General features: G+C 43.3%; 48 protein-coding genes (1 of these 48 cut by a window edge). 31 read left to right on the top strand and 17 right to left on the bottom strand.

Annotated elements, in window-relative coordinates:
- Positions 1–101 precede the first annotated feature (101 nt).
- Positions 102–1,505 carry a methyl-accepting chemotaxis protein gene (locus tag R7Q38_RS09185; protein WP_239938577.1) on the bottom strand — a complete coding sequence of 468 codons (1,404 nt, stop codon included), beginning with the start codon at positions 1,503–1,505 and terminating at the stop codon, positions 102–104.
- Positions 1,506–1,595: 90 nt separating this feature from the next.
- Here R7Q38_RS09185 and yccX point away from each other — a divergent pair, with 90 nt between their 5' ends.
- Positions 1,596–1,868 carry an acylphosphatase gene (gene yccX / locus R7Q38_RS09180; RefSeq protein WP_033905335.1) on the top strand — a complete coding sequence of 91 codons (273 nt, stop codon included), beginning with the start codon at positions 1,596–1,598 and terminating at the stop codon, positions 1,866–1,868.
- Positions 1,869–1,870: 2 nt separating this feature from the next.
- Here the strand turns inward: yccX and R7Q38_RS09175 are convergent, their stop codons facing one another.
- Complete coding sequence (locus R7Q38_RS09175; RefSeq protein WP_005377396.1) at positions 1,871–2,200, bottom strand: TusE/DsrC/DsvC family sulfur relay protein; 330 nt, start codon at positions 2,198–2,200, stop codon at positions 1,871–1,873.
- A 408-nt stretch (positions 2,201–2,608) separates the two neighbouring features.
- Between R7Q38_RS09175 and R7Q38_RS09170 the strand changes: the two genes are divergently transcribed.
- Positions 2,609–2,983: a chromosome partitioning protein ParB gene (locus tag R7Q38_RS09170; protein WP_042523006.1), complete on the top strand. Its 375-nt coding sequence runs from the start codon at positions 2,609–2,611 to the stop codon at positions 2,981–2,983.
- Positions 2,984–3,059: 76 nt separating this feature from the next.
- On the opposite strand, the gene R7Q38_RS09165 is transcribed toward R7Q38_RS09170, so the two are convergent.
- The 5 genes from R7Q38_RS09165 to R7Q38_RS09145 all read right to left on the bottom strand — a co-directional run bounded on the left by R7Q38_RS09165 (position 3,060) and on the right by R7Q38_RS09145 (position 8,295).
- Positions 3,060–3,722 carry a Bax inhibitor-1/YccA family protein gene (locus tag R7Q38_RS09165; RefSeq protein WP_025766607.1) on the bottom strand — a complete coding sequence of 221 codons (663 nt, stop codon included), beginning with the start codon at positions 3,720–3,722 and terminating at the stop codon, positions 3,060–3,062.
- 249 nt (positions 3,723–3,971) lie between these two features.
- Positions 3,972–4,721 carry an amino acid ABC transporter ATP-binding protein gene (locus tag R7Q38_RS09160; protein WP_005377400.1) on the bottom strand — a complete coding sequence of 250 codons (750 nt, stop codon included), beginning with the start codon at positions 4,719–4,721 and terminating at the stop codon, positions 3,972–3,974.
- 23 nt (positions 4,722–4,744) lie between these two features.
- On the bottom strand, positions 4,745–5,842 hold the full coding sequence (locus R7Q38_RS09155; RefSeq protein ID WP_005389988.1) for an amino acid ABC transporter permease: 1,098 nt from the start codon (positions 5,840–5,842) through the stop codon (positions 4,745–4,747).
- A 1-nt stretch (position 5,843) separates the two neighbouring features.
- A complete protein-coding gene (locus R7Q38_RS09150) occupies positions 5,844–7,049 on the bottom strand; it encodes an amino acid ABC transporter permease (protein WP_005377402.1) in 1,206 nt (401 codons plus the stop codon).
- 217 nt (positions 7,050–7,266) lie between these two features.
- Positions 7,267–8,295 carry an amino acid ABC transporter substrate-binding protein gene (locus R7Q38_RS09145; RefSeq protein ID WP_005377403.1) on the bottom strand — a complete coding sequence of 343 codons (1,029 nt, stop codon included), beginning with the start codon at positions 8,293–8,295 and terminating at the stop codon, positions 7,267–7,269.
- A 460-nt stretch (positions 8,296–8,755) separates the two neighbouring features.
- Here R7Q38_RS09145 and R7Q38_RS09140 point away from each other — a divergent pair, with 460 nt between their 5' ends.
- Positions 8,756–9,676 carry a bifunctional precorrin-2 dehydrogenase/sirohydrochlorin ferrochelatase gene (locus R7Q38_RS09140; protein WP_033905330.1) on the top strand — a complete coding sequence of 307 codons (921 nt, stop codon included), beginning with the start codon at positions 8,756–8,758 and terminating at the stop codon, positions 9,674–9,676.
- Positions 9,677–9,778: 102 nt separating this feature from the next.
- Here R7Q38_RS09140 and R7Q38_RS09135 read toward each other — a convergent pair whose 3' ends face one another.
- Entirely contained in the window at positions 9,779–10,261 is a 483-nt protein-coding gene (locus tag R7Q38_RS09135) for a YajQ family cyclic di-GMP-binding protein (RefSeq protein ID WP_005377415.1), read from the bottom strand.
- Between the two features lie 21 nt (positions 10,262–10,282).
- Positions 10,283–11,341: a 3-deoxy-7-phosphoheptulonate synthase gene (locus R7Q38_RS09130; protein ID WP_005390197.1), complete on the bottom strand. Its 1,059-nt coding sequence runs from the start codon at positions 11,339–11,341 to the stop codon at positions 10,283–10,285.
- Between the two features lie 372 nt (positions 11,342–11,713).
- Between R7Q38_RS09130 and R7Q38_RS09125 the strand changes: the two genes are divergently transcribed.
- Positions 11,714–12,211 carry a PaaI family thioesterase gene (locus R7Q38_RS09125; RefSeq protein ID WP_239938578.1) on the top strand — a complete coding sequence of 166 codons (498 nt, stop codon included), beginning with the start codon at positions 11,714–11,716 and terminating at the stop codon, positions 12,209–12,211.
- Between the two features lie 33 nt (positions 12,212–12,244).
- On the opposite strand, the gene R7Q38_RS09120 is transcribed toward R7Q38_RS09125, so the two are convergent.
- Positions 12,245–13,597: a hypothetical protein gene (locus R7Q38_RS09120; RefSeq protein WP_005377421.1), complete on the bottom strand. Its 1,353-nt coding sequence runs from the start codon at positions 13,595–13,597 to the stop codon at positions 12,245–12,247.
- A 192-nt stretch (positions 13,598–13,789) separates the two neighbouring features.
- Between R7Q38_RS09120 and R7Q38_RS09115 the strand changes: the two genes are divergently transcribed.
- Positions 13,790–14,623, top strand: coding sequence for a S1 RNA-binding domain-containing protein (locus tag R7Q38_RS09115; RefSeq protein ID WP_239938579.1), 834 nt, complete (start codon positions 13,790–13,792; stop codon positions 14,621–14,623).
- A 285-nt stretch (positions 14,624–14,908) separates the two neighbouring features.
- Here R7Q38_RS09115 and rsmF read toward each other — a convergent pair whose 3' ends face one another.
- From rsmF to R7Q38_RS09095, 4 genes are all read right to left on the bottom strand, one after another.
- Positions 14,909–16,345 carry a 16S rRNA (cytosine(1407)-C(5))-methyltransferase RsmF gene (rsmF, locus tag R7Q38_RS09110; protein WP_170890642.1) on the bottom strand — a complete coding sequence of 479 codons (1,437 nt, stop codon included), beginning with the start codon at positions 16,343–16,345 and terminating at the stop codon, positions 14,909–14,911.
- A 150-nt stretch (positions 16,346–16,495) separates the two neighbouring features.
- The gene (locus R7Q38_RS09105) at positions 16,496–19,144 is read right to left on the bottom strand and encodes an MlaD family protein (protein WP_017634276.1); all 2,649 of its coding nucleotides are present in this window, start codon (positions 19,142–19,144) and stop codon (positions 16,496–16,498) included.
- Positions 19,137–20,387 (bottom strand): paraquat-inducible protein A, encoded by a 1,251-nt coding sequence (locus R7Q38_RS09100; protein WP_005377429.1) that lies wholly within the window; start codon positions 20,385–20,387, stop codon positions 19,137–19,139. Before R7Q38_RS09100 ends, R7Q38_RS09105 begins: the two co-directional genes overlap by 8 nt.
- Positions 20,388–20,411: 24 nt before the next feature.
- Positions 20,412–22,208 carry an ABC transporter ATP-binding protein gene (locus R7Q38_RS09095; protein WP_239938580.1) on the bottom strand — a complete coding sequence of 599 codons (1,797 nt, stop codon included), beginning with the start codon at positions 22,206–22,208 and terminating at the stop codon, positions 20,412–20,414.
- Positions 22,209–22,300: 92 nt separating this feature from the next.
- Here R7Q38_RS09095 and R7Q38_RS09090 point away from each other — a divergent pair, with 92 nt between their 5' ends.
- The 14 genes from R7Q38_RS09090 (at position 22,301) to rmf (ending at position 43,439) form a co-directional block, all read left to right on the top strand.
- Complete coding sequence (locus tag R7Q38_RS09090) at positions 22,301–22,774, top strand: GAF domain-containing protein (protein WP_017634278.1); 474 nt, start codon at positions 22,301–22,303, stop codon at positions 22,772–22,774.
- A 97-nt stretch (positions 22,775–22,871) separates the two neighbouring features.
- Positions 22,872–23,498 (top strand): RNA chaperone ProQ, encoded by a 627-nt coding sequence (gene proQ / locus R7Q38_RS09085; RefSeq protein ID WP_005377435.1) that lies wholly within the window; start codon positions 22,872–22,874, stop codon positions 23,496–23,498.
- Positions 23,499–23,515: 17 nt separating this feature from the next.
- A complete protein-coding gene (gene prc / locus R7Q38_RS09080; protein WP_213906786.1) occupies positions 23,516–25,522 on the top strand; it encodes a carboxy terminal-processing peptidase in 2,007 nt (668 codons plus the stop codon).
- A gap of 194 nt (positions 25,523–25,716) precedes the next feature.
- Positions 25,717–26,382 carry a hypothetical protein gene (locus R7Q38_RS09075; RefSeq protein WP_239938581.1) on the top strand — a complete coding sequence of 222 codons (666 nt, stop codon included), beginning with the start codon at positions 25,717–25,719 and terminating at the stop codon, positions 26,380–26,382.
- Between the two features lie 226 nt (positions 26,383–26,608).
- Positions 26,609–29,215: an aminopeptidase N gene (gene pepN / locus R7Q38_RS09070; protein WP_239938582.1), complete on the top strand. Its 2,607-nt coding sequence runs from the start codon at positions 26,609–26,611 to the stop codon at positions 29,213–29,215.
- 65 nt (positions 29,216–29,280) lie between these two features.
- Positions 29,281–29,499, top strand: coding sequence for a DUF2835 domain-containing protein (locus R7Q38_RS09065; protein WP_005377440.1), 219 nt, complete (start codon positions 29,281–29,283; stop codon positions 29,497–29,499).
- A gap of 201 nt (positions 29,500–29,700) precedes the next feature.
- On the top strand, positions 29,701–34,542 hold the full coding sequence (locus R7Q38_RS09060) for an NAD-glutamate dehydrogenase (protein WP_064368429.1): 4,842 nt from the start codon (positions 29,701–29,703) through the stop codon (positions 34,540–34,542).
- A gap of 311 nt (positions 34,543–34,853) precedes the next feature.
- Positions 34,854–35,864 carry a quinone-dependent dihydroorotate dehydrogenase gene (pyrD, locus tag R7Q38_RS09055; protein ID WP_318114199.1) on the top strand — a complete coding sequence of 337 codons (1,011 nt, stop codon included), beginning with the start codon at positions 34,854–34,856 and terminating at the stop codon, positions 35,862–35,864.
- 168 nt (positions 35,865–36,032) lie between these two features.
- Positions 36,033–36,575 (top strand): cell division protein ZapC, encoded by a 543-nt coding sequence (locus R7Q38_RS09050; RefSeq protein ID WP_005377444.1) that lies wholly within the window; start codon positions 36,033–36,035, stop codon positions 36,573–36,575.
- 486 nt (positions 36,576–37,061) lie between these two features.
- Complete coding sequence (rlmKL, locus tag R7Q38_RS09045) at positions 37,062–39,182, top strand: bifunctional 23S rRNA (guanine(2069)-N(7))-methyltransferase RlmK/23S rRNA (guanine(2445)-N(2))-methyltransferase RlmL (protein WP_053350765.1); 2,121 nt, start codon at positions 37,062–37,064, stop codon at positions 39,180–39,182.
- Between the two features lie 21 nt (positions 39,183–39,203).
- A complete protein-coding gene (locus R7Q38_RS09040; protein ID WP_213893860.1) occupies positions 39,204–39,446 on the top strand; it encodes a glutaredoxin family protein in 243 nt (80 codons plus the stop codon).
- Entirely contained in the window at positions 39,424–41,343 is a 1,920-nt protein-coding gene (locus R7Q38_RS09035) for an ABC transporter ATP-binding protein (RefSeq protein WP_213893859.1), read from the top strand. Before R7Q38_RS09040 ends, R7Q38_RS09035 begins: the two co-directional genes overlap by 23 nt.
- A gap of 7 nt (positions 41,344–41,350) precedes the next feature.
- A complete protein-coding gene (locus R7Q38_RS09030; RefSeq protein WP_213896466.1) occupies positions 41,351–43,084 on the top strand; it encodes a DUF3466 family protein in 1,734 nt (577 codons plus the stop codon).
- A gap of 181 nt (positions 43,085–43,265) precedes the next feature.
- Positions 43,266–43,439, top strand: coding sequence for a ribosome modulation factor (gene rmf / locus R7Q38_RS09025; protein ID WP_005377453.1), 174 nt, complete (start codon positions 43,266–43,268; stop codon positions 43,437–43,439).
- Positions 43,440–43,579: 140 nt separating this feature from the next.
- Here rmf and fabA read toward each other — a convergent pair whose 3' ends face one another.
- Entirely contained in the window at positions 43,580–44,098 is a 519-nt protein-coding gene (gene fabA / locus R7Q38_RS09020; protein ID WP_005390081.1) for a bifunctional 3-hydroxydecanoyl-ACP dehydratase/trans-2-decenoyl-ACP isomerase, read from the bottom strand.
- A gap of 70 nt (positions 44,099–44,168) precedes the next feature.
- On the bottom strand, positions 44,169–45,809 hold the full coding sequence (locus R7Q38_RS09015; protein WP_238844457.1) for a Lon protease family protein: 1,641 nt from the start codon (positions 45,807–45,809) through the stop codon (positions 44,169–44,171).
- A gap of 210 nt (positions 45,810–46,019) precedes the next feature.
- Between R7Q38_RS09015 and matP the strand changes: the two genes are divergently transcribed.
- The 3 genes from matP (at position 46,020) to R7Q38_RS09000 (ending at position 47,234) form a co-directional block, all read left to right on the top strand.
- On the top strand, positions 46,020–46,469 hold the full coding sequence (matP, locus tag R7Q38_RS09010; protein WP_005396497.1) for a macrodomain Ter protein MatP: 450 nt from the start codon (positions 46,020–46,022) through the stop codon (positions 46,467–46,469).
- A gap of 15 nt (positions 46,470–46,484) precedes the next feature.
- Positions 46,485–46,796, top strand: coding sequence for a DUF3634 family protein (locus R7Q38_RS09005; protein ID WP_005377468.1), 312 nt, complete (start codon positions 46,485–46,487; stop codon positions 46,794–46,796).
- A gap of 114 nt (positions 46,797–46,910) precedes the next feature.
- Complete coding sequence (locus R7Q38_RS09000) at positions 46,911–47,234, top strand: hypothetical protein (RefSeq protein WP_025766620.1); 324 nt, start codon at positions 46,911–46,913, stop codon at positions 47,232–47,234.
- Between the two features lie 317 nt (positions 47,235–47,551).
- On the opposite strand, the gene R7Q38_RS08995 is transcribed toward R7Q38_RS09000, so the two are convergent.
- The gene (locus R7Q38_RS08995) at positions 47,552–47,815 is read right to left on the bottom strand and encodes a helix-turn-helix domain-containing protein (protein ID WP_005390085.1); all 264 of its coding nucleotides are present in this window, start codon (positions 47,813–47,815) and stop codon (positions 47,552–47,554) included.
- A gap of 147 nt (positions 47,816–47,962) precedes the next feature.
- On the opposite strand from R7Q38_RS08995, the gene R7Q38_RS08990 reads away from it, so the two are divergent.
- The 9 genes in view from R7Q38_RS08990 to R7Q38_RS08950 are tightly spaced (at most 17 nt apart) and all read left to right on the top strand, a layout consistent with a single transcriptional unit that may run on beyond the window.
- Positions 47,963–48,154 carry a hypothetical protein gene (locus tag R7Q38_RS08990; RefSeq protein WP_005455288.1) on the top strand — a complete coding sequence of 64 codons (192 nt, stop codon included), beginning with the start codon at positions 47,963–47,965 and terminating at the stop codon, positions 48,152–48,154.
- Complete coding sequence (locus R7Q38_RS08985) at positions 48,151–48,411, top strand: hypothetical protein (protein ID WP_025627686.1); 261 nt, start codon at positions 48,151–48,153, stop codon at positions 48,409–48,411. The genes R7Q38_RS08990 and R7Q38_RS08985 overlap by 4 nt, the downstream gene beginning before the upstream one ends.
- A 2-nt stretch (positions 48,412–48,413) precedes the next feature.
- Positions 48,414–48,767, top strand: a complete 354-nt coding sequence (locus R7Q38_RS08980) for a hypothetical protein (protein ID WP_149192353.1) — start codon at positions 48,414–48,416, stop codon at positions 48,765–48,767.
- A gap of 12 nt (positions 48,768–48,779) precedes the next feature.
- Positions 48,780–50,597: a replication endonuclease gene (locus R7Q38_RS08975; RefSeq protein WP_149192354.1), complete on the top strand. Its 1,818-nt coding sequence runs from the start codon at positions 48,780–48,782 to the stop codon at positions 50,595–50,597.
- Positions 50,598–50,614: 17 nt separating this feature from the next.
- The gene (locus tag R7Q38_RS08970; RefSeq protein WP_176281229.1) at positions 50,615–50,809 is read left to right on the top strand and encodes a hypothetical protein; all 195 of its coding nucleotides are present in this window, start codon (positions 50,615–50,617) and stop codon (positions 50,807–50,809) included.
- 3 nt (positions 50,810–50,812) lie between these two features.
- Positions 50,813–51,124, top strand: coding sequence for a hypothetical protein (locus R7Q38_RS08965; RefSeq protein ID WP_005457413.1), 312 nt, complete (start codon positions 50,813–50,815; stop codon positions 51,122–51,124).
- Positions 51,117–51,662 carry a hypothetical protein gene (locus tag R7Q38_RS08960; RefSeq protein ID WP_318114198.1) on the top strand — a complete coding sequence of 182 codons (546 nt, stop codon included), beginning with the start codon at positions 51,117–51,119 and terminating at the stop codon, positions 51,660–51,662. The genes R7Q38_RS08965 and R7Q38_RS08960 overlap by 8 nt, the downstream gene beginning before the upstream one ends.
- A complete protein-coding gene (locus R7Q38_RS08955; protein ID WP_005457424.1) occupies positions 51,652–52,107 on the top strand; it encodes a hypothetical protein in 456 nt (151 codons plus the stop codon). Before R7Q38_RS08960 ends, R7Q38_RS08955 begins: the two co-directional genes overlap by 11 nt.
- Positions 52,079–52,244: the 5' end (the start) of a hypothetical protein gene (locus tag R7Q38_RS08950; protein ID WP_318114197.1), read on the top strand. The gene runs 593 nt beyond the window's last position; only the first 166 of its 759 coding nucleotides appear in the window; its start codon is at positions 52,079–52,081; its stop codon lies beyond the right edge, outside the window. The genes R7Q38_RS08955 and R7Q38_RS08950 overlap by 29 nt, the downstream gene beginning before the upstream one ends.

Here is a 52,244-nt window from a genome sequence, read left to right as displayed (position 1 = left end):
GGCGCTGGACTAAACAAAGGCCCCCTTTTAGGGGGCTCACACAAAGCCACCTTCTTTAGAAGGTGGTAATTTACTTGAATTTGCTGTAACAGATTCCGTTGCTATGCTTTAAGTCCAGTAAGTAGTGCTTCCATTGTGTCGCTTTGCTTACGCAGTTGATCAACGTTTTGTGAAGTCGTGCTTATCATATTGCACACGTTATCTGCTTGAACTCGAATTTCTTCAACGCTTGAGGCGATATTGTCCGCGACTACACCTTGCTCTTCAGCTGCTGTTGCAATTTGAATGCTACTGTCGGAGATAGTTTGATTTTTATCTGCCAAAGAGCCGATTTCGTGATTCACTTCCGTCATGAGGTTTTGTCCCTCATTTGCATTATTAACTGTAACTTCCATCAGCTTAGTAAGTGATTGGCTGTTACGCTGTAACGATTCAATCATCGTTTGGATTTCAACTGTCGCTTGCTGAGTGCGTCCCGCAAGAGCGCGAACCTCATCCGCAACGACCGCAAATCCACGACCTTGTTCTCCAGCACGTGCAGCTTCAATAGCCGCGTTCAGAGCAAGTAGGTTGGTTTGCTCGGAGATCCCATTGATGGTTGTCACGACTTCATCAATTTGTGCTGCATCGGCATCTAACTCGGCAACGGCTTGAGACGCAGATTGAATCTCATTAGAAAGGTTCGAAATCGAGTGAAGCGTATTCTCAACTTTCACTTGTCCAGACTGAGCCACGTTACGTGCATCATCGGTTTGCGTGCTTGAATCGTGAGCTAGTGTCGCGACTTCTCGAATCGTTGATGCCATCTGTTCAGTTGCACTCGCAAGAGAGTTGAGGTGTTCCTGCTGAGTCGCTGAAATATCTGAACTGTGATGAATCGATTGATTCAGGTCTGAGCTAATTTGTTGCATTAACGCCACAGACTCTTGAATCGACAGCACCATTTGTTGCTCTCGTTCTGCAACTTTGTCTATCGTAATAGCAATTTCACTAAACTCGTCGCGAACAGGGAAGAAGTTCATTCTCGCAGTTAAGTCGCCACCCGCAAGGGTGTTTAATGCTTTGTTCATCGTGAACATCGCGCCGCCAATAAACGTCATGATGTAGTAAACGCCAAGAGCGAGAATAAACAAGCTCACACAGATAATGCTTACTTGAGTCGTTGATAGGGCAGCCCATAAAGAAAGTTCATGGTTCGCAACCAAACTGTACGTACCATTTAAAACAGACACGGATTGCGAACCAGAGCCAATAGAAACGGTTTCTGAACCAGCGATTAGGCTTGCTACTTGAGATTGAGAAAGGTTGCCTGCCTCTATCAGACCTTTCATAAGCATGAGCTCTTCTTGGTACATACTTGAGATCAGTGTATTAGCCGCGCTATTAAGGACGAGAGTGAGAATGACTAAAGCAAGAAGAGGGAGAACGAAGAGCAAATAGAACTTTTCTTGAATCTTTAAGTGAATGAGATACTTATCAATCCAGCGGAATGGAATTTCTTTCATAATTATAATAACCGTGCAAAAACCCACTATCCTTAGTGGGGTGAATAGACGAAAAGAATATATCACTCAGTAAAAAGAAGCGGTACAAAGATGAACGTAAAGTGTGAGAGATTTATAGTAAAAGGTCATGTTCAAGGCGTGGGCTTTCGTTACCATACTTCCCATCAAGGATTGAAGCTAGGGTTAACAGGTTATGCGAAGAACCTAAACAATGGTGATGTTGAAGTGATGGCGTGTGGAACAGACGCGCAAATAGTTGCGTTTTCGAAATGGTTACAAGAAGGACCGCGAACGGCAACAGTAGAGCATGTGATGCAGGAGCCTGCGTCGTATAAGCCGTTACGCGGTTTTAAAATTTTATGAATCTACAAGCATTTAGCTGGCTTTGGTAGGCCGGCTAATTTGGTTGCTTGTTTGGCTGGCCCCTTTTTAAACAGCTTGAATAGATACTTACTATTACCTTTTTCTGGGCCGTGCGCTTTTTCCATCGCTTTCACAAGCATACGCACTGCAGGGGAGGTATTAAACTCTTCATAAAAGTCTCGCACAAAATGCACAACTTCCAAATGAGCATCCGTAAGCTCGATGTCTTCTTCTTTTGCTAAAAGCTCAATCATACCTTCTTCCCATTGAGTATGATCCAATAAGTAGCCTTGAGCATCCGTTTCAATTTCTTTGCCGTTGTAAACGAACATAACGTTTTATCCGTTAAGTAAACATGGATGTTTATAGATTAGCGACAGCCGAGAATGTTCTCAACAAAAGAATCTCGAAGTCGTATCGAGCGAATCAAAAGCGTACAAAATGGTGAGTGTTTTTGACTGAGCTAGGCACTTTGATAGAAATGCTCTTTTATTCAAATAAATAGGAAACTATTCAGTTTGTTAGAAATTTTACGGGGTGAGTACCAACGAAATTGCATGGATATCCAGGCTTATTCATTTTTGTTTTGGTTTTTTCTTGGCTACTTGTCTGATTATGGGATTTTATGGGTGAATGAATAGCTGACAACGTTGTGTTTGTTTTCATAGACCGATATTCTCATTGGATTAATGAAAGCCTGTATTCAGGTTAGAAACAACAATGATGACAAGGAGTTAGTCATGTCGAAACAACGTTACATTGAGATTAATGACAATGTAAAATCCACTTGGTCCATCGAGCGAATTTGGCAACTTGCAGAATCCTTACCTGTAGAAGAAATTGCGATTGCTGATATAAAAGGCCCAAATGAAGTGACTTGGTTTAGTCATGAAGGGCCACAGCCAACCTGCCGTGAAATTGCAAAACATTGCCAACGAATCAACAATGCTGATTTGTCGTATCCGGTAATCTTAACCAGTGACTATCGTGTTTTTGACGGTATGCACCGAATCGCCAAGCAAATCATGTTAGGAGAGGAAACGATTAAAGTGAGACGCTTTAGAGAAAACCCAGAAGCTGACGAAGTTATCGAGTTGGCGGTAGACCAAGCGTAACAAACTGAATTACTTGCAAAGAAAAAGCCCGAAGGAATTACCTTCGGGCTTTTTGATTCTACTTAACGAGAAACGATTAATCGTCGTTCATGATGCCTAGAATGCTTAGTAGGCTGATGAAGATGTTGTAGATTGATACATACAAAGTTACTGTCGCAGAGATGTAGTTTGTTTCACCGCCACGAATAATGCTTTGTGTTGTCATCAGGATCGCCATAGTAGAGAAAATGATAAACAAGCTGCTCAACGCCAAGTGTAAAAGGGTTGATTGAATAAAGAAGCTTGCAATCATGCCCACAACCAGCACAACAAATAGTGATAGCATTAAGCCACCCATCATCGATAGGTCACGTTTCGTTGTTAGTGCGTATGCCGATGCTGCCATGAAAGATAGTGCCGTACCACCGAGTGCGGTTAATACGATATCGCCCATGCCTGCACCTATGTACATGTTTAGAATAGGGCCAACGGTGTAACCTAAGAAGCCAGTAAATAGGAACGTAAACACAAGGCCAAGACTGTTGTTACGGTTTTTCTCTGTTAAGAATAATAGGCCGTAGAAACCAACCAGCATTAGGATGATACCTGGATGTGGAAGGTTAAATGCCATTGCAACGCCAGCAACGACTGCCGACCATAAAAGTGTCATTGAAAGTAGAGCGTAAGTATTACGCAATACTTTGTTCGTTTGTAGAGCACTTTCTTGAGTTGAAGTGCGGGTAAACATTGGACTGTTCATAATCTTCCTCGATAAGAGACTTTCTTTTAAGTACATTTATGGGATTGAAAGTTCAAAAAATCAAGCCCTAACCATACGTAACTTAGATAAAATAATAATAGAAATAAGATGTTATGTATTTGGCAACTTGTAACACAATATTACTGACTAGCATAGCTATATTGATTCTTACACAGATTTTTGAATTTAGTAACAAAAAGCACTGGCTTCATAGAAACCAGTGCTTTTTTATGTCGATTCGGCTAAATCTTAGTGGTGTAAGATTTGCGCTAGGAAGTTTTGGGTCCTATCCGATTGAGGATTCTCAAAGAAGTCGACCGGGTTGTTTTCTTCGATGATCTCTCCTGCGTCCATGAATATCACGCGATCGGCAACCTCTTTAGCAAAGCCCATTTCATGTGTCACACATAGCATAGTCATGCCTTCCTCGGCGAGTTCGACCATTACATCCAGTACTTCGCGAACCATTTCCGGGTCGAGTGCAGATGTTGGCTCATCAAAAAGCATGACTTTAGGGTTCATACACAAAGAGCGAGCAATCGCCACACGTTGTTGCTGGCCACCAGACAGCTGACCGGGATACTTCTCCGCTTGGTCTGGAATTTTTACACGTTCCAGATATTTCATCGCAACTGCTTCTGCCTCATCTTTTGGCATCTTCTTCACCCAGATAGGCGCGAGCGTACAGTTTTCCAGTACGGTTAAATGAGGGAAGAGATTAAAGTGTTGAAAGCACATGCCCACTTCTCGGCGTACTGCTTCAATGTTCTTTAAGTCTTCAGTTAATTCCGTACCAGAGACGTAAATGCTGCCTGCTTGGTGTTCTTCAAGGCGGTTAATACAGCGAATCATCGTTGATTTTCCCGACCCAGATGGGCCACAGATAACGATTTTCTCGCCGCGCTTAACGTCGAGGTTAATATTTTTTAGTACGTGAAACTCACCATACCATTTATTCATGTCCTTCAATTGGATCATGTAATCTTGTTGTTGCGTCATAATACGTCCTTGATCTTGATGAGTTATCGTTTGTGACCGGTATGAAGTTTGTTTTCAAGCCATATCGAATAGCGTGACATGCCAAAACAAAATACCCAAAACACTAACGCGACAAATACATAACTTTCAGTAGCAAAACCTAACCATTCAGGGTCGGTATTTGCTGCTTGTCCTATACCGAGTACGTCAAACATGCCAATGATGAGTACTAAACTGGTGTCTTTAAACAAACCGATAAAGGTGTTCACGATAGAAGGAATAGTAATCTTTAGCGCCTGTGGCAAGATAATAAGCCCAGTCTTTTTCCAGTAACTTAACCCAAGCGCATCAGCGGCTTCATATTGACCTTTCGGAATGGCTTGTAGACCACCGCGTACCACTTCTGCCATGTAAGCGGAGGCAAACATAACCACACCGATAAGGGCGCGAATCAGTTTATCTGTCTCTGAACCTTCAGACATAAACAATGGAAGCATAACCGAAGCCATGAACAAAACCGTAATAAGCGGAACGCCACGCCAAACTTCAATGTAGACGGTACAAATGCTGCGAATGATCGGCATCTCTGAACGTCTACCAAGCGCAAGCACCACACCAATTGGCAGTGAAACTACGATACCAACTAACGCAATAATGAGCGTAACGAGTAATCCACCCCATTTGTGTGTATCGACCACTTCTAGTCCAAAGACACCCCCGTATAACAGCCCAGCGATGATGAATGGATAGATGTTTACGAAGAAAAGCCAAATCCACATCCGTTTCGGTGTCTTCTCATACGCGAGTAAAACGGTAAATATGGCTAATGTGATATAGAAAAGGCGAGGGCGCCATAGTTCGGACTCTGGATAAAAACCATACATGAACTGCTCCCAGCGCACGCTGATAAATACCCAGCAAGCACCATCTCGGCTACAGTCGTCACGCGTTGAGCCAATCCAGTCTGCGTTAATAAACGCCCAATCCACGATATACCATATTGCAGTTACGACAATATACGCAAGAATGACAGTAACAATGGAATTGATAGGGCCATTAAATAGATTTTTCCGCATCCAACCAACGAAGCCTACAGTATTGGCGGGTGGTGGGAGATCCGGTTGAAATTGATGAGTACTCATATTATCTCTCCACCAGCGCGACTTTACGGTTATACAAGTTCATTAATGCAGACGTAATCAGACTTAATGTCAAGTACACGCCCATCGTCATCGCAATGATCTCAATCGCTTGTCCCGTTTGGTTCAGGGTAGTACCAGCAAACACAGAGACAAGATCTGGGTAACCAATCGCCATCGCTAACGATGAGTTTTTGGTGAGGTTGAGATATTGACTGGTTAAAGGTGGAATAATAATTCGTAACGCTTGAGGAATGACAACAAGCTTTAAAGTTTTCGAGCGTGGTAAGCCTAGCGACATCGCTGCTTCGGTTTGACCATGACTAACCGCATTAATACCAGAGCGAACAATCTCAGCAATGAAAGAAGCTGTATAAACACTCAATGCCAAAAGTAGCGCAGCCAATTCAGGAATAATGCTAATACCACCTCGGAAGTTAAACCCTTTTAGTTCAGGATAATTCAGTGAAATTGGCATACCAGCAAGGAAGTACACAACCAATGGAAGGCCAACAACTAAACCCAAAACTATTCTTCCCATTGGGGTTTGTTGCCCAGTGAGACGTTGCTTATTATTCGCCCATACATTAATTAATAAGCTTGCGATTACCCCGAAGATTAACGCGGCAATAACGTAGCTACTGCCGGGTTCCATAGTCGGTGCAGGGAAATATAAGCCACGAACGTTCAGGAAAATAGCTTCACCAAGACTTAAGCTTTGGCGTGGTGAGGGTAATGCTTGAAGAACAGCGAAATACCAGAAGAATATTTGCAGAAGAAGGGGGATATTTCGGAAAGTTTCGATATAAACTGCCGCTAAACGACTAACTAACCAGTTAGAAGAAAGGCGGGCAACCCCCATGGTAAAGCCAATCACAGTAGCCAGAATAATACCTAATACGGAGACTAACGCCGTATTAAGAAGGCCGATGATAAATGTTCTACCGTAAGAGTACGTTTCATCGTATTCAATTAGTGTTAACCCAATACCAAACCCGGCTTCTTGATTCAGAAAACCGAAGCCCGTTGCAATACCACGAGCATCTAAGTTATTGAGAGCGTTGTTTACAATCGTGTAAAAGAAAAATACCAGTGCAGCAATGGCAATGATCTGGAAAATAGCAGAACGAAAGGCAGGATTATAAATCAGGCTCTTGCTTCCGCTTGGTTTGGACATCGTACTTGGCGATGCATCTTGTGTCGGTTTCATACAGCGATAACCTCAAACCTTAGTTATAGATATCGGCCTGTATAAAGAAGTTTCGTCCTTGCTGGCTAAAGAATAACGCTCCATGTCTGGTGACGTACGAACCTTTAAAGCCGTTCCACCAAGCGAGCGCTTTTCGCCATCCAATGAGCGATCCTTACTCATACAGTGAGATATAATCAAGAAAAAGGGCGGCATGAACCGCCCTGATTAACTCTTTCTATCGGATTGGTGGCGCGTACATAAAGCCGCCTGCATTCCATAGCGCATTAACGCCACGAGAGATTTCTAACGGCGAACCAGTACCGACTGTACGTTCGAAGCTTTCACCATAGTTACCAACTTGTTTGATAACCTGGTAGCCCCAATCGTCGCGGATACCCAACCCTTTGCCTTTAGGGCCATCAACACCAAGGATACGTTTGATGTTTGGATCTGTTGACTTCAGCATTTCATCCGCATTCTTCGAACTAATACCGTATTCTTCAGCGTTAATCATCGCAGACAATGTCCACTTAGCGATGTTAAACCATTGATCATCGCCTTGACGAACGACTGGACCTAGTGGCTCTTTAGAGATGATTTCTGGAAGAACGGCCGCAGAGGACGGATCTTTCAAATTCAAACGCAGTGCATAAAGGCCAGATTGGTCAGTTGTTAATACGTCACAGCGTCCCGCATCAAAACCTTTCGAAGTTTGCGCCGCTGTGTCGAATACCACAGGTTTGTACGCCATGCCTTGGTTGCGGAAATAATCTGCAAGGTTTAGCTCGGTTGTTGTACCTGATTGAACACATACCGACGCACCATCAAGCTCTTTAGCACTTGATATACCAAGTTCCTTCTTCACCATAAAACCTTGACCGTCGTAGTAGTTCACACCTACGAAGTTTAGGCCCAGTGCAGTGTCACGGTGGAGAGTCCAGGTCGTGTTACGGGAAAGCACATCAATCTCACCAGATTGAAGCGCAGTGAAACGTTCTTTTGCGGTTAGGGGTACATATTTAACTTTCGTTTTATCCCCAAGAACGGCTGCAGCCAGTGCTTGGCAATATTCTACGTCGATACCTTCCCATTCGCCTTTTGAGTTAGGGTTAGAGAAACCAGGTAGACCGGTACTTACACCACAAGTAAGAAAACCTTGTTTTGTGACTTTGTCCAGAGTAGTGTCTGCTGCTTGAGCTGATGTTGCCATCATCGCAGTAGAAGCCGCTACGACGGAAGCAAGAACTGTGAGTTTATTTGCCATTTGTATCCTTCCTGTATGATCCATGTTTAATCAGGAGTGACCTGAAATAACGTGTCCAATTCGTTAGAGTTATCGTCCTACGTGATTGATTTTCGAAGAAACGGCATTCGATAGATCAACCAGTTATAAGCGTAGGAAAGGATCTGTTAATTCTCAAATATATAATTTAAATGAAGTTTTGAGAGAACTTACAAAGTGCCTTGAGATTTAGAATGACGAAATGTTAATTGTTTGTAAATAGTGCAATTCATGGACAATTTGGTGCATCAGAACAATCAATAGAAGAGTGAACAATACAAAAGAATAAAAAGTTGTTATTAAAACTGTCATTAGCTGAGCAAGGTGAAGTTCAGTAAAAATTCAAACAAAAATTATTTGTGATACCGAAACAGGGTGATGAGCTTGCCCCATTTTTGGTAGCATGGTCTACAACAGCTAATTAGAGTAATCATGGATTGAAATGCGATATTTTCCTCTGTTCTTAGATTTAATTAATAAACCCGTTCTCGTCGTGGGTGGCGGTGAGGTGGCAAGCCGAAAGGTGGAAGCGTTGCTAAAGGCTGGGGCGGATGTGACTATCGTTTCTCCGACGTTGGTTGATTTTCTGTCTAAGCTTGCTTCTGAGCATCAACTGCGCTGGGTACAACGTTTCTATTCGAGTGACATTGTCACTAAAAACTTTGTTCAAGTGTGGGCGACGACAGACAATCCTGAGCTAAATCACCAAGTGTACAAAGATGCCAAAGAGCTAGGCATCTTGGTTAACGTTGTGGATGATAAGCCTTATTGTGATTTCATCACGCCGTCAATGATTAATCGTGGCCGCATCCAAATCGCTATCTCTAGTGGTGGAGCTTCGCCAGTTTTAATTCGAAACATCCGTGAAAAGCTTGAATCGATACTGCCACAAAACATGGGGTTGATGGCGGATTTTGCTAACTCAAAGCGAAACTCAATTAAAGAGGCACTGCCTAGCGTCGATTTACGCCGCAAGTTTTGGGAGCAATTTTTCTCGAATCCCGAGGTGGAAAACGCGCGAGATAATCGTGAGTTAGAAGCAATTTACCAAGCGACCATGGCAACACCGTTAGATGAAAAGGGAAGTTGTACTTGGATACATGTTGGGAAAGATGTTGAGATGTTGCCAATAAAAGCCGTACGCTATATGCAACAAGCGGAGCTGGCTCTGTACTCAACTCGATGTGAAGCGAATGTGTTAGAACTAATACGCAGAGATGCAGAAAGAGAAGCTTTCTCGAGCGCTGCTGAGCTTTCGGATATGCTGGCCAAGGCTAAAGCTGAAAAGCTTCGAATTTGCGTGTTCATACCACAAGGAACGAGCGAATTCGTATTGCTGCAAGGGCAGGACTTGGTTATCTAGCAATGCCAAATGCTAAAAGTGGATACGTAGTTCGTTACACAAAAGCCAATAAAAAACGCCAGCGGATTATGCGCTGGCGTTTTTACTTACTTCTCAGATTGATTAATCACGGAAGTTGTTAAACTGGAATGGGATACCCATCTCTGCTTCACGAATCGCTGCCATTGTCGCTTGCAGGTCGTCGCGTTTCTTACCAGTAACACGTACTTTGTCGCCTTGAATAGAAGCTTGTACTTTTAACTTTGCGTCTTTGATAAGTTTCACTACTTTTTTCGCCGTTGGAGTATCAATACCTTGACGGAAAAGCAGAGTTTGGTGCCAGTTTTTACCAGTAACGTCTGGGTCTTGTGCATCCATTGCGTTCGCGTCAATGTTACGCTTCGCTAAGTGGCCGCGTAAAATGTCGCGCATTTGCTTAAGTTGGAAGTCACCTTCCGCAGACATTTTTACGTTTTCTTCTACTAGCTCAAAGCTCGCATTTACGTTGCGGAAATCGAAACGAGTAGACAATTCACGGTTAGCGTTATCAACGGCGTTACGTAGTTCAACCGTATCGATTTCAGAAACAATATCAAACGATGGCATGAAGATTCCTTGATTATTTTGTTATAGGGACTTTCGGGACTTAACAGCGCTTGCCAGCATATCTAGCATTGTAGCAGTGTCTTCCCAACCTAGGCATGGATCTGTAATAGACTGACCATACGTTAGGTTATTGATGTCAGTCATTGGCTGATTGCCTTCAAGAATAAAGCTTTCAGCCATGATACCCGCAATACGAGTGCTGCCTGACTTAATTTGGTTACAAATGTCTTGAGCTACGTCGATTTGTTTTCTGTGTTGCTTCTGACAGTTTGCATGGCTGAAATCCACAACCAAACGTTGTGGCAATCCAAACTCAGCTAAAGCATCACATGCTTGTTTGACTGATGCTTCATCAAAGTTAGGGCCTTTTTCTCCACCGCGCAGAATAATATGACCGTAAGGGTTGCCACTTGTGCGGTAAACCGTCATTCGACCGTTCTTATCTGGCGAGTAGAAGTAATGCGATGCTTTCGATGCGCGAATTGCATCAATTGCAATTTTTACGTTGCCATTTGTGCCATTTTTGAAACCAACTGGGCAAGATAGTGCCGACGCCATTTCACGGTGAATTTGTGATTCCGTTGTGCGAGCACCAATCGCGCCCCAAGTGATCAAATCCGCGATGTATTGGCCAGTGATCATATCAAGAAACTCAGTAGCAGTCGCAAGACCAAGCTTGTTGATATCCAGTAGTAGTTTACGAGCTTTATGAAGACCAGCTTCAAGTGCGTAAGAACCATCTAGGTTAGGGTCCGTAATCAAACCTTTCCAACCAACTACTGTACGAGGCTTTTCAAAGTAAGTACGCATCACGATAAACAGTTCGTCTTTGTACTTGTCTTGGATTTCACTCAGGCGAGTGGCGTAATCAATGGCAGCTTCAGTGTCGTGAACAGAACACGGACCTACAATCGCAAGAAGGCGATCGTCTTCACCCGATAAAATGTTTTCAATCTGACGACGAGATTGAGCGATACGGTCTGCAACGTCATCCGTAATAGGATGTACACTACCTAGCTCTGCTGGGGTAGGCATTGGACCCAAAGGTTGGGTTCTCAATTCATCTGTTTTTATAGGCATGTTATAGCTTTATTCTCTATTGCGAAGGGGTAAAGATAACGGAATTACAGGCAGGAATAAACCGTTTCACGGGAATCTTCGCCAGGAAATACCGAATTGTATACAAAGGTGTAGGTATTCATTTAAATGACTTATGTATAAATGACAAAACTTGATCATTAAATCAATATATATACATTTGAATTTATAACCATTTTATCTATCTCGCTGTAAGGTAATCTAAGTAACTGCGATAAACTTCATACCTCACGGGTGACGCCGTCACTTCCTGAAGGTTAAATAACTCGTGAGATCGAGCTTTTGTTAACATTTCTTTGACATCTATTTCTTTCGTTGATTAACTGGTCTGACTAGATTGGTAAGGAGACCAAAATGTTATCAGCTCTACGTCGTGCGAATTTGTATCTAAATCTGTTTGGCTTTTCAAAAGTGCCGCTGATTTGGCTTTGCCACCCTAAAATCATTGCGATAGATAGCAAGCATGTTGAGGTTCGTATCCCATTGCGCAGAAGGACGAAGAACCACCTGAATAGCATGTATTTCGGTGCTTTAGCCGTTGGCGCTGATGTTGCTGGTGGTTTTCTTGCTATGAGTAAAGCGCAAGAAAAGGGAGAAGCGATCTCGCTGGCATTTAAAGCTGTGAAAGCCGAGTTTTTAAAGCGCCCGGAAGCCGATGTGCACTTTGTTTGTAACGATGGTCATGTCATTGATGAGATGCTCGAGCACACCTTGGCAACGGGTGAACGAGTAAATCGTGACGTAAAAATTGTCGCGCTGTGTCCTAACTTACATGGTGACGAGCCAATGGCTGAATTCTCGCTTACTCTTTCGATAAAAAAAGCAGCCCAACAAAGAAAAGAGGCTGCCTAGTGGTTTGTGGCTCGCTTGTTTAAAGGTGGTGGCTTAATTGAGTTCAATCTTCTCGATAGAGACGATTTTGGAGCGATTTAAGACCACTTTCCAGCGGTAATAAACAGGCTCATCGGTGTGGTTGTCCTCTTTGACAATCACATTGAGCAAATGACGTTTCTCTACTGACTCTTTGGTTACTTGACCTTCATTTAAACGGTAAACTCGGTTTGAGCTTTTATCCATCAAGCGGATGATAGGGCGCAAACTGATGTTCAATGTTTCTCTCGTTTGTTCGTAACCACTCAAGAAAAGAGAGGTCGCCATTTCGGTTTTCTCGTGATAATGAAGAATCTGCTCTTCACGTTGCACGACGCGTTTTTTACGTATTCTTTGAATCTTATCCGGCAAGCTACTTAAGGTACGATAATCGAGCCACTCCAATTTTTTGCCAACCACTTTTTTCGTCGTTGGATCAACATACTTCTTACGCCATTTTGGCTTGCCTTTACGGATCCATCGCCACATGGCATCGCGTAAATCATCTTTAAAGATTTCTCGTAAAGCGTAAATAAAAGACATCGCGATAATGAATGAGGCAGAAATTTCCCCCAGATAATCGCGAGCGAGAATCACTGTCGAGGTCACGACAACCATCACTAAACCGGTTGCAATACCTTTGATAGCGCGCTTAATGTTGTTACCCATCGATATGGTTTCTTCACGAAGCACGATAGGGTGTTCAATCAATCGCCTTAGCAAGCGCATTTTGTTAGATAGGCGAGTAACGTCTTCAACGACTCTTGATGAGTTGTATTTGTTGAGTTTACGATGGGCTTGCTCTTTCTCACATAGCGTGATCAGACGCTTTTTGATCGTGCCATAGTCGCCTTCACGTGGTAGATGGGCCACCAGTGACAGGAACTTTTGCTCGGTATACCAAGACAGATAGTTATCGATGTTAACGTAGTAGCGTTTTAAGTTCTCTTCATAAGGAATAGAACGCCGCAAGCGCTTTAAGATCTCAAGCGTGAGCTCGATAACTTCGTCCACTTCATCTTCCGTTACGGAGTTGTTCTCATGCTTGTTTAAACTTGCTACCGCTTTGTCTAGCGCGATAACGTATTGGTAAGCGAACAAACTCAAACTTACTCGGTATTGCTGATTCGACAGGCGTCCACGTTTGGCAAGTCGACTGTGTACTAGCGGAAGAAGGATTTCAGTACTGTAATAAGATCGTTGCTGTGTGATTGAGGTGTAATAAAATTCGGATTCACTGATGATATCGGCGTTTAAACCAAGCTCACCAGGTATAAAAAAGTAAATATCTAGGTCGACACTTTTGCTCTTTGCGAGTGCATGACTGATTTTTAATGTTATTGAGTCTTGTTTATCGACGGTGACCAAAGAAAGCTCCTGACTTTGCTAAAGCATTCTTAACTTATGCGTTCCGTTGAGCAGGTAAGTATAAGAGTGCTAAAAGAGTGACTGGGGCATATAGCTGAACGACAACAGCATAACAGAGCACTATGCTTTTCTCTCTGATTTTCTTGTTAGTTTAGGTATAATTCCACGTAAATTTAAAAAGAGACAAAATCAATGATTAAAATTGGTCAAATTAACAGCTTAGAAGTCATTAAAACGGCTGATTTTGGCGTATTTCTGGATGGCGATGATTACGGTTCTGTTCTACTACCTAGTAAGTATGTACCAGAGGGTACTGAAATTGGTGAGTATGTAGACGTATTTCTGTACTTCGATTCAGAAAGCCAACTTGCTGCGACCATTGAAAGACCAATTGCCCAAGTGGGTGAGTGGGGTTTAATGAAGATTGAGAGTGTGAATGCGACAGGTGCTTTTGTAAATTGGGGCATCAAAGAAAAGGACTTACTGATTCCTTTTAGTGAGCAACGCACTCGCTTCTCTGCCGGACAAACCATTTTAGTGTATGTTTATACCGACAAAGCGTCAGGTCGCATTGTTGGTACGACTAAGTTCAATAAATGGTTAGATAAAACTCCAGCGAATTATGAAGTTAACGAACAAGTTGATTTGATCATCGCAGAGCGTAGTCAACTTGGTTATAAAGCTATCGTTAACGGTAAGCATTGGGGCATGATTTTCCCATCGGATGTTTTTGGTAAGCTTTACATCGGTAAAAAGCTGAAAGGCTTTATTAAGCACATTCGTGAAGATGGTAAAATCGACCTTGCTCTACAAAAAGTAGGTGTGGCGAAAATGGACGATCTTTCTAGTAAGATCCTTGACCTGCTAGAGAAGAAAGGCGGATTTTTGCCTTTGAATGACAAGTCGTCTCCTGAAGCGATTTTTGATGCTTTCCGCACAAGTAAAGGGACTTATAAAAAGACCATCGGTGGCTTATACAAGCAGGGTAAAATTGTCATTGAGAAAGACGGTATTCGTCTAGCGTAGTCCAAACTCACGTATAGCGGATCTACAGCCAAAAAAACGGCCCAAACTTTTCCTTTTTTTGGGCCTAGGGGAAACGGCTCCGCAGAGCCTGCGCTAAACTTGTCCAACAATAATTTTGTTGGTGAACATAGAGAGAAATGCCACATCAAAGCATTACTTTGATACAACTAGTTTAGTACAGCGTGTCCGGATCGCTAGCGAGCCCACTTGCTTTCATACTTACGAATTAAAAAGCCATCGCAAATACGATGGCTTTTCATTTATTTATGGTTCGTTTTACGTCTTTTAAAATAAGTTCTTATCTCGTACTAATTCGCGAGGGAGACCATTCTTTATTCGGTTGCTTACCCACTTGCCAAGGCCAATAACTGCGCCTTGATAGGTGACAAGCACTTCGCCTTTACCTGTTTTCATTCCCTCAGGAATGGTTTGTGGGCGAACATCACGCCCCATGTACCATTCGCGCGCTTCTTCAATACTGAGTTCAATGGCGTTGCTTTCAGAACCTGTCGCCAGGGCAGTCGCGACTTGGTGTTGCCAACGGTAGCCATTTTTATGGGCTTCCGCGATCTTTATACCCATACGGGAGAAGCGTAATTCGCCGATCATCGCTTCTAAAGCATTAGGGAATAACCAGACATCTTTATCGCGAAGCCATACAGAACTGTCATTTGGAAGTTTAATACCTAACGCGCTTTGGAGTTGTTGAGCAATTTCTGTCGATTCTTTTTTTGAAGTTTTAGCAAAGGGGAATTTCCCCATGCGCTTTTTGACTTCTGGCGCCTCAACAGCAGCCTGTTTGCGAATTCTTGCAACAAAGAACCCTTCACAGTCGTAGACCTGCGGGAAAATATGCAAAAAGCCTTCTTCAGTTAGAGCTGCCTCTGCGTTTTCAAACAAGTTCTCAAGGCTTTCAAACTCTACAGCATCCCCAAAGGTTTCTTTCAAGTGTTGACAAACTTGTTGGTTTTCTTCTGTACTGAGCGTACATGTTGAGTAAACCATCACACCACCGGGCTTTAATGCATGGAAGGCGCTTTCAATAAGATCTTTCTGTGTGTCAGCGATGTCGAGTACGGAAGCTTGCGTCCAGTTTTTCATCGCATCTTCGTCTTTGCGAACGGTGCCTTCTCCAGAGCAAGGCGCGTCGAGCAAAACCGCATCAAATTGTTCTGGTAGCCAACCGCCAAAAACGCGCCCATCGAAGTTACTTAGTGCGGCGTTACGTACTCCACAACGTTCCACATTAGCGTGCAGTACTTTTACACGACTTGCGGCGTATTCATTGGCCACAAGCACACCTTCGTTGTTCATTAAAGCTGCAATTTGAGTGGTTTTTGAGCCTGGAGCGGCTGCGGTATCTAACACGGCATCGTAAGATTCATCATTCATAAACAGAGCAGATACCGGCATCATCGAACTGGCTTCTTGAATGTAGAATAAGCCAGACATGTGTTCTGCTGTGTTGCCTAATGGTACAACTGACTCGTCCGCTTCAATCCAAAAACCTGTGTCACACCAAGGCACGGGAGAAAGCTTCCAGCCTTTTGCTTCTGTTCGTTCTAGAAACGCTTCAACACTGATCTTCAACGTATTAACTCGAATACTTTTGCGCAGTGGCTTTTGGCACGACGCGATAAAGTCTTCCATGTTGAGGTGAGCAGGAAGAATAGTTTGGATTTTTTCCAGAAACGCGTCTGGGATGTAAACATTAGGATGCAATGTGGGATCTCGTTTGCAGAATTTGTGGCAAATAATATACGAAAGCGAAGCAGAAACGAATAGTGACAAGGGCCGAGCAATAAAAAAGAGCAGCGATTGCTGCTCTTTTAAAATGATCAAACTTCAATTGTACGTGAATTGAGCTTTATTCTACGGCTTCGGAATTGCTGTACGCCATTGAGTCCAACCTTCTTCAGCTTGTGGATACAAAAAGAAAGATTGCCCACTCTTTGCCGCTGGTGGAATAGTCGATTGCTCTGGCGTTGAAAACGCAATTCCTCCGCGAACTAAACTATCAAAGGTTCCCGCTTTGATGTTAGCGCCGGTAAGCCCGATGGAAACATCTACTCCTGAAACATTCCAGAACACACTGTTTTGACGAACGAGGTAAGCATATTCAGGCTGTATTTTGATAGTCGTGACGATGCGATCAGCAAATTCTCCTAGGCTTACGTCGGTCACTTGGCCAACTTCCATCTGGCGGTAAAGAATAGGGGTACCGACTTGTACTGAGCCTCTTTGTTCACTTTGTAACGTAAACATGATTCCATGCACGCGTTCTGAACTATTTTCTAATTGAAAATCAAATTTAGCTTTACCTTTACCTGGTTCAACACTGATGGATTTCGACACCAACGCCCCGAGGTTTTTAACGCCACCTAAACCAATTTCTGGTTCAGTTAGCCAAAAATGTGAGCCTTCAACTGCAATGTTTTCTACGTATTCAGGTAGGATCCTTGCAGTGACTTCAACCATGTTACGACGAAAATTCGGTACAACCAGAGTGATTTCACCAACTTTAACACCTTGATATTCAATCGGCATTCCTTTAGCAATCTCTTGCGAACCGTCGGTTTCTAAAGCAATGACGCGCCCAAACTTGCGAGCGGTTTTTTGATCAGAATACAGCTTCCAGTTTTCTCCGATTTTGTTTTCAACGCCTGGTACGGAGTCAAAAGCGATGCCACCTTCGATTAACGACTTCAAAGGGTGCGCTTTCACACTGACGCCAGCTAATGATGCATCTATCTCAATCCCTGAACGATTCCAAAAAACGGTTTGTGGCGTTACAAGATAAGCGAAGCGGTTTTCGATAGTAGCCTTAATTAGTACTCCGCCATCAACTAGTTGGAAATCGGAGACGTTACCAACTGGAAGATTACGATAGAGTAGAGGGCTGCCTTTGGAAATCGGCGGCAATTCAGAAGCAAATAGTGTTAGCGCCCTAGAGCCACTTTGATTGTACTGCGCCAATTCAGCCAATGATTCATTTTGGAACAGTTGATACTCTTTTTGAATATCCTGCTTGCCTTCGCTCACAAAACTAATTGACCCGGTTAACAACTGCTTTGCTGGAGGAACGGTAACGCTGAGCCCCGATTCAGTTAACTCTGCTGATGCACTGCCGGTTACATAAAAACGATTGTTTGATTTGATCAGATGTTTGTATTCATGGTCAATCAATACATCCATAAATACTTCGTGTTGTGATTTTTTATCTTCCTTAACTAGGCCCACTTTGATGATTGAACCAACAACGATGCCTTTATAAAGTACATTGGCACCGCTATCTAGGCCAAACGAATTGTCGGACACCAACCGAATCGCGATAGACTTTTCTTGCTGTTGGTTAAACACGTTTTTACGAATCGCAGTAAAGCGGCGAGAGCGTTCACCCGCGCCCGGTACGATCGTTAAGAAGTTTCCTCGCACTAAATTAGCAATGTTTTCAACACCAGAAAGGGACACCTTTGCTTCTTCTAAGACAAATCGAGTACCTGTCGTCAGCATGTCACTAAAAGCGGGTTGAATTGCCGCTGACGCCAATATCACTTCTCGGCCTTCGGAAAGGCTCAAGTCCGTAACTTGGCCAATTTCGATTCCGCGATACATAATTGGAGCGCCTTCTCCGCTGATCTTGCTGTCATCAGGTAGGACGATTTTAACCGCGATGCCTCGACCAGCAGTTTTCAAATCTTTATACAAACGGAACTCGGTGTTCTCTTCTACAGGCTCACCATCATCCGGAGAGTCGACGGCGATGGCGCCACCTAGTAAGGCACTCATGCTTTCTAGTCTTACATCGACACCTTCAAAACCGATGCTGGCACCAATTCCACTGACGTTCCAGAATCGACTGCGGTTGTTAATGATATGTCGGTATTGATCCTGAATGTTGGCTTGAATAGTGATAGATTTTGCATCTTCATCTAGCTGGTAACTGTACACTTCACCGATTGGGATTTTCTTATAAACAATTTGAGAGCCAACCGATACACCACCTAAATCACGGCTTTTGAGCTTAATATTCAAACCTTGAGAAACGCGTAAATCTGTTGGGGCAGAGTCTAACGCATGGAATGTTGTCTCAAACTCTTGACCATCTCCGGGTTGAATCGAGATGTAGTTACCTGAGACGAGCGCATCCAGTCCGGAAACTCCCGTTAGGCTAGCTGTTGGTTTTACTAACCAAAAGCGTGTTTTATCGTTCAGTAACTTTGCAGCTTCAGGATAGATATCAGCATCGACATAAATACTGCCGAGATCTTCGGTGAGGTTAATGTCTCTTACCATGCCGACTTCTAATCCTTGGTAACGGATAGTGGTTCGGCCGGCGACAAGACCAGCGGCATCAGAAAAATAGATTTGCACTCGTTGTCCTGCATCGTGTATCGACTTCACAACAAGCCAGCCAGCTAAGACCATGGTCAAAATTGGCAACAGCCAAAGAGGAGATATGCCTTTACTCCGCTTTACATCTGGTACGTATGACGTTTGAGAACTGTTCTGATCACTCATTCATTGACTCTTTTTCTGATTGTTTTGGGCTTGTTTGGTCCCAGATTAGCCTTGGATCAATACTTTCTGCTGCAAGCATGGTCAATACAACGACAACACCAAATGCTACCGCGCCATATCCTGGTGTGAAATCCAGTATCTGACCACGATCGACTAACGTCATCATGATAGAAATAACAAACAAATCCATCACAGACCATTTACCGATCCATTTAACAACAAAGTAAACCATCATTCGTTGTCTCTTAAACACCGAACGTTTGAATTGGATGCAAAGCATGATGTAGGCGAGCCCAAGTATTTTAATCACCGGGACAACGATACTGGCAACAAAAATGATCGCAGCGATTCCATACATGCCGCTTTTTACCAAACCAGCCACGCCTGAAAAAATAGTGTCCTCCAAACGCTTACCATTGGTAAGCAAGATGGAAATAGGGATCAGGTTAGCAGGGAAGATGGCGACCGTTGCTGCGATGAGGTAAGCCCATGTTTTCTGAATGGAGTTTGGCTTGCGATGATATAACTCGTGATGACAACGCTGGCAATGGTCACCTTCAGGTTGGGACAAGTGGCATTCATGGCAATGCACATCTTTATGCTCAAAAGCATATAAACTTTCTGGCTTCCAAGCTTCCCAATAACGACGGACGCTGATTCTTGAAACTAACAAAACGGTAAATATCTGCAAAAGAACCAGACCAATTAACCCTGGACCGACGAAAATGTCGGAATAATCTTGGAGTTTAAAACAGGAAATGGCGATGCTAACTAAGAACACATCCAACATAACCCAATGCTTCAAATGTTGAATTAGCCACAGTGAGATACGAAGCCCACGGAACCATCGTTGATGTAAAGAAATATGTGCCGTTACCACTGAAACACAAACCGTCAGTGGCGCAAGAGAGCTACAAAATAGAATGAGCAATGAAAGAAGAACAAATCCTTCTTCCATCAATGTGATCATCCCTGAAGGCAGGGTTGCCGGAATCATCACACCAAAGAGCCGGATGCTAATAAAGTTAAAAAAGTGCGATGGAATAAATAGTAGGATACAGGTTATCGCGACGGCTAGATTACCAGAGAGGCTAGGGCTACCTCCGCGATATAATTGTGTACCACAACGAGGGCAGTGTGCATTTTTGCCATGGGGTAAGTCGACGATGTCGACAGGCAATTCACAACCTTGGCACAAACGTACGTTATTGGGTTGCATGGCGTGCTTAGACAGAGAGGTCATAACGACCTCTCTAGCTTGAACGATTTAAGCGTGGGACTGTATGCCCCCATATAAGGTTTGATATAAGCCTTCTTGCTCAACTAACTCACCATGAGTACCTGTTTGCGTCACTTTCCCATCTTCAAGCACGTAGATCAAATCGGCTTGTTTCACAGCGGATAGTCGGTGCGCAACGATTAATGTTGTTCTACCACGTAAGAACTCGGTCAGTGCTTTGTGTAAAGCCGCTTCAGTAGCGGTATCTAGTGCAGACGTGGCTTCGTCTAAAATAACAAATTGAGGATTACTCAGCACCATTCTAGCAATGGCAAGCCGTTGTCGTTGACCTCCTGACAAACGAATGCCATTACGACCAACTTGAGTATCCAAGCCGTGGTTAAGTTGAGAAATTACATCATGCAGCTGAGCCACTTCAAGCGCACGCCAAAGTGACATTTCGTCAAAATTCCCACCAAGCGTTAGATTATGCCTCAAGGTATCGTTAAATAGTATAGGTTGCTGTAATACCACGGCAATTTTGTCGCGAATTACTTCAAAACCAATATCTTCTGTTAATTCATCATTAAAGCGAATGCTACCGGAGTTTTGACGGTAAACCCCAATAAGTAATTGTATCAAGGTCGACTTACCACCGCCGCTTGCACCAACCAATGCCACTTTCTTTCCTGCCGGCATATGTAAAGAAAGATTATCTAGGACTTTGTTTTCATTATTGTAAGAGAAATTAATGTTTTCTACTTTAACATCAACTTCTCTACCTTCTTTGAAAGGATTTACCTTAGGAACCGGTCTCTGCTCTTCTTCTAACTCTAATAAGTCGTTGATGCGTTTTAATGCGGCTTTAGCGCTGTACCAAGAAAACTGAATCCCAAGCAACTCTTGAACAGGAGACAGCATGAACCATAGGTAACCAAAAACGGCAAATATTTGACCAATAGTAAGGTCACTGAACATGACCATTAACATTGCGACAGCTCTGAATAATTCAAAGCCGATCAAAAAGAGAAGGAAAGAAACGCGACCAGCCGCTTCAGATTGCCAAGCATACTTGTCTGCATCAACGCGAACTTGGTTCGCACTGTCTTTAAGTTGCTGGAGAAATTCTCGCTCTTTATTGGCCGCGCGTAGTTGGTAGATTCCATCTAATGTTTCAACTAAACGGTTTTGGAAAATTTCAAAAGAATGATTTTCCTTCCGTTTCAGATGTTTAACCATACTGCCTAGTTTACGTGAGAAGTAAATGACAATAGGGTTAACTAACAGGATAAACAGACCAAGTCGCCAATCGAGCCAAAGTAGAACGATAGCAGTACCAATAACAGTCAGAAAACTGATAACGAATTTTGCTAACGTACAACCAATAAATTTATCAATGGTCTCAATGTCAGTGATAAGGTGTGCGTTGATTCCTCCGCTACCTTTGGTTTCGTATTGTCGGATGCTGATACGGCCGAGTTTGTCGATCATTTTACTGCGCATCTCAAACGTGATGGTTTTTGAAACAAGCGTAAATTGTCGGCTTTGAAGGATATTTAATCCTTGGCTCGCAGCTCGCATAAGAACAACCAAGAACAGGGTGAAGAAAATATAGCCTGTCGGAGTGTGCCACGCTTCAGGGAGAATGGCATTCATGGCATCTAAGCCTTTTGCAGGTTGGTCCAATAAGACCTCATCAACCATCAAAGGCATGAGGAGGGGAATTGGAACACTAATCAAGGTTGCAAGCACCGCTATCAAGTTCGCTATGATCAGCTTGGACTTGTGCTTTTTTACTTGTGTTATCAACCAAGAACGGCTAATAGTGTCATTTTTCAGAAGCATTGTAATTGAGAATAAGTCCTATTATAAAGTAGGGCTGCATTTTAGCGCCATACATTGAGAATGGAAGCTTTTATAGTAAGTAGGAAGTTAATATGAACTTAGAACAATACCAAAGACTAACCAAACAAGCTGTTGCTCTAATTGAGTCTGAACCAGACTTTATTGCGAACCTAGCAAACTTGAGCTCATTGCTTTTCATGGAACTTGACGATCTTAACTGGGCAGGCTTTTACCTAACAAAAGGTGAAGAGCTTATTCTTGGTCCGTTCCAAGGAAAACCAGCTTGTGTTCGTATCCCAATGGGTCGAGGCGTCTGCGGTACTGCTGCACAAACTAATACTATACAAAGAGTATACGACGTTCACGAATTTGAGGGGCATATTGCGTGCGATGCAGCGAGCAATTCAGAAATTGTGATTCCATTTTCTATTAATGGAAAGGTGGTTGGTGTACTTGATATTGATAGTCCAAGTATTGGCCGATTTAATGAAACAGACGAAGAAGGTCTCACTCATTTCATGGTTGAAGTAGAAAAGCTGCTTAATTCACACGCGAACGACGCATAAATTAGCCTTCGAGTGTGGTTTTTCCTTGGCATGTCACTATAATACGAGAATATTTTTTCTTAATGCTCGCGGAAATCCGCTCAAATCAGGACCCCTCATGACTGAAAAGTTAAAAAACAGCAAAGAAGTTATTGCATATATTGCTGAATGTTTCCCTAAGTGCTTTACTTTAGAAGGTGAAGCAAAACCTCTGAAAATTGGTATTTTTCAAGATCTTGCGGAACGTCTAAATGAAGACGAAAAAGTAAGCAAAACACAGCTTCGTGCAGCGTTAAGACAGTACACTTCATCATGGCGTTACCTACACGGTGTAAAACCAGGTGCAGTACGTGTAGACCTAGATGGCAACCCTTGTGGTGAGCTAGAAGAAGAGCACGTTGAACACGCGAAAGCGACACTTGCAGAAAGCAAGGCGAAAGTTCAGGCTCGTCGTAAAGAACAAGCACAAAAAGCTCGTGAAGAGGGTAAGGCGAAAGCGAAACCTGCGGCTAAAAAGCCTCAACAGCCTCGTCGTACTAATAAACCAAAAGTACAAAAACCAACTAAGCCTGTAGAAACGCGCGCTCTAAATGCTGATGAAATCACAGTAGGTAACGCAGTTAACGTGAACATGGGCAAAGGAAACATGGCAGCGACCATTGTTGAAATCAATAAGGATGATGTACGTGTTCAACTTGCTAACGGCCTACAAATGGTTGTGAAAGCGGAGCACTTGCGCGCATAAAGGAGATACTCCTACGCATGAATTGCCGTTCAAAAGTGACCCTGATTGCTGCTAGCTTATGGCTAGCAGCATCAGCTCAGGCTCTTGAAGCCAAACTACATAAAGATGACCTGCCGGTTCTTTCTCCTGAAGTTCAGCATGAAACAGCTAGCAAACGAGTCACCTCGCGATTTACCCGCTCTCATTATAAGCACTTCAGCCTCAATGATGATTTCTCTAAAGCGATCTTTGAACGCTATGTAGAGTTGCTTGATTACAATAGAAATATTTTCACTCAAGCAGACATCAACTCATTTAAAAATTGGTCAGTCGAGCTTGATGATCAGCTTAAATCGGGCAACAACCAAATTGCTTTTGATGTTTACAACCTCTCAATGCAGAAGCGTTTCGATCGTTTTGCTTATGCGTTAACTCTACTCGATGAAGAGATCAAGTTTGATACCGATGACGAGATAGAGTTAGACCGCTCTGAGGCCGCATGGCCAAAAGACGAAGCAGAGCTCAACGAGTTGTGGCGCAAGCGTGTGAAATATGACGCGTTAAATCTGAAACTGACTGGCAAAGAGTGGCCAGAGATTAAAGAAGTTTTAGAGAAGCGTTATAACAACGCGATGAAGCGCATCACACAGACCAACAATGAAGACGCATTTCAGTTGTATATGAATGCCTTCGCGCGACAGGTTGACCCTCATACAAGCTACCTTTCTCCACGTAATGCCGAGCAATTCCAATCGGAAATGAATCTTTCTCTAGAAGGCATCGGCGCCGTTTTGCAAATGACAGACGATTACACAGTAATTCGTTCACTTGTTGTTGGCGGTCCGGCCTCAAAGAGTAAGCAACTTGGTGAAGGGGACCGAATCACTGGTGTTGGACAAGACGGTGAAGAAATTGTCGACGTGATCGGTTGGCGTCTGGATGATGTTGTTCAGTTAATCAAAGGCCCTAAAGGCACAAAGGTTAATCTACAGATCTTGCCAGAAGGTAACGATGCTAAGAGTTACATTGTCACAATTGTTCGTGACAAAGTTCGCTTAGAAGATCGTGCGGTTAAGTCAGAAATCATCGAAAAAGACGGTAAGAAGATTGGTATTTTAGAAGTACCAAGTTTCTACGTCGGCTTATCGAAAGACACCGATAAATTACTAGCTGAGTTGAAAACCAAAAACGTTGACGGCGTAATCGTTGATCTACGTAACAATGGTGGTGGTGCGCTAACAGAAGCGACGGCATTGACAGGTTTATTCATTAAAGAAGGTCCTGTAGTTCAAGTTCGTGACAGCTATGGCCGCATCAAGGTGAATGCCGATACCGATGGAAAAGTGAGTTATGATGGCCCATTGACGGTATTGATTAACCGCTACAGTGCTTCAGCATCTGAAATTTTTGCAGCGGCAATGCAAGATTATAATCGTGCAATCATCTTAGGTGAAAACTCTTTCGGTAAAGGTACAGTTCAGCAACATCGTTCACTGAATCATATTTACGATCTTTTCGATAAAGAGCTAGGTTATGTTCAGTACACGATTCAGAAGTTTTATCGTATTGACGGTGGAAGTACGCAAAATCGTGGTGTTGCACCAGATATTTCGTACCCAACGCCAATAGAGGCTTCTGAAACAGGTGAAAGTGTTGAAGACAATGCTTTACCTTGGGATCAGATTGATAAAGCACAATATCAAACGTTTCCAAGTAACGACGCCTTAGTTGAAAAACTTACTGCTCTTCATAACAAGCGTATTTCTGATGAAATGGAGTTCCGCTTTATCAATGAAGACATCGAGAAATATCGTAAAGAAAAAGACGATAATACTTTGTCTTTGAACGAAAAAGTTCGTAAAGCTGAATCGGATAAAGCGGAAGCCCTTCGATTACAACGCATAAATGAACGTCAAGTTGCTTTGGGTAAAAAAGCATTCAAAACATTGGATGACATACCAAAAGACTACGAGGCTCCTGATGTTTATTTAGATGAGTCTGTCGCGATTATGGTCGATCTACTTAAGCAGGAAAATCAGTCATAATAACTGGCAATTTAGAATAAAAAGAGTGAGTCTTTCAGATTCACTCTTTTTTTATGCCTTTTTGTCTTCCGCTGTCTCGATATCGAGCAAGATATTCGCTTATTTTCCCCCAATAATTTACGTGATCTACATCTAAAATTTCGCGAAAGTGAGGACTACTGGCTAAGCTAAAAGAAAACGATAAGGATGCCGATATGAAGTGGTTCTTTATTTTACTTAGCTTTTGCTGCTTTAGTGTGTTTGGTGGAGAAAACACCAGAGAAGATGAATTAAGTCACTTTGACACGCCGTTTCTCATCGGAGACTGGTATTTGATGAACCCAAACCCCGAAGAGTCGGCTGAAAACTTTCGTGCGATCAAACTCTCATTAGGTTCTGACTACAGCTTTTCTATTGATATTCAAAAGAAAGACTATTCCGTTGACCATTGGGAAGGGCTGTATAATGCAAATGAAGACACAATCGTTCTTGGTTTAAACACCGACGAGCCTCAAATTTATGCCTATCGCAACAACCACAATACGCTTGATCTTAATGGTGTAACGTTCACTAAAGGATTATCTAATTCACTTGCAGGTATTTGGTCTAGCTCTTACGTATCTGGCGACGGTCTTGTGGCCAACAACATTAATCAGATGGATTTGATACTTCAACCTGATTTCGTGTTCATGTTTAGGGTTTCGAACGAAGAAGGGGATGAGTCCATCAAACAAGGTGTGTTTTACACAGAAGATGAGTTTTTGGTTCTGCTGTATGAAAATGGCGAGCATGGAACCACGTATAAGCTCAACAAGAATGAGCTAACGATCGAAGATTCCAATGGTGATATGTACGCCGTACTCAATAGAGTTACGCCATGATGCCTTTAACATGCGCCAAATTACGCGTGCGTACGGTAAGTCATTAATGTTGTTTAAATGTTAATCAAAAAACGGAGCTAGAGCACTAAAAGCTCCGTTTTTTGATGGAAAGACTTGTATTCTGATACCACAACCCCTACAAATAGCTTATATAGTGATACCAGAACTGCATTTTTGATCATGCAGTCTGGTATTTTTGTTGTTCGACATACAAGGATTTATGCTCATGTCTCAAGCTCCCCTGGCCAAATATCGTAAAGATTATAAAGAGCCATCTCATGCGATTACTGATATCGATCTTACTTTTGATCTATATGACAATGACACAATCGTTACGGCGGTATCAAAAGTTGCTCAAAAAGGCGATACAACAACGCTAGAACTCGATGGCGAAGGGCTTGAGCTACGCGCTGTAAAAGTAAATGGTGAGGATTGGGCTCATCACGAGGTGAAGGAGTCATCGCTGGTACTGACCGATCTTCCATCCGAGTTTGAACTTGAAATCGTCACCAAAATTGATCCTGAAGCGAATACAGCACTCGAAGGTTTGTACAAATCAGGCGGCGCATTTTGTACTCAGTGTGAGGCTGAGGGCTTCCGCCGTATCACGTACTATCTAGACCGTCCGGATGTTCTAGCAAAATACACAACAAAAGTGATCGCAGATAAAGCGGCTTACCCATATTTGCTGAGCAATGGTAACCGAATTGCAGAAGGTGATGCAGAGAACGGTCGTCATTGGGTTCAATGGCAGGATCCGCATCCAAAACCAGCTTACTTGTTCGCCCTTGTTGCAGGCGACTTTGATGTATTGCGTGACAAATATACAACGATGTCAGGTCGCAGTGTTGATTTAGAAATCTTTGTTGATAAAGGTAACTTAGATCGTGCAGGTCATGCGATGACATCTTTGATCAACTCGATGAAGTGGGATGAGGAACGCTTTGGCCTGGAATACGATCTGGATATTTATATGATCGTTGCTGTTGATTTCTTCAACATGGGTGCAATGGAAAACAAAGGCTTGAACATTTTTAACTCAAAATATGTGCTGGCGAACGATCAAACTGCGACAGATCGTGACTATTTAGGTATCGAAGCTGTGATCGGTCATGAGTACTTCCACAACTGGACTGGCAACCGTGTCACTTGTCGTGACTGGTTCCAACTAAGTCTAAAAGAAGGCTTAACCGTATTCCGTGACCAAGAATTCTCTTCTGACTTAGGTTCTCGTGCTGATAACCGTATTGATAACGTACGTATTATTCGTGGTCCTCAATTTGCGGAAGATGCAAGCCCAATGTCTCACCCGATTCGTCCTGACAAAGTCATTGAGATGAATAACTTCTACACGCTAACGGTGTATGAAAAGGGCAGCGAAGTTATTCGCATGTACCATACACTCCTTGGCGAAGAGGGCTTCCAAAAAGGAATGAAACTTTATTTTGAACGTCACGATGGTACCGCCGCGACGTGTGAAGACTTTGTTTCTGCAATGGAAGATGCCACCGGTGTTGATTTAAAACAGTTCCGTTTGTGGTACAGCCAATCGGGTACACCAACGCTACGCGTAAATAGCGAATACAACGCTGATGCAAAAACTTACGCACTAACGGTAGAGCAATTTACGGAGCCGACGCAAGACCAAGCAGAAAAACAAGCGCTGCATATTCCGTTCGATATCGAGTTGTATGATTCGAAAGGTCGAGTTATCCCACTGGTGATTAACGGTGAATCTGTTCATAACGTGCTGGATATTAAACAAGATAAGCAAACGTTCGTATTTGAAAATGTCGAAGAACAGCCAGTGCCATCTTTGTTGCGTGAATTCTCGGCACCAGTCAAATTAGAATACGATTACAGCGATGACGAGTTAGTCTTCTTGATGAAGCATGCAACGAACGATTTTGCTCGATGGGACGCTAGCCAAATGCTATTGGCTAAATACATTCGTCAGAATGTGAAAAACGTTCAAGCGGGACAAGAAGTATCGCTTTCTGAAGGTGTGATAGATGCTTTCCGCGGTGTGCTGTTGGATGAAACGCTTGAGCCAGCTTTCATTGCTCAAGTTTTCTCTATGCCTTCAATCAATGAGATTACTGGTTGGTACCAACAAATTGATATCGATGCCGTAGACAAAGTGCTAAACAGCATTACAGTGTCACTTTCTAAGGAATTAGAAGATGAGCTAAGTGCGACTTATCACACGCTTAAGCAAACAGAGTATACGATCGACCATGCTGCTATTGGCAAGCGTGCTTTACGTAACCGTTGCCTACAATACCTAGCACATACGGCAAAAGGTAATGATTTAGTCAACGCACAATACGCATCTGCAAATAACATGACAGATACGATTGCTGCGATGAGTGCTGCAAATAACGCTCAGCTCGAGTGTCGTGAAGCACTTATGGCTGATTACAGCGATAAATGGAAGCACGATGGTTTGGTTATGGATAAGTGGTTTGCACTGCAAGGTAGCAATCCTGCAGAGGATGCTCTTGAAAAAGTAAAAGCAACCATGAACCACGAAGCATTTAGTTTGAAAAATCCGAACCGTACGCGCAGCTTAGTTGGCTCGTTCTTAAGTGCGAACCCTGTACGTTTCCATGATAAATCCGGTGTAGGTTACCAGTTTGCCGGTGAAATTCTTCGCCAACTAAATGATTCGAACCCACAAGTAGCTTCTCGAATGATTGATCCTTTACTTAAGTTCCGTAAATACGATGAAGCTCGCCAAGCAATGATTCGTGCAGAACTTGAAAAGCTCAAAGCAATGGATAATCTTGCTAAAGATCTATTCGAAAAAGTGACTAAAGCACTAGACGAATAGTAAACAACACAATAGGGTGGTCATTAAGGCCACCTTATTTGTTTATGTCACTTAGTTTTCACTTCATGAACTATTACTACTTCAATCTCAACATTTCATATCAAACGTTTTTATCTCATTATTCTGGTGCGGCAAGTGTTGTTCAAGTTGTCACACACAACGGTTTGCGTTTACAGTTACCCGCCGCGAGATTTAGACCATTTCTTAGTCAATTGGGCGTTAGAGGCCAGTTTAGACTAACAACTGACCAAAATAATAAGTTTCTTAAGTTAGAAACTCTGTGATGTATTGTATTTGCAGAGAGTTAAATAGGAATCTTAGTCACAGAATCGGACATTTCACCTCTTACCACTACGATTAGTTGTTAAACATTTGTAATTATGCTTTTACAATGGGCACATGCATTACCTATGCTTAGTTTCTAAGGTAACAACCTAGCTACTAAGTCCCCCTACAAAACAACAATTCTAATGTGGAGTGTGAATATGACCGCGCGTGAAAATGTAGTGCCGGTTCTGCTTGAAAAGGTTTACCAACTGATTCAAGACAAACTCGAGCTTTCTCACCAAACGCTTGTAACTAAACTTGCTCAACACTTATTCAGTAACATTGCTGATGATGATCTAATTCAGCGAAACGAATCCGACCTTTATGGTGCTGTCGTTAGCCTTTGGCACCATATCAATGAAAAAAAACCAGAAGAGATTTCGGTTCGAGTATTTAACCCGACCGTAAGTCGTCAAGGCTGGCAATCCACACACACAATCGTAGAAATTGTTGTTCCAGATAGTCCATTCTTAGTGGACTCAGTCAAAATGGCTTTAGCACGTTTGGATCTTGTTTGTCACCTAATGTTGAATAACCCAACACAGATTCAGCGTGATAAAAAAGGCCAAGTTACAGACGTAAACGGTGAGGGTGGTGTTCTTCAATCACTTTTCCACATAGAGGTAGACCGCCTTACTAGTAAAGACGAGATGCAAGCGCTTAAAGAAGAGCTGTTAAGAATTCTATCTGATACTCGCTTAGTCGTTGATGACTGGAAGCAGATGGTTGATAAGCTTAAGTTTGTTACTGATGAGCTTGAGAAGAATAAAGATCGTGTTTCTATCCAAACGGATCGTATGGATGAAACGATCGCATTTCTTCGTTGGCTAGAAGATCATAACTTTACCTTTATGGGTTATAAAGATTATGACTTAAAAGAGGTCAATGGTGATACCGAACTTGTTCCTGCTAAAGAAAAAGGACTAGGTCTGTTTGCTGATGACAAGCGCGTGCGTAGCGTCAAGCTCTCTGAATTATCAGATTCAGCGCGATTAGAAGCGAAAAAACCATACGCTCTGATCATCACCAAAGGTAACAAAGCATCTCGTATCCACCGTCCAGCTTATACTGATTACATCGGTATTAAAAAGTTTGATAAAAACGGTAAAGTAATAGGTGAGCATCGCTTTACTGGTTTATATACCTCCGCTGTTTACAACCAAGCGGTACAAAGCATTCCTCTGATCCGTGAAAAAGTTGACCGTATCCTTGAAGCAAGTGGATACCGTCACGGATCATACTCATACAAAGCATTGCACAATATCTTAGAAAACTACCCACGCGACGAGTTGCTTCAAGCTAATGAAGAAGAGCTGCTTGAGGTGGGAATGGGTGTTGTACAAATGCAAGATCGTGACTTGCTGCGTTTGTTTGTTCGTAAAGACCCATTTGGTCGTTTCTTCAGTTGCATGGTTTATGTCACTAAAGATCGTTACAACACAGAATTGCGTCGTCAAACTCAACGCATTCTTAAGCAGTACTTTGGTTGCGAGCAAGAGGTTGAATTTACAACGTACTTCTCAGAAAGCCCACTAGCGAGAACACATTACATTGTTCGTGTAGACAATAACAACATTGACGTAGACGTGAAAAAGATCGAGCAAAATCTAATGGAAGTTTCTACCTCTTGGGATGACAGATTAAAAGAATCCATCATTGCTAACTTTGGTGAAAGCAAAGGCCTTCCTCTTTCAAAAGAATATATGAGTGCGTTCCCTCGCTCATACAAAGAGGACATGATGCCAGGTTCTGCGGTTGCAGATATCGAGCGCTTAGAAGCGTTAAGTGATGATAATAAACTTGGCATGTTGTTCTACCGACCTCAAGAAGAGGGTGCAGATTCCAAAGCTGTCCGCTTAAAGTTATACCATCGCGATGAACCAATTCACCTTTCTGACGTAATGCCGATGTTGGAAAACCTTGGTTTGCGTGTGATTGGCGAATCGCCATATGAGATCGAGAAAAACAACGGGCAGACTTTCTGGATCCTTGACTTCTCTATGCTGCATAAGAGCGAGAAAACCGTTGACCTTCGTGAAGCTCGTGACCGTTTCCAACAAGCATTTGCTGCCATTTGGGCGGGTAATCTTGAAAGTGATGGTTTCAACCGATTGTTATTAGGTGCGTCTTTATCTGGCCGTGAGATTTCCATTCTTCGCGCTTACGCACGATACATGCGCCAAGTCGGCTTCCCATTCAGTCAGCAGTACATCGAAGATACGCTAAGCCACTACCCAGACTTAGCGACAGGTCTAGTCAAGCTGTTCACCAAGCGATTTGATCCGAAACACAAAGGCAGCGAGAAAGGCCAAAACGATCTAATTAAAAAGCTAACAGAGCAGTTGGATCGTGTAGAGAGCTTGGATGATGATCGTATTATTCGTCGTTATATTGAAATGATCATGGCGACGCTTCGTACCAACTACTACCAAGTAGACGAGAATAAGCAGCCTAAGCCTTGGTTATCTTTGAAAATGAAGCCAAGCGATATTCCTGAGATTCCGCAGCCTGTACCTGCATTCGAGATCTTTGTTTACGCACCAGATATTGAAGGTGTTCACCTTCGTGGTGGAAAAGTGGCTCGTGGTGGTTTGCGTTGGTCAGATCGTCAAGAAGACTTCCGTACGGAGATTCTTGGCTTAGTAAAAGCGCAACAGGTTAAGAACACTGTAATTGTACCAGTTGGTGCAAAAGGCGGCTTCGTTTGTAAACGCCAGCCATCTCTCACCACTCGTGATGAAATTTTTGCGGAAGGTCAGCGTTGTTACAAACGCTTTATCCGTGCACTGCTAGATGTGTCAGATAACATCATTGAAGGAGAGGTGGTACCACCACAAAACGTTGTTCGTCACGATGAAGATGACCCATATCTAGTAGTGGCTGCCGATAAAGGCACAGCAACCTTCTCAGATTTGGCAAACTCTGTTTCTGCAGAATACAACTTCTGGCTAGGTGACGCATTCGCTTCAGGTGGTTCAAACGGTTACGATCACAAAGCAATGGGTATCACCGCAAAAGGTGGTTGGGAATCTGTTAAACGTCACTTCCGTGAAATGGGCATCAACTGTCAGACCACTGATTTTACTGCAATCGGTGTAGGTGATATGGCAGGTGACGTGTTCGGTAACGGTATGCTGTTATCGAAGCATATTCGATTGCAAGCTGCGTTTAACCACATGCATATCTTTATTGATCCAAATCCAGATTCAGCCAGCAGCTGGGAAGAGCGTAACCGCTTGTTTAATCTGCCAAGATCTAGCTGGGAAGATTACAACAAAGACTTGATCTCTCAAGGTGGTGGCATCTTCTCTCGTCGATCAAAATCGATCCAGTTGACGCCAGAAATTCAGAAAATGTTAGGTACTAAGAAAGCATCTTTAGCGCCTAACGATCTGATAAAGATGATCTTGAAAATGAAAGTCGATCTGCTTTGGAATGGTGGTATCGGCACTTACGTTAAATCATCGACAGAAACTCATACAGATGTTGGCGACCGTGCTAACGACATGCTGCGCATTGACGGCCGTGACTTAAGAGCCAAAGTGGTTGGCGAAGGTGGTAACTTGGGTATGACTCAGCTTGGTCGTATCGAATACGCACTAACTGGCGGTCGAGTGAACACGGACTTCGTTGATAACGTAGGTGGCGTTGACTGTTCGGATAATGAAGTCAACATCAAGATCTTCCTCAATGGACTGGTTTCAAATGGCGATCTTACGGTTAAGCAACGTAACCAAATTCTAGAGTCTATGGAAGACGAAGTGGGTGAAATTGTCTTGGATGATGCTTACCGTCAGTCGGAGTCGATCTCTGTTACTGAACAGCAAGGTGTTGGCATTGTTAAGGAGCAAATTCGATTCATCCACACTATGGAGAAAGCAGGGTACTTGGACCGTGCTCTCGAATACATTCCTGATGATGAAACGCTAATCGAGCGTGAAAAACAGGGACTAGGTCTGACTCGCCCTGAGCTATCAGTGTTAGTTGCCTACGGTAAAATGGTACTTAAACAGCAACTTGTTACGGATGAAATCGCAAATGATGAATTCCATGCAAAACAACTTGTTGAATATTTCCCAAGTGCGTTACGACGTAACTATAAAGATCAAATGGTTAATCACCCACTGCGAGCTGAAATTATCGCTACAGCATTGGCTAACCAGATGGTTAATGAAATGGGCTGTAACTTCGTTACTCGTTTGCAAGAAGAAACTGGTGCAAGTGTTGTCGATATTGCCAACGCTTACAGTGCGGCTAGAGAAATCTTTGATTTAGAAGAAATCCTCAAGCAAACTCGCAAACTTGATAACGTTGCGACAGCGCAAGCTCAATACGAAATTATGTTTTACGTGCGCCGAGCACTGCGTCGAATTGCACGCTGGTTGCTTCGTAACCGTAGCGGCAAATGCACGGTCGGTGAGTTGATTGCTATCTACAAGCAAGATGTCAATGTTATCACTGAAACCCTAGACACTATGTTAGTTGAGTCTGAAGTTGAAGAACACAATGAGTTGGCTCAAGGTTGGATAGAGAAAGGGGTTGAAGAGAAACTCGCTCACCAAGTTGCCCGCTTATCAAGCTTACAATCTGCACTGGATATTTCATCAGTAGCAAGTGAAACAGGTAAAACGGTTGAGCAAGCATCGAAACTCTACTTTAACTTGGGTGACCGTTTATCGTTGCATTGGTTCTTGAAGCAAATTAATAGCCAAGCCGTTGATAACAACTGGCAAGCACTTGCAAGAGCGGCATTCCGTGAAGATCTGGACTGGCAACAACGTCAACTTACCGCTCAGGTACTGACTTGTGGCTGCTCAACCGAAGAGCTTGACGTGATGGCTGCGTTAGAAGATTGGATTGAAACTAACGAGCAATCGTTGCACCGCTGGGAGAGTATCTTAAACGAGTTCAAAGTTGGCTCAGTACACGAATTTGCTAAGTTCTCTGTAGCACTTCGAGAGCTAGTACTTTTAAACCTCAACTGCTCATCGAAAGAGTAGTGGAATAATCAAGTCATAAGTAAAAGCCTCGTTATTTAACGGGGCTTTTTATTATCTATTATTCACATTTGGAACGAAAATAGTTACATTGTCACATTGAATTGAAATTAAAACAGAGTGAAATCGATTGCTTTTAAGCGGTTAGTTACGATTTTTATCGCAGAAACTTGATTGTAATTGTTTGTTTTATATTTAAAAATCTTATAAAGATATAGGTTTTTACTTATTACGTTCATTTTCATTGAATTACGATGAAAAACGGTAAATAATATTGTCCCGTTTATACGGGGCTTTTTTCTTTCGGAGGCACAATGCTTTACCGTCTAGCCAGAACTGGCTTTTTCCAACTCGATGCCGAGAAGGCACATGATCTTGCAATCAAGAACTTCCAACGCTTTAACGGCACACCACTTGATCTCTTTTACCGCCAACAGTTACCAACTCGTCCAGTTGAGTGTATGGGTCTAACATTCCGTAACCCTGTTGGTCTTGCGGCTGGTTTAGATAAAAACGGCGAATGTATTGAAGCATTTGATGCCATGGGCTTTGGCTTTGTCGAAGTCGGCACTGTAACGCCACGACCACAACCAGGTAATGATAAACCACGCTTATTCCGTTTAGTGGAAGCAGAAGGGATCATCAACCGCATGGGCTTTAATAACCTAGGCGTTGATAATTTGATCGAGAATGTTAAACGAGCAAAATTCAATTGTGTTCTCGGAATTAATATCGGTAAAAATAAAGATACGCTAATTGAGAAAGGGGCAGAGGACTACCTGATTTGTATGGAAAAAGTGTATGAGTATGCTGGCTATATTGCAGTAAACATCTCATCGCCAAACACTCCAGGTCTTCGTTCACTTCAATATGGTGAAGCGCTTGATGAACTGCTTTCCGAATTAAAAGCGAAACAAGCGGAGTTATCAGAGAAGTACAACAAGTATGTCCCGTTAGCATTAAAGATTGCGCCAGATTTAAGTGACGATGAAATCTGCCAAATCTGCGATTCTTTATTGAAAAATAATATAGATGGTGTGATCGCGACTAACACAACTTTGGATCGCACGATCGTAGAAGGGATGAGACACGCCAATGAGGCAGGTGGCTTGAGTGGTCGCCCTGTGCAATCACGCTCTACGGAGGTCGTACGTAAGCTTCATGAAGAGCTTGGAGACAAACTTCCAATTATCGGTGTTGGTGGTGTAGATTCCTATGTTGCAGCCAAAGAAAAGATCATGGCAGGCGCTAAACTTGTTCAAGTCTACACTGGCTTTATTTACCACGGCCCAGGTCTCGTACGTGATATTGTTAAGAATCTTTAACATATACATCAAAAACTACTGAAAAATCAGTACCTGTTACATAAAAAAGAGGACTTTGTTTCCTCTTTTTTTTTATCCGTTCGTTTGTAGAATTTAAAAATCACGAGTAGGTAATTAAGCGTCTTACCTCTTTACCACTGATTTAACTAGTCAAGAGAGAACGGAATAATGCTTAAACCCAGCGACAAATGGAATTGGTATTTTGACGAGCAAAAAGCTTGCTTAATGCTGGATCTGGGGGAGGAAATGATTTTCCAAACCAATCTATCCCGAAAATTGTTGGTTAACTGTGCCTTCTCAAACAGTGAATTTACCGTTGATGACGCCAGCGCATTTCAAACGTTTAATGAGCGCATTCGCTGTCTCGATATCAGTGAATATCGCCAAGCTGAATTAACACTGTATTGTGTTGCTGCAAAGCGTTTTCATAAACCTGTACAGCCTAAGAGCTGGTTCTTCGATGCACAGTCCTCTGATTATGAACCTCAAGAAGGGGACATGGTCTTTCTCACAAATCAATATTCTGATGGTATGTTCATCGTTCTAGAACCAGGCGAAACATCGAGCTTATGTGCTTATGTTAACCAAGAAGCCTTTGTTCTTGATGGCAATAAGGCGCTTCAATTTGGGCAGCCGATTAAAGTAATGCATGATCGCATGGCTTGTGCAAACCACCTCTTTGCAATGACCCCTATGGCAATGGTGGGTTAAAGCTGTTTAATTTTTCTTTATTTCGTTCCTTTGTTTGCCTTAATCGACCTTATTGGGTCGATTTTTTTTGTCCTTTCCTCTGACACTCCAATCCGAAAGACCATGAAACTGTTTGTTTTCTATGCATGCAAACATGAAGCTGGTCACTTTTATTTTACTTATTTCAATTTGATTACTCCTTTAATTAGGCAACCTAGCGCCTAAAACAACCCTATTTATTCCCCTATAAAGGGTATTTGTAAGTAATTTACATCAACCAATCCCGATTGGTATATACCAAAATGCATGTAAATAAGTATTCACTTCTTCTAAAGGAAACAAAATACGTTCATGAATGAAAAACATTCAAACTAAAGATGTTGAAAGTTTTAGATCATTTGAGTGGTGATGATTTGAACTAACGGGTGGGAAAATACCTTTAAAAACGAGGCATTGATCGTAAAGTCAGGTATAATTGAAGCCATTTTTTATCAGCGAAAGAACACTATGAATCAATATCTCGCGGTAACTTCAAATGGCATGGAAAATTTGCTTGTTGAAGAACTGACTAAACTAGGCATTGAAAATGCGAAACCAGTACAGGCAGGCGTAAAATTTAAAGCGACAAACGAACAGGTTTATCGCTGTTGTTTGTGGAGCCGTTTAGCGTCTCGATTTGTACGTGTTTTATCTGAGTTCACGTGTAACAACGACATGGACTTGTATCTATCCACTTCCACTATTAACTGGGTTAACCAATTTCATAGCTCTAAACGCTTTGTTGTGGACTTTAACGGCACAAACCGTGAGATTAGAAATAGCCAATACGGAGCTATGAAGGTCAAAGATGGCATCGTAGATTGCTTTGAGAACAAAGGCTTGCCACGTCCTAATATCAGCAAAGAACGCCCAGATATTCGTATTCACGTTCGTTTGCATAAAGATAAAGCGTTGCTTGGGGTAGACATGGTAGGTAGTGGTCTTCATCAGCGTGGTTATCGACCAGAATCGGGTCGTGCGCCATTACGTGAAACGCTTGCTTCTGCGATTATCATGCGTTGTGGCTGGGATGGGCATCAACCATTACTCGATCCAATGTGTGGTTCTGGTACTTTGCTTATTGAAGCGGCAATGATGGCAGCCAACATGGCACCTGGCGTTAAGCGCAAACAATGGGGCTTCGAAGTTTTGGAAGACTTTGAACCGGAGACCTGGGCTGAGATTAAATCAGAGGCTAATGTTCAAGCTAGACGAGGTGTCAAGAAAGTTGACGCTAAGTTTTTTGGATTCGATAACGACCCCAAAGTATTAAAAGTCGCTCAAGAAAACGCCCGCAGAGCAGGTGTTGAAGAGTTGATTGAGTTTGCGCAAGGTGATGCTGCAACTATTACTCGTCCCGCAGGATTTGAACACGGTGTTATCGTTTCAAACCCACCTTACGGTGAGCGTCTAGGAACTGAGCCGGGGCTGATTGCGCTCTATACCGCATTCGGTGGACAGCTAAAATCTGAGTTTGGCGGATGTAAAGCATCTATCTTCTCTAGCTCAGACGAGCTCTTGAGTTGCCTTCGTATGCGCGCTGATAAACAGTTTAAATTGAACAATGGTGCGTTACCGTGTCACCAAAAGAACTACAGCATTGCCGAGCGCAGCGCTGATGAAGTTAAAGGTGCAGATACTAACGTTCAAATCGCACCAGACTTCTCAAACCGTTTGAAGAAAAACATTGGCAAGATTGGCAAGTGGGCGCGTAAAGAGAAACTAGACTGCTACCGTATCTACGATGCAGACCTTCCAGAATATAACGTAGCGATCGACGTGTACGGCGATCAAATTGTGATTCAAGAGTACGCAGCACCTAAGAACATCCCTGAAGAAAAAGCCAAGCGTCGTCTAACGGACATTATCCGTGCGACGATTCAGGTGACCGGTGTCGAAGCGAACAAAGTTGTACTGAAAGTTCGTGAGAAGCAGAAAGGTCGAAGCCAGTACCAAAAATTAGGTCAGGTATCAGAGACGCTCGAAGTAAACGAGTACGGTGTGAAGCTGATCGTGAACCTTCATGACTACCTAGACACAGGCCTGTTCTTGGATCATAAGATCACTCGTCGTCGTCTTGGCGAAATGGCACAGGGTAAAGATTTCCTTAACTTGTTTGCTTACACTGGTAGTGCAACAGTGCACGCTGCAGTTGGTGGTGCGCGTTCCACTACAACTGTCGATATGTCAAACACCTACTTGAACTGGGCGAAAGACAATATGCAGCTTAATGGCTGTGTAGGGCGCCAACATAAATATGAACAAGCGGACTGTTTGCAATGGCTAGAAAACGCAAAAGGTGAGTACGACTTGATCTTTATTGACCCACCTACGTTCTCTAACTCTAAGCGTATGGAAACATCATTCGATGTACAACGTGACCACATTAAGCTAATGAAGAACCTCAAACGTTTACTGAGAAGTGAAGGCACAATCGTATTTTCAAATAACAAACGTCATTTCAAGATGGATGAAGAATCACTCGCTGAATTGGGTTTGAAGGCTCAGAATATTTCTTCTCAAACGTTACCATTAGATTTTGCGCGTAATAAACAGATTCATAACTGTTGGCTAGTAACGCACGCGTAGTATAAACAAAAGGATTAATACGTGCTGATATTGTATAGCACGGAGGGATGCCATCTTTGTGAGATGGCATTTGCTCTAGTAGACCAAGTCGGTTTGGCCGAGCAAACAGATATCATCGATATTGCGTTCGATGATGTACTATTTTCTCGTTACGGCGTCACAATACCCGTCTTAAAATATCAAGATTCTGAGTTGAGCTGGCCGTTTGACTTAGAACAACTCATACATTGGTTGGATAATAATGGCATTACTTACCATTCATAACGCACAACTTGCATTTGGTGACCACCCATTGCTAGATAAAGCGGAGTTCGCTCTTCAAGAAAACGAACGCGTTTGTTTAGTTGGTCGTAACGGAGCAGGTAAGTCCACGTTAATGAAAGTGCTTGCCGGCGACATTTTGTTGGATGATGGCAAGATTCAAATAACTCAAGACGTAGTAGTTTCTCGGCTTGAACAAGATCCACCGCGCAATCAAGAGGGTACGGTTTACGAATACGTATCTGGCGGTTTGGCTGAAATCGGCGAACAATTGAAGATCTATCACGATCTTCTCGATCTTGTTGCTCAAGACCCAAGTGAGAAGAACATTAACCGTTTGGCGAAAGTTCAAGAGCAACTTGATCATTCTAATGCTTGGCGCTTTGATGACCGTGTTAAGAACGTACTTGGCGCTTTAAAACTAAGCCCAGAAACCAAACTGGCCGATCTATCCGGTGGCTGGCAACGTAAAGCTGCTTTAGCTCGTGCGCTGGTTTGTGATCCTGATGTATTGCTTCTTGATGAACCAACAAACCATCTCGATGTGACAACGATCGAATGGTTAGAGAACTTCTTAAAAGACTTCAAAGGCTCGATCATCTTTATTTCTCACGACCGTGCATTCATCAAGTCGATGGCGACACGCATCGTCGACTTAGATCGCGGTCAATTAGCTTCTTTCCCTGGTAATTACGAACAGTATTTGAATGACAAAGAAGAAATGCTTCGCGTCGAAGAAATGCAAAATGCTGAGTTCGATAAGAAACTAGCTCAGGAAGAAGTGTGGATTCGTCAAGGTATTAAAGCACGTCGTACTCGTAATGAAGGCCGTGTTCGAGCCCTTAAAAAACTTCGTGAAGAGCGTCGTGACCGTCGTGAAGTTCAAGGTAAAGTTAACCTAAACATCGATGATGCTTCTCGTTCAGGTAAGATTGTATTTGAAGCAGAAAATGTATCTTTTGCTTACGAAGGCAAGACAATTGTCGACGACTTTAGCTTTAACATCATGCGTGGTGACCGTATTGCACTTATCGGACCAAATGGCTGCGGTAAGAGTACGGTACTTAAATTGCTACTAGGGCAATTGGAAGCGCAGTCTGGTCGTTTACACTGCGGAACAAAATTAGAAGTCGCGTACTTTGATCAGTACCGAGAGATTTTGGATCCAGAAAAGACAGTGATCGATAACTTAGCGGATGGGAAACAAGAAGTAATGGTTGGGGGACGTCAGCGTCATGCGCTGAGTTATCTCCAAGACTTCTTATTTGCACCTAAGCGCGCCAGAACCCCGGTTAAGGCACTTTCCGGTGGTGAGAAAAACCGATTATTGCTAGCCCGTATCTTGTTGAAACCAAACAACTTACTTATTCTTGATGAACCAACTAACGATTTGGATATCGAAACGTTGGAACTTTTAGAAGAAATGCTTGCCAATTATCAGGGTACATTATTGTTAGTGAGTCACGACCGTGAGTTCGTAGACAACACAGTAACAACCAGCTGGATTTTTGAGGGTAACGGTATAATCGAAGAGTTCGTTGGTGGTTATCATGATGCTAAACAGCAGCGTGACCAAGTTCTTGCTTCGCGCAGTCAGGTTGAAAAACCAACGAAGAAAGAGAAAGTGGTTGAGGAAACTCCCAAAACTACGCAACCTAAGAACAATTCGAAGAAGTTATCGTATAAGCTGCAAAGAGAATTAGAGGCTCTACCAGCTAAACTTGAACAATTAGAGTCGGATATCGAGAGCCTTCAGGAGCAAGTGAACGATCCAGAGTTCTTTGCTAAACCTGTAGAGCAAACTCAGCCGGTATTGGAACAGCTTGCTGCACTAGAGCAGGAGTTGGAAATCGCATTCGAGAGATGGGAAGAACTCGAAGCAATGCAACAGGATAGTTAAGAATTCAATGAATTGTAGTAATAAATTCAAATTGACCGCCATTGCAATGATGGTTGGTACCACAATGAACGCACAGGCGGCATTGTATCAAGTTGTTGAGGTTTCACCTCAGGATCATGGTTCAAACGGTGACTACCAAACGGCTTACGGGGTTGCAATTCAACAGGGCGATGCAGGTACAGATCCTTCAACAGGTTCACCTTTCGCTTTAGGCTGCTTTGATGCAGCAGCAAACTGCACGCCAGAGCAGTTTAAACTTGCAATGGAAACTCGCACTACGCCGATTTCAGCGACACAAGCCGTGGATGGGAACAGCTATCGTGAAGAAATCCCATTCGGATTAGACGCTGGCTTTTATTACATCCAAGAACTCAAAGACTTTGAGCGTTACTGTTACAACCAGCTTCGCTATTCCACCTGTGACTCATGGGCTTCAGTAAACTGGACGCCGTGGAATAAAGAACGTAGTAAAGACTTTACTTCTAATGCGTTAGCGTTCATAGAAGAAGATTCTGCTGCTTATAAAAATGAATATAACAATGTTATCAACCAGCTTACCGAGGGTGGTGCAGCTGTCGGTAATCAGAGTAAAGTTAGCACAGAAAATACTTCTACATTAGAAACACGAAATACCGTAGTTGCACCAGTAGAGCCAAATATTCTTACTGGCGATGGTGACGCAAGTGTTGTGCAAAGCCATGCTTGGAGCACAGACGGCAATTTTACTGTTGGCAGTGTTTCTCGAACAGCAAGCAATACCAATGGATCTCACCACACATCAAAAGCAGCGATTTGGGATCAAAGCGGAACCGTCAGTGAATTGGCTTGGCCAAGTGGCACATCTAAAGATGGAGAAAGGTTAGCTCAAGGGAGCATGCGTGACCTTGTCACTGATGGAACTACGGTCTATGGCGTAGGTTACAACACTTACAGTGATGATAACTACCTGAATGCGACTGTTTTTGTCGGAACTCTAGAAGCCGAAGGTAGCGTTGAAAACGCAACTTGGAAAAACAAAGTTGTTGTAGGAGCTAGACAGCGCGAGGGTGATGATACGGTTCATACAAACTCACGATTAACCGACGTTAACTCTAATTTTGTTGCTATTGGTGAAGCAAAACGTTCGGGCGGATACTTAATGCCAACGGGCTCTGCTCCGAATCGTCTCTTTATCGTAGATGATGTTCGTAAGGATTCTATTAGCGCTTTTTACCCAACTACTGGCATTTTCTTTAGCGGTGCGGGCGGTAAGATGGGCGGTATCAACTCTTACAATGAAATCGTCGGGCAACTTGATGCGGAAACGACTCGTGAAGACGATGGCAAGCCACGTCGTAAGCGCGGTTTTATCTATCCATATAGCGTAGGTGGCGAGACTAGTGAACGTGCTGCAACATTATTCAATGGAGAAGCTTGGTTCCTAGACAGTTTGACTAACGGCGGTGATTACTCTGAACAAAACAATCAGTTCCGTATTATCGACGCAACTGATATCAATGATGCAGGTGTGATCTCTGGTACTGCTATGAAATGTGCAGGTGGTTATAGTACAACAGCAAACAATGCGACATGTAGCTCTGAAGAGCAAATTGTAGCAGTCAAACTAGTACCTATTGCTGACGCAACTAAGGACGACATCGTATCTCGAAGCATTGACTCAACGACGACAGAGCGTCAAGGTGCAGGCCTTGGTTGGTTAGCTTTGACCATGCTTGGATTGTTTGGGTTCCGTAGAAAATAGTTAAAAATCGTCAGTAATTTTTAAATCAAGCAGAGGCTCACACATTTGAGTCTCTGCTTTTTTTATGCCTTGAGAAATTGCCTACTTTGATCGATTCTTATAAGTGGAGTCATAAAAACTCCATCAAAGTTTCACAATAACAGCTGTACGTTAGTAAATGGACCTGTATGAGGAATTAACTATGAAGAGACAAAAGCGTGATCGCCTAGAACGAGCTCAATCTCAAGGCTACAAAGCTGGATTGAATGGAAGGTCTCAAGAGGCTTGCCCATATCAACAAGTTGATGCTCGGTCGTATTGGTTAGGTGGTTGGCGTGATGCCAGAGATGAAAGACAATCTGGTCTCTACAAATAAACTCTCCACATACAAAAAGAAGGATTCGAAAGGGCTCTACGGAGCCTTTTCTACATTATAGGGACATAGGGAAGTAGGTTAACACTCGATAACAAAAAGGCTCCTAAATAGGAGCCTTAATAAATCGATTAAAATCGTGATTAGAAGCTTGAAGTGTCTTGGAACAAGCCAACTTTCAAATCTTTTGCTACGTAGATTTCTTTGCCGTCCACACATACACGACCGTCAGCCAAACCCATCACAAGCTTACGGTTTACAACGCGTTTCATGTGGATTTCGTACGTCACTTTTTTCGCTGTTGGCAGGATCTGACCTGTAAACTTCACTTCGCCAACACCCAGAGCACGACCTTTTCCTTTGCCACCAACCCAGCCAAGGAAGAAACCAACAAGTTGCCACATCGCATCAAGGCCAAGACAACCCGGCATTACAGGGTCGCCAGGGAAGTGGCAGTCAAAGAACCACAAATCTGGAGTAATATCCAATTCCGCCAAGATCAAACCTTTACCAAAATCGCCTTCAGTCTCAGACATTTTAGTAACACGATCCATCATTAGCATGTTTGGCGCAGGAAGCTGAGGGTAACCAGGCCCAAACAGTTCGCCTTGGCTAGAAGCAAGTAGATCGTCACGGTTATAAGAATCACGTTTGTTTTGCATTATCAATTACTCCAATTTTTGATAGCTGCATCTTAGTGAACACGTGTACGCTAAACAACTCCGATCAGTACTAGACAAACCAGTTTTTGATGCGCTGCACAATTCCTTCTGGATGCTCATGTCTTTCAAAGTTTTCAATACGTTCCGCTATTTTGCCAATAATGCTATCGTCTTCACCTCTAAAAGGTTTATTCATTACAATCGGAATAGCTTCATCTACGGTAGAAACGGACCAAATATGGAACTCACCATTTTTAATGCTTTCTATTACATCTTTATGTAATGCAAGGTGTTTAAGGTTTGATTTTGGCATCACAACACCTTGATTTCCTGTAAAACCTTGATGTTTACAAACCTGATAAAAGCCTTCAATTTTTTCGTTCAAGCCACCGACGGCTTGCACTCGACCAAACTGATCAACAGCTCCTGTAACCGCAACTTGTTGATTAATTGGAGATTCAGATAAAGCACTCACCAAGCAACAAAGTTCTGCAAGAGATGCGCTGTCACCATCAACTTCACTATAAGACTGTTCAAATACGATGGAGGCTGAGTAAGGCAGTGGTTCATCCAGTTTCAGAGCAGAGCTCAAGAAAGCTTGCATAATCATCATGCCTTTTGCATGTAGATTGCCTCCAAGCTCAGCTTTGCGCTCAACATCGGAAACATCGCCATCACCAAAATGAATTACACAAGATATTCGTGCAGGCTCACCATAGCTGACAGGGTGCCCAGCCATATCAATAACGGTTAGGCCATTGATTTGACCAACTTGTTCCCCAGTTGTCTCAATGATGACTTGGCCATCTAAAATATCGTACACGGCACGCTGAGGAAGGTAAGATTCTCGGTAATACTTATCGTCAATCGCTTTATCTAACGACTTGTAATCTAATGCGTGGCCATCACTGAACTGGCTAGCAAGCGTTAGAAGTTGAGAGTGCCACATTACTCCTAAAGGCAGATAATGTTGATCTTCAGTAAATCTCATACCGGCTAGCAACAATCTTCTAAAACCACATTCAGTTAAGTGAGGCAGCTGATATTGAGAACATATCCAGTTCACTAAACCAAAGTAATCTGTCAAATTCTGCTCTGACAGATGAATATCTTCTTCAACTTCCGTATACATGGCAAAGCCAGAACAGAAGTCTTCATCGATGTATTCTAGCTCTGCTAACTGACTTCTTTCTCCTGTTACAATCAGTTTTACATCATAAGCTTTAGCTTGCGGTACTGAAGTAGGTAAACGAGTAGGGCTTAGGTTCAGTGGCTCGATAAGGTTTTGTTGAATTGCAGACTTTATATTTGGCCAAAGCCCTGGGTTAGCCAAAATTAGATTAGCCGGTACTATTAAGTAACCGTTATCTGCCTGTGAAATTAAACCAGGTTGGAAGGCAATATCACCACTTACATCAACACTGTAACGGTCAAATAAACGTTTGGCATCAAGTGATTCCGACAAAACTATAGCAGCGTTAGACTCGCTCTGAAGAGCTTTACTGATGAACTCTCTATATACAGAATTATCTACGCAGTTAATGAGTAGTACTCGCGTCAATCCGGAAATTTTTGAAAAACGAGATATCGTTGCCGACATTCTCGGTTGGAGCTCAGTAAAAGACTTCTTTGGTAACGAAGGTGCCGACTTTAAAAGTGCTTCGTACTGCTCAAGTGAAGGTGTTACGTCTTGCCAATTAAGTTGGTTCATTAAAATTCATCGTAATTCAATCTTGCCGACATTATAACGAAACGGACTATAACACCCTAGCACCAATTTGGTTTGCTCACGGCATTCAACTCTCAATGAACAATACTTAGACAAATGAGTGATCAACATCGATACTTCTAAGAGTTTTATTTGCCCAAGTAAACCATCTGGGTTACGCTGTCACTAGGTTATGTTTATGGGTCGGAACAAATGAAATATCAGCAGCTTGAGAATCTAGAATGTGGGTGGAAATGGAAGTATCTCATCAAAAAATGGAAAGATGGTGAAGCGATTACCCGACATATTGATACAAGCGAAGCAGATGCAGCGGTCGCAGAACTAAAACGCCTTGAACACGAGCCTACACTTGTCTTGGCTTGGATAGAAAACCACATGTCAGAAGAGTTAGATAATAAACTCAAGCAGGCTATCCGAGCGAAACGGAAACGTCACTTCAATGCAGAGCAAGTCCATACAAAGAAGAAATCCATTGATTTAGATTACCGAGTTTGGGAAAAGCTTTCTAGTAGAGCGAATGAACTTGGTTGTACGTTATCTGACGCAATTGAATATTTGCTTTCCGAAGCGTCGAGAAGTGAAAAAGCGAGTCAAAAAGTTACCTCAATTAAAGAGGATTTGAGTAAATTGCTATCTAGCTAGGATAGGGAGTGCCAAATGTTATATGTAATCTTAATTGCAGCCATCGTGATCTTTTGGTTGATCGCAGTCGATAGGCCGGTGTTAAAAGTAAAGTTCGATAATGGCCATATTAGTAACGTAAAAGGGCATCTACCTCCTTCTTTCAAACACAACTTACAGGATATTAGTGAGCATAACCCGTTTACTGGTGAAATGAAGGTGTATAGCCAACGAACAGGAATGCGCTTAAGCTTTTCCAAAGGCATTCCCAAAAAAGTTCAACAGAGGATTCGTAACGTTTTTCCGCACCAGGGCTTCAAAGCAAACAAAGGCAAGAAGCGCGCTTAATTACATATCAGTTACTTCATCATGTTAAATGGGACGCAATGTGGCGTCCCATTTTCGTATCTACAGAAAAATTACTTATCATCGAACAATCAACAACATAAACGGACCAAAACGATGAGATACGTTGTAACTTTAATGGTATTGATCTTTGCAAGTAATTCAGTTTTTGCTGACGATTCAGAAACGAACCTGTTGGCTAAAAAGATTAAGACTAAGCTTCAAAAGAAAGTAGACAATAAGTTTGATGGCTATCAAGGTTATTGTGACGTCATGATAGAAATGGAGCACAAAAGTAAAAACGCAGTAATAAAAAGAGTAACCAGCAGTGGTGACCAAAAAGTGTGTAGGTACGTTAAGTCCAACTTGAAGAAAGGAAAACGCTATCGTTACAAATACCCCGAAAAGTACATTCGCCTCCATATAACCACAGGCTTATAAATGTTTCAGAACGCAACTGAGCTCGTGATTTTTGGCAGATTTCGTTGCGGAGCGATTAGAGCGTTTAGCTGATTTTTGCTGTTGTACGAGGCGAGTATGAAAGGCTTTTCAATTTTCAATAAGAGATTTGATTTGCTTCGTAAGCATAACCACAAACCAAACTAGCGATTGCAAGTCCACAGGAACCTCGGTTAAAGCCTCAAAAGCAAACAATGTTGTTAATCTTAGGAGGACATTTTAAAGTAGCTAAAACCGGACATTATTGCTTTGAGATCTCACTCCTTGGTGCGCATTATATGTGAAAGGGTTAATATAGGCTAGACAGGGGCGCCTGCTTGTAAGGCATTGATTAAGCGGGGATTATTGTACTTATCATCTATCAAACCGAACACCAAATTTTGATCATCTAGTTCCAGTAAGTCGGCGATTTTAAAGGCTATTTCCCAATCCATAGAACAGCTACCCGCGCGCCAGTGGGCTACGCGACTACGACCAACGCCAAGTTTCTGAGCTAGTTTGTAGTCTGAGCCCAGTTCGTACTTAGCTTTTACTCTGTCTAAAAGTATGTTTGTGTAGTTCATTTAGTAACTGTTTAAAAAAGAAACAAGATTGTTAAATTGTAGAGCATCTTACGTGCTATTTCAGTAGTTTAACTCGTTTGTACGTTTAAAATAATTCGTTTACGGTTGCCATGTTCAAAAAAGAGACAGCTTGCGGAGGCTATGAACATGGAACGTATAATCTCAAACCCAATCCACTTACCTTGCCCTGATATGGCAGGGTGTGCAAATCCAGACCCAATCAAAACGGCTAAGTCGCTGCGTAAAATCGCAGAATTACGCGAGAAGTTCGCCGAGCAATTCCCTAAAAAGAAGCAGACCTACATTCCTACACGTTTTCGTCAGGGGGTTGTAGCATGAATTTGAGTATCTGGAAATCGCGCCGCAATCAGCGCCAACTTGTTGCATCACAAGACAACGGAACTCATATCTACTTCGACAGTTTCGAACTTGAAACCGTTGAAGCCTCTCTTTGGCTTTACCAAGGGATGACGCTTGTCGCTTGCATCAAAGCACAAAACAACACCTTAACTGACATCACGACCACGGCTCAACGTATGGCGACGCTTGGCGCGCAAAATAACGGTGAGTCATTGGCTCAAGTTGAGGGGGCGTAATCATGAAAAAGTTAACCGCTCGTGAAGCCTTTTCTTACATGTGGGGCGCACGTCGCTCTAATAGCACTCCTGCGATTCACTATGCCTTTGGTCGTTTGGTCGAAACATTAGGCGCACCAGAAGCCACCGAACTTGCGCTTTATATTGATAGCCTTGAGTTTTATTCGTTCAATTTGCGCCGTTATAGTGAAGTGAATACAAACAGTCTATGCAATTTTGAATTCAATACCACCGCGTCAACGAGTGCAAGGGTATATAAATTATATCAGGCAATTAAGCGCAACAATGAGCGCGTTGCTGACCGTATCCGCAAGCAAGATGAAGCGCCCCTAGTGGGCGCGGATTCTTCCCTTTAATCAGGGGGATGTATGGACTTCGACACCAAAGCCATAGAAATCAAGATGGCGGGCAAGACGTTCGCCAATGATGCCATTCATCAAAGTGCCTTTTCACGCCGATTTTTCCCACGCTTACCCGCGATAGTTCGCAACGATGTGCGCCGTAAAGTAGAGGCGCGCACACAGCGCAAAAACGCCACACGTGAAAACGTCATTAAAACCGCCAAAGATGCGGTGAAATTTGGCTTGAAGTGCGCACACCATATCGAGAATCGTTACTCGTTTGTTGACAGTCGAAAGGGTGCGCATAGCGAGCCATTGACGCACAATATCTTGATGCGTGACGACGCGCTGACCAAGTTCGCGGAGAAGTACGCCGACCAATGCGCCGAGATTTTATCAAGCCTAAATGCCGAGGGTTACGCCTCTTTTGTTGAGGCGTTGGCCGCGGTTTATTCTGAGCAAAAAGCGTTACTTAAGACCATTCACATTAAGTCGCCGTACGTAAATTTCAAAGTGAAAGACGTTGAAGTGTTAGAGCAAATGCTAACAGCTGCGGTACTCAAAATGCAGTCGGAAAAGTGGGTCGAACGTCGTTTGCTGCGTCTGCGTGGTGACTACATCGAGTACGCCCAAATCACCATGAGCCGTGTGGGTGACAAAGGCCATCAAAGCAAATACGTGTCAGAGATTTCCTTTAGTAACTGGAAGCGCAAGCAGCGTGAATCCGAGAAATACATGAAGTCGATGAGCGTGTACAACGAGGAAACAGGAGAGTACTTTCCATTAGAGGAAGTGGCAAAGCGCACCATTGCTAACCCTGAGAATCGACGCATTGAAATGATGGTTCGTTCACGTGGCTTTGAAGAACTGGCCGACGAACTGGAGTACACCGCGCTGTTCATTACGTGGACACTGCCGAGTCGTTATCACCGCAACTCCCCAAAGTGGGACGGCTCAAGCGTCAAAGACGGACACGCTGAGTTAATGCGCCAATGGTCACTTGCTCGCGCTAAGTTGGCCAAGTTAGAGATTGAATACTTTGGTTTTCGTGTGGCCGAGCCACACAAAGACGCAACCAGTCACGCGCACTATTTCTTGTTTTGCTCTCACAAAGACAAAGCCAACATCATTCGTATTCTACGCGGTGAGGCGATTGCGCCAGACCGTGAGGAATTAGGCGACGACATCACGCCACGCTTCGACGTTAAAGAAGCCGACCCAAGCAAGGGCGGCGCAACGGCGTACATTGCCAAGTACGTCTCGAAGAACATCAACGGTAAACACATGCCAGACACCGAAGCCGAAGAAAGCGCATTTAAAGTGCGCGCTTGGGCGTCGGTGCATCGCATTCGCCAGTTTCAGCAATTTGGTGGTGAGCCTGTGTCTTTGTGGCGCAGTTTACGCCGAGCGACAGCCGAACAAACCCAAAAAGATGATCAGCTAGAAGAACTGAGACAAGCGGCAGACTCATCCAAATGGGCGCTGTTTTGTCAGTTAGCTAAGGGCGCGAAGTTGGCTTACAAAGAAAACAAAAACGACTACGGCGAACCAATCAAAAAAATCATTGGTTTTGAGTGGTGCGGTCAAGTCATCGAAACCGCTAGCGAGTGCTATTCGCTCGTGCAAACGAAAGACGTAAAGCGTCTTTTAAAAAGTCGCGGAGCGACGTCTTGGAGCACTGAAAATAACTGTAACTCCCCACTCATTACAGAGTTAAAGAAGCTGACCGGATGGAGCTTTGAGGGAGTGAAATGCCTATTAGAGCCGTTGGCGAATGGGGCGACGGTTTCCATCGACCAATATTGTTCAATCAAATTACAAAACAACACATTACGACTGATTTAACCCGTTTGGGATATTGCTTGCGACAACGATTTCAGCAACTAGGTAAGGACAACCCAATGAGCAACATCGACAAAATCACCCAAGAAATGGAAGCCGAAGTAAAGCGCAGCAAAGGCGGCGTGTTTTGGCGTCTATTGCTGGTCTGGATGAAGGAAGTCAACAAACAGATTCAGAACAAACCGAACACCGATGAAGAACTAGCCGAGGCTTAAACAATGGAAATGCTATCTCTTAAAGAATGTCAGCAAGCAATGGCCGCGCTCGATGCGGCCGACAAACTCAACGCCAGTGTCGAAAAGGAGTTGAGCCAGTTCAAAAACATGGACACCAACGCGATTATCAAGCGCGCAAGCAAGATGCTCATGACGGGTAACTTTTCGCTTGAAGCGTTTGGTTTGAATCCGACGCTGTTCGACCAAATCGAGCAGCTTACCAAGCTCAACAACAAGGTGCGTGAAAAGTATCGCGGCTGTGTCAAAGGCAATATGCAGCAATTGGAAACAGTTGAGGCGGCCGCCGATGAGTAAACATCCCAACCCAATTCGCGGGCACGTATCGTGCCCCGTTTGCCAAAGTCCCTCAACCGTGCATCGTGTCGGTGAGGGCAAGCTGATTGCTGAGGGCGAACCCACCAAAAACGGACGCAATTTAGGACTGCTTTATTACAAGTGTCCGAGCTGTGGCAATAGCCCAATGAGCAAGAGCATTAACGCTTTTGTAGAAACCAACATGGTTGACTCGGTTGAACAGTTAGAAATGAGTGACGCCGTCACAATTAAGGCTGAATCGCCAACGGTTGAACCAGTGCCCGACATCGTTGCAAGCACTGATATGCCTAGCATTGCGGCTGCCGAACCAGTGGAAGCGCCAAGCGTTGAAACCGAGCAAGTAACCGAACCGGAACCCGCTCCAACGCCCGTTAAAAAGCCGCCGTTTCCAGTTAAAAAAGTCTTAGCGGGGATAGCCTTTGTCGCCTTGCTGGTTTGGGCAATTCGTCAACTGATGCCAACCAAAAAACCAACCGAACCAGACACCGAACAAGGAGAGCCAATCAATGCAGGATGAAATTGAAAACCAACCAGAGCTAGATGATTGGGGCGACTTTTCCGCGGTTATCAGTGGACTCGAACAAACCGAAGTCAGCGAACTAACCGACTTACCAACCGAAGCGGCCAACGACGACAACCACCAACCCGCGGGTGAAATGTTCGAGGGCGCCTTGTCGGTGCTGTTCACCATTGCCGAACAAGCGACGTCGATTATTTCCGGTGTCGATTTTGAGTTTGATGAAAAAGGCAAAGCGGCGGTGATTGATGCGGCGTTGCCTGTGTTGGAAAAACACAGTGACAGCGTGTCGTCGCTGTTTGGTGATTACATGCAAGAGGCCGTTCTCGGCTTGGCGGTGTTGTCGCTGGTCTACAGTGCCAAGAAAACCATGGCATACCAAAAAGAGCTATTAGCGATAGAGGAGGAAAAACAGCGTGAGCAAAAAGAAAAAGACGCCGCTTAAATTTCCCAATCCGGTCAACTCCAATCCGTCACACGATGCCGAGCATGTCATCTACGTGGCGGGCACGGGCGGGGGTAAAACCTCCGCCGTTAAGCACTTAGGTTTGGTGCCAAAAGCCGCGCAAGCGGTTTTTTTTG

Source organism: Vibrio sp. Vb0598 (assembly GCF_033338935.1).
In the GTDB taxonomy this organism is placed as follows: Bacteria; Pseudomonadota; Gammaproteobacteria; order Enterobacterales; family Vibrionaceae; genus Vibrio; species Vibrio alginolyticus.
Note: the sequence above shows the minus strand (reverse complement) of the source record. Positions and strands in the feature narration are given on the sequence as shown.

Coding starts and splice junctions, on each gene's coding strand:
- R7Q38_RS09125 (WP_239938578.1), top strand. CDS start 11,714: ATGTTATCAGCTCTACGTCGTGCGAATTTGTATCTAAATCTGTTTGGC.
- R7Q38_RS09160 (WP_005377400.1), bottom strand. CDS start 4,721: ATGACGCAACAACAAGATTACATGATCCAATTGAAGGACATGAATAAA.
- R7Q38_RS09050 (WP_005377444.1), top strand. CDS start 36,033: ATGCTTAAACCCAGCGACAAATGGAATTGGTATTTTGACGAGCAAAAA.
- R7Q38_RS08990 (WP_005455288.1), top strand. CDS start 47,963: ATGGAACGTATAATCTCAAACCCAATCCACTTACCTTGCCCTGATATG.
- R7Q38_RS09075 (WP_239938581.1), top strand. CDS start 25,717: ATGAAGTGGTTCTTTATTTTACTTAGCTTTTGCTGCTTTAGTGTGTTT.
- R7Q38_RS09090 (WP_017634278.1), top strand. CDS start 22,301: ATGAACTTAGAACAATACCAAAGACTAACCAAACAAGCTGTTGCTCTA.
- R7Q38_RS08995 (WP_005390085.1), bottom strand. CDS start 47,815: ATGAACTACACAAACATACTTTTAGACAGAGTAAAAGCTAAGTACGAA.
- R7Q38_RS09185 (WP_239938577.1), bottom strand. CDS start 1,505: ATGAAAGAAATTCCATTCCGCTGGATTGATAAGTATCTCATTCACTTA.
- R7Q38_RS09065 (WP_005377440.1), top strand. CDS start 29,281: ATGAACTATTACTACTTCAATCTCAACATTTCATATCAAACGTTTTTA.
- proQ (WP_005377435.1), top strand. CDS start 22,872: ATGACTGAAAAGTTAAAAAACAGCAAAGAAGTTATTGCATATATTGCT.
- R7Q38_RS09105 (WP_017634276.1), bottom strand. CDS start 19,144: ATGAGTGATCAGAACAGTTCTCAAACGTCATACGTACCAGATGTAAAG.
- R7Q38_RS09135 (WP_005377415.1), bottom strand. CDS start 10,261: ATGCCATCGTTTGATATTGTTTCTGAAATCGATACGGTTGAACTACGT.
- R7Q38_RS08985 (WP_025627686.1), top strand. CDS start 48,151: ATGAATTTGAGTATCTGGAAATCGCGCCGCAATCAGCGCCAACTTGTT.
- R7Q38_RS09095 (WP_239938580.1), bottom strand. CDS start 22,208: ATGCTTCTGAAAAATGACACTATTAGCCGTTCTTGGTTGATAACACAA.
- R7Q38_RS09060 (WP_064368429.1), top strand. CDS start 29,701: ATGACCGCGCGTGAAAATGTAGTGCCGGTTCTGCTTGAAAAGGTTTAC.
- R7Q38_RS09130 (WP_005390197.1), bottom strand. CDS start 11,341: ATGCCTATAAAAACAGATGAATTGAGAACCCAACCTTTGGGTCCAATG.
- R7Q38_RS09145 (WP_005377403.1), bottom strand. CDS start 8,295: ATGGCAAATAAACTCACAGTTCTTGCTTCCGTCGTAGCGGCTTCTACT.
- R7Q38_RS08980 (WP_149192353.1), top strand. CDS start 48,414: ATGAAAAAGTTAACCGCTCGTGAAGCCTTTTCTTACATGTGGGGCGCA.
- R7Q38_RS09100 (WP_005377429.1), bottom strand. CDS start 20,387: ATGACCTCTCTGTCTAAGCACGCCATGCAACCCAATAACGTACGTTTG.
- R7Q38_RS09150 (WP_005377402.1), bottom strand. CDS start 7,049: ATGAAACCGACACAAGATGCATCGCCAAGTACGATGTCCAAACCAAGC.
- R7Q38_RS09035 (WP_213893859.1), top strand. CDS start 39,424: ATGGCATTACTTACCATTCATAACGCACAACTTGCATTTGGTGACCAC.
- fabA (WP_005390081.1), bottom strand. CDS start 44,098: ATGCAAAACAAACGTGATTCTTATAACCGTGACGATCTACTTGCTTCT.
- R7Q38_RS09015 (WP_238844457.1), bottom strand. CDS start 45,809: ATGAACCAACTTAATTGGCAAGACGTAACACCTTCACTTGAGCAGTAC.
- R7Q38_RS09170 (WP_042523006.1), top strand. CDS start 2,609: ATGTCGAAACAACGTTACATTGAGATTAATGACAATGTAAAATCCACT.
- R7Q38_RS09030 (WP_213896466.1), top strand. CDS start 41,351: ATGAATTGTAGTAATAAATTCAAATTGACCGCCATTGCAATGATGGTT.
- R7Q38_RS09005 (WP_005377468.1), top strand. CDS start 46,485: ATGTTATATGTAATCTTAATTGCAGCCATCGTGATCTTTTGGTTGATC.
- R7Q38_RS09155 (WP_005389988.1), bottom strand. CDS start 5,842: ATGAGTACTCATCAATTTCAACCGGATCTCCCACCACCCGCCAATACT.
- R7Q38_RS08975 (WP_149192354.1), top strand. CDS start 48,780: ATGGACTTCGACACCAAAGCCATAGAAATCAAGATGGCGGGCAAGACG.
- pepN (WP_239938582.1), top strand. CDS start 26,609: ATGTCTCAAGCTCCCCTGGCCAAATATCGTAAAGATTATAAAGAGCCA.
- R7Q38_RS09140 (WP_033905330.1), top strand. CDS start 8,756: ATGCGATATTTTCCTCTGTTCTTAGATTTAATTAATAAACCCGTTCTC.
- rmf (WP_005377453.1), top strand. CDS start 43,266: ATGAAGAGACAAAAGCGTGATCGCCTAGAACGAGCTCAATCTCAAGGC.
- R7Q38_RS09000 (WP_025766620.1), top strand. CDS start 46,911: ATGAGATACGTTGTAACTTTAATGGTATTGATCTTTGCAAGTAATTCA.
- rlmKL (WP_053350765.1), top strand. CDS start 37,062: ATGAATCAATATCTCGCGGTAACTTCAAATGGCATGGAAAATTTGCTT.
- R7Q38_RS09165 (WP_025766607.1), bottom strand. CDS start 3,722: ATGAACAGTCCAATGTTTACCCGCACTTCAACTCAAGAAAGTGCTCTA.
- matP (WP_005396497.1), top strand. CDS start 46,020: ATGAAATATCAGCAGCTTGAGAATCTAGAATGTGGGTGGAAATGGAAG.
- R7Q38_RS08955 (WP_005457424.1), top strand. CDS start 51,652: ATGCAGGATGAAATTGAAAACCAACCAGAGCTAGATGATTGGGGCGAC.
- yccX (WP_033905335.1), top strand. CDS start 1,596: ATGAACGTAAAGTGTGAGAGATTTATAGTAAAAGGTCATGTTCAAGGC.
- prc (WP_213906786.1), top strand. CDS start 23,516: ATGAATTGCCGTTCAAAAGTGACCCTGATTGCTGCTAGCTTATGGCTA.
- R7Q38_RS09115 (WP_239938579.1), top strand. CDS start 13,790: ATGATTAAAATTGGTCAAATTAACAGCTTAGAAGTCATTAAAACGGCT.
- R7Q38_RS08960 (WP_318114198.1), top strand. CDS start 51,117: ATGAGTAAACATCCCAACCCAATTCGCGGGCACGTATCGTGCCCCGTT.
- R7Q38_RS09175 (WP_005377396.1), bottom strand. CDS start 2,200: ATGTTCGTTTACAACGGCAAAGAAATTGAAACGGATGCTCAAGGCTAC.
- R7Q38_RS08965 (WP_005457413.1), top strand. CDS start 50,813: ATGGAAATGCTATCTCTTAAAGAATGTCAGCAAGCAATGGCCGCGCTC.
- pyrD (WP_318114199.1), top strand. CDS start 34,854: ATGCTTTACCGTCTAGCCAGAACTGGCTTTTTCCAACTCGATGCCGAG.